The sequence below is a fragment of the Erwinia sp. HDF1-3R genome (assembly GCF_039621855.1).
Taxonomy (GTDB): domain Bacteria; phylum Pseudomonadota; class Gammaproteobacteria; order Enterobacterales; family Enterobacteriaceae; genus Erwinia.
In genome coordinates this window covers 2,183,205-2,240,875 of record NZ_CP155071.1, presented here as the reverse complement: position 1 = coordinate 2,240,875, position 57,671 = coordinate 2,183,205, and the positions used below count along the sequence as shown (strand labels likewise).

The window sequence follows — 57,671 nt, the reverse complement described above, 5'->3', positions numbered from 1 at the left end:
CTGAGGTTGTGAGTCAGCATGGCAACCCAGCCGGAAATTTCCTGGCCCAGGGTGAGCGGCGTGGCGTCCTGAAGGTGCGTACGCCCTATTTTCACGATGTCGCTAAAGGATTTGGCCTTACTATCAAGCGTCACCTGTAGCGCTTTAAGCTGGGGAATAAGCTTTTCCTGAACGGCCACCACCGCAGCAACGTGCATCGCAGTAGGGAAGACATCATTTGAACTCTGGCTCTTGTTGACATCATCGTTAGGGTGCACCAGACGAGACATACCGCGTTCACCGTTCAGTAGTTCACTCGCCCGGTTCGCCAGCACTTCATTCATGTTCATGTTGGTCTGCGTACCGGAACCGGTTTGCCAGATAGCCAGCGGGAATTCTTCGCTGTGTTTCCCTGCCAGCACTTCATCAGCCGCGCTGATAATGGCATTGGCGCGCTCAGCGGGCAGCAGCCCTAAATCGTTATTCACCTTCGCGGCTGCCCGCTTGGTCAGCGCCAGCGCGTGTACCAGTTCGACAGGCATTTTTTCGGTTGAAATGCGGAAGTGTTCCAGTGAGCGCTGCGTCTGCGCACCCCAGAGTTTATCTGCCGGAACCTCTATCGATCCCATTGAATCTTTTTCAATGCGTGTGGCGGCCATCACTGTCTCCTTAGCACTCTGTCATTTATCGACTTTACTTTGCCTTCCAGGTAACAACCGGAGCGGCAAAGTTACATACAATAAATTAACATTATCTGCCGCTGCCGTCATTTCCCTGTGGCAGGACTAACATCACTACCCCGCCCAGCGCCGCGAAAAGCGTCAGGGCAATAACGGCACCTGCCGATGAATAGAGCGTACCGAAAACCAGCGAGCCTGCCACCTGACCCGCTGCGAGGGTGAAAAACACCACGCCAACGCCGGTTGCCGGCGCTGCTTTGGTGGCGGACGCGCCATACACCAGCAGCACGCCAGAGAGGGTGATGTAGCCCACCCCACAGAGCGCAACCGCCGGTAACAGCCACCAGGAGAAATGATGGAGAAATGCCAGCAGCAGCAGCGGTGCCGCCATAAACAGCTGCGAAAGACGGTAGACCGGGTTCATGCCGATTAACGATGCCACCGGCCCCGTTAGCGCGCCTGCTATTCCCGCTCCGCCGCTTACCAGCCAGAGTAAACTGGTGGTATCTGCGTCCACGCCGCTATGATGCTGCAGGATCTCGGGCCCAAAGCTCCACCAGCCCGCGCTGGCCATTCCACTGACAAAGGCGATAATCACCAGCCGTAGCACCGGGCGTTGCACCAGCGTTTCGCGCCAGCCCTGTTTCTCTCCGTCGCGCCTGATGCCCTCGCCGGGCAGAGAGCGGATAACGGGGATCAGACAGGCCAGTGCACAAGCGGCAAACACCACACAGGCTGCGCGCCAGCCGCCTGGCAGGTAGAGTAATATCGGTACGCTGAGAATAATGCCGCAGCCGGTCCCGGCATTGATAATGGTGTTTACCTGCGGCTGTTTTTTCTCCTCCACCCGCTGGCTAACCGCTGCGGCGAGGGACGGCGAGGCCAGGCCAGGCCCTGTGCCCGCAATAAACAGCCCTGCCGCAAGCATGACGGGGCCGGACGAGAGGGCGAGCAGCAGCAAGCCAATCGCCGCGCAGCCTGCCGCCGCGGCCGCGGGAAGTTTAGGGCCAAAACGTTCCGCCAGCCGGGATGCCGCCGTGACGGACAGGCAGTAAGCCGCAAAGCTGCAGGCCGACAGTACGCCCGCCATGCGCGGACTAAAGGGAATATCCCGGGTGACGGCGGGTAGCATCAGTCCCCATGAGAATCTCGCCATCCCATAGGTGACCGCAATCAGTGCAAACCCCGTTACGCCTAATACCCGCGTGGATTTCATGATGGCTCACCCGCTCGGGCAACCAGCTGTGCTGCCGCCTCCCCCGCTCTGAGGGCCGCGACGGGCCCGATGATGAGCGCCGAGGTCACCGCGCCCTCAAACAGCATCCATACGGCATCCGCCAGCGAGGCGCTCCCGCTGCCTGAACAGTGCCTGATGCTGGATGCAATATACTCACGCATCCGGTAGCGATGGCCCAGCGCCTGCGCTGACAGCATCACATCCTGTCCGGTATATTCCCCCCAGGCCTTCAGAAAGAAACAGCCCATGCTACCCTGCTCCTCCATCCACTGTCCGAGTACGCGGAACAGCTGCCCGATGGCTTCCGGCTCCTGAGGCGGAAGCAGCGCCTGAAAAAACCTGTCATCGCGTTCGGTCATCACCGCTGCGGTCAGCGCCTCCCGCGAGGGAAAGTAGCGATAGAGGGTACGCGTTGACACGCCCGCCTCGCTACAGATGCGGTCCGTACTGGTGGCATGGAAACCGTTGGTATAGAACAGTCGTTCCGCCGTGCTGATAATTGCCTGTTTTTTTCTCATCATTAAAAAGTAAACCGATCGTTTTACTTTTGCAATGAAGGCAGAGAAAATAGCGCGGCTGCGGGGATCGGCTATACCGGATTTCAGCGCAGAAAAAAATTTTGTTTCTTGCCTTTAACCTTGTTTTTTTCCAGTAGTTTTCTGCTTTAATACGCCCAGTGATGATCAAATTAGGGATGAGTATTGATGAAAAAATTAATTAACTCGGTACAAAACTATGCCTGGGGCAGCCCCACGGCGTTAACCGAGCTCTACGGCATCGCCAATCCTCAGGGCGAACCGATGGCTGAACTCTGGATGGGTGCCCATCCTAAAAGCCCCTCCCATATTGAGAGTAACGGCGAGTCCTGCTCCCTGCGGACGGTCATCGAGGCCGATAAAGAGCGGCTTCTGGGCCACAAGGTAGCAAAACAGTTTGGCGAGCTGCCCTTTCTGTTCAAAGTGCTCTGTGCCGACAGGCCCCTCTCCATCCAGGTACATCCCAGCAAAGCAGCCGCAGAAGCCGGCTTCGCCAGGGAGAACGCCGCCGGTATCGATCTCGCAGCGGCCGAGCGTAACTACAAGGATGCTAATCATAAGCCAGAACTCGTCTTCGCCCTGACGCCCTTCAAGGCGATTAACGGCTTTCGCGAACTGCATGAGATTGTCTCACTGCTGCAACCGGTTTCCGGGGCGCACCCCGCTATCGCCCACTTCCTGCTCTCACCGGCGATGAACGGGCTGTCGGCGCTGTTTACCGCCCTGCTGTCGATGAGCGGCGAGGAGAAGCGCCTGGCGCTGGATGTACTGCGAGCCGCAGGTCAGGGCCAGCAGGGCGAGCCCTGGGACACCATCCACCTTATTGCGGCTGAGTACCCTGACGACAGCGGTCTGTTTTCCCCATTGCTGCTAAACGTTATTGAACTCCAGCCGGGTCAGGCGATGTTTCTGTTTGCTGAAACCCCTCATGCCTACCTTCAGGGCGTGGCGCTTGAGGTGATGGCTAACTCAGATAACGTGTTAAGGGCGGGCCTGACGCCTAAGTATATTGATATTCCGGAGCTGATGAGTAACCTGCGCTTTGAAGCAAAACCCAATGCCAGCCTGCTTACGCAGCCGGTGACAGACGGACACACGTGCTATTTCCCGGTACCGGTTGAGGACTTTGCCTTCTCCCTGCATCAGCTTGATGCCTCTCCGCTCACGGTCAGCCAGCAGAGTGCCGCGATCCTGTTCTGCCTTGAGGGGCAGGCGACGGTACAGGCGGGGCAACAGCAGCTTTCGCTGCTGCCCGGCGAGTCCTGCTTTATCCCCGCCTGCGAATCGCCCGTCAGCCTGGCGGGCAGCGGCCGTGTTGCACGCGTTTATAACGAATGAGCCAAATGCGGCTGACGTCAACTGCTGCAATTGCTATAGTTATCCAGATATTAAGCAAAAAACGCCCACGCGGCGTTTTTTATTCGCCGGGCATTTGCCAGCTGAACGGATTTGCCGGCACCAGTAACCTGAAAGGACGAAGTTACAGATGAAAAAGACAAAGATAGCGGTCGGCGTGGTGGTTGCGCTCGGCGTAATCTGGACTGGCGCGGCCTGGTTTACCGGCAAGCAGCTGGAAAAAAACATGGATCAGCTGGTGCAGAACGCCAACGCCCAGCTCAACACGCTCTCTCCTGAGAGCCGCCTGCAATTAAGCTACCAGGACTTCCAGCGTGGCGTGTTCAGCAGCAAAACGCGCCTGGTGCTGCAATCCAGCTCGCAGACCGAAGACAACTCGATTATCAAACCCGGTCAGAGCATCGTATTTGACGAAAAGATCGACCACGGCCCCTTCCCGCTGGCTCAGCTGAAAAAATTCAACCTTATTCCCAGCATGGCTTCCGTCCATACCCAGCTGGAAAATACCGACGCAGTTAAAAAACTGTTCGAGATGACCAAAGGGCAGTCGATCGTTCAGGCTGATACCCGTGTTGGCTACGGTGGTGCGACCGTCTCGGCCATTCATCTGCTGCCGCTGGACTACAACAATGCGCAGACCAGTGAGCGCTTCGCGTCAAACGGCGGCGACTTCAGGGTCAGCGCCGATGACAAAGGCGACAAAGTCAGCGTAAACGGTCAGCTGGACAGCGTGGTATTAACCACGAAAAACCAGCTGAATATGCCGGTACTCTTTACCGCAAACGGCCTGAAAATTGATGCTGACAGCCATCTCAGCCCGGAAGGGATGCGCATTGGCGACCAGAGCATTCAGCTGCAAAAACTCTCGGCCGCCGTTAATGGTCAGGAGGCCTTTATTGCGGAAGGCCTGAACGGTAAATCATCTTTTAATTCCGAAAAGAGCCTGATTTCCGGCAATATCGATTACTCGCTGGATTCCCTGAAGCTGCAAAATCAGAACTTTGGTCAGGGCAAACTGGTGGTTAAACTTTCGCAGTTTGATGCCAACGCTATGAAAGCCTTCTCGGAGAACTATAATAAGCAGGTTCAGGCACTGCTTAACGATCCGGCGGCCAGCAACAATCCTCCGGTTTATCAGCAACGTATGAGCCAAATCCTCAGTGAAAACCTGCCCCTGCTGTTGAAAGGTGACCCGGTCATCAATATCGCGCCGCTGAGCTGGAAAAACGACAAAGGTGAGAGCAGCTTTAATCTTGCGGTTCACTTTAAAGACCCGGCTACCGGCAGCCAGCCGCAGGATATCGGTCAGGCCGTTGATAACGTGCTGAAAACCCTGGACGGTAAGCTCTCTATTTCGATGGATATGGCCACGGAAATGATGACGCATGTCGCCATGGCTGAAGGGTATAAGCAGGATGACGCGGCGAAGCTTGCCGATCAGCAGGTCAAAGGGCTGGCGGCGATGGGGCAGATGTTTAAGCTGACCACGCAGCAGGACAATAACATTGTCACCAGCCTGCAGTATGCTACCGGACAGGTTACCCTGAACGGCGTTAAGACGCCGCTCGACCAGTTCCTGGCCCGCTATATGCTGGGCGCTGGGGGCACCGTCGCACCTCAGGAAGTGCCACAACAGTAGTCAGGTGTTAAGGGCGCGTTTCAGGCTGAACCGCGCTCGATCAGCACCGGCGGCACGATGGTATTTTGAATCGGGCCGCCGGGATCGACCATTCTTTGCAATAGCTTCTTTGCCGCACTCCGGCCTATTTCACGCGCTGAACTGGTGACGAAAGTCAGTGGCGGATCGGTCATTTCAGCCGCGGGCACATCGCCAAATCCCACCAGCGCGACCTGCTGACCGTAATAACTGTCCACCGCCCCGTTGCCCGGCGTCCTGCCGCTGCGCTGTAAACCAAAGTAGCAGCCCAGCGCGACCGTCGCATTGTGGCAAAGGATAGCGGTAAGCGTGGGATGCTGATGCATCAGCCGTTCCGTCAACGTCGCCATATCCCGCTGCTCAGGCGCAGACTCGATAATCCACTCATTGCGAAACGGCAGCCCGTACTGCAACAGCGTGGCGCAGTAGCCGCCAATGCGTTCCGCCCGCGTCAGAGAGGATCCCGCCCCGCCGATCCAGGCTATGCAGTGGTGTCCTCGCTTGATCAGATATTCGGTAGCCATTTGGGCCGCATGAAAGTTATCGGGCCGGATAGCGTCCAGCTCGTCCAGGCTGCTGGCCCTCGAAGCACAAATCATTGCCATCTCCAGCTCGCGCGCTTTAGCGGCCAGGTGCGAGGCATTCTCCGCCCCGCCGCCCAGCACGATCCCCTCCGCACCCTGCGCCACCAGCGCATCAAAACAGCGATCGATATGTTCACCCCGCTGGCCACTCTGCGTCAGAAACAGCACTTTGCCCTGCTGTTCCAGCACCTCGCTCAGACCGGCGATCATTTCCGCGTAAAAAGGGTGGCTGATATCCCGGACGATCACGCCAATCACGCCGCTGGTTCCACCACGCAGCATGGATGCTGAACGATTAGGAATAAACCCCAGCGTTCTCACCGCCTGGCTCACGCGTTCCGCAGTGGCCGCTGAAATGCGCCCCTTGCCGGAAAGCACCAGCGAAACCGTGGTGACGGAGACGCCCGCCTCATCGGCAACATCGTTAATGGTTATTTTCTTTTGTGACATAGCTGGCCGGTTTTGATCGGTTATTCCCTCGCGCCCTCTATAGCGCACTGGGTGAAACGTTACACCCTGCCGCCGGGGAAGAAAACGTTTGAATGAGTAAATACTGTGATAACAGCCGCATTCAGCGTTGGTAAAACGTTTTATCATGCCGTTTTCAGCAGCCGCTGAACATTTTCCAGCCAGGAGTCACTATGTCGGCCAGTAAACCAAAAATCACCCTGTGGGAGTTTTTCCAAAGCCTCGGTAAGACCTTTATGCTGCCGGTCGCGCTGCTCTCGTTTTGCGGCATTATGATGGGCATCGGCAGTTCCCTGAGCAGCCACGACGTCATTGCGCTGCTGCCCTTTCTGGGTAACCGGGTTTTGCAGCTGATCTTTATGTGGATGAGCAGCACCGGTTCATTCGCCTTTAGCTATCTGCCGGTGATGTTCGCCATCGCTATTCCATTGGGTATGGCACGAGAGAATAAAGGCGTGGCCGCATTTTCCGGCTTTGTCGGCTTTGCGGTGATGAATCTGGCCGTTAATTTCTGGCTTCATGCCCGGGGGATTCTGCCAACCACCGACGTTGCGGTATTAAAGGCCAATAATATCCAAAATATTATCGGCATTCAGTCGATTGATACCGGGATCCTCGGCGCGGTATTTGCCGGGATCATTGTTTTCTGGCTGCATGAACGCTTTCATACCATCCGCCTGCCTGATGCCCTTGCGTTCTTCGGTGGCACCCGCTTTGTGCCCATTATCACCACGCTGGTGATGGGGCTGGTAGGATTACTGATCCCGCTGATCTGGCCGGGCTTTGCCGCCGCCATCGCCGGTCTGGGCTGGGTGATCAACGGTGCCGGGGACTTTGGACCCATGATCTTCGGGACCGGTGAGCGCCTGCTGCTGCCGTTCGGGTTGCAGCATATTCTGGTGGCGATTATCCGCTTTACCGACGCGGGCGGCACGCTGGAAGTCTGCGGTCATAGCGTCAGCGGTGCCCTGACCATATTTCAGGCGCAGCTTTCCTGCCCCACCAGCGGTGGTTTTGCGGAGAGTGCAACCCGCTTCCTTTCTCAGGGTAAAATGCCCGCTTTCCTCGGCGGCCTGCCCGGTGCAGCGCTGGCGATGTATCACTGCGCCCGTCCGGAAAATCGCCATAAAATTAAGGGGCTGCTGATCTCCGGCGTGGTGGCCTGCGTGGTGGGCGGCACAACGGAACCGCTTGAGTTCCTGTTCCTGTTTGTTGCCCCCTTCCTGTATGTGATCCATGCGCTGCTTACCGGCCTGGGCTTTACGCTGATGGCCGTGCTGGGCGTGACCATCGGCAATACCGACGGCAACGTGATTGATTTCGTGGTGTTTGGCATCCTGCACGGCCTGCAAACGAAATGGTATCTGGTGCCGGTGGTGTCAGCGATCTGGTTCGCGGCCTACTATGTGATATTCCGCTTCGCCATCCGCCGCTTTGATATTAAGACCCCCGGGCGCGACAGGGAGGCGCCGCGAACCGATAAAGGCCCGTCCACTGCGACGGTGGGGAAATCCGGCTATGACACGCCAGCCATTCTGGCGGCGCTGGGCGGCAGGGAGAATATAACCTCGCTGGACAACTGCCTGACCCGCCTGCGTCTGTCGGTTAAGGATATGAGCCAGGTCGATGACGCCGCGCTAAAGGCTAATCGGGTGATCGGTGTGGTACATCTGAATCAGCATAGTTTGCAGGTGGTGATTGGCCCACAGGTTCAGTCGGTGAAGGATGAAATGGCCAGTATGATGCAGTCCGCATCAGCCTGAATTGCAACCGGCGGCCTGGCCGCCGTATTTAACCGGGGACGTTATGTTTGATTTTGATCGGGTCACGGACCGACATGGCAGCTGGTGCACCCAGTGGGACTTTGTGGCAGACCGTTTTGGTCGCGACGATCTGCTGCCCTTCACGATTTCCGATATGGATTTCCCTACCGCGCCGTGCATTATTACTGCGCTGCAACAGCGCGTGGCACACGCGGTGCTGGGCTACAGCCGCTGGCAGCACGACGACTTTCTTTCCGCGATTGAGCATTGGTATCAGCAACGCTTCAGGCTAAGCATTGACCGCGAGCATATTGTGTATGGCCCGTCGGTTATTTATATGATTTCTCAGATGATCCGTAGCTGGTCCTCACCGGGTGATGGCGTGGTGGTCCATACGCCAGCCTATGATGCGTTTTACAAAACCATCGCGGGTAATCAACGTCGGGTGATGGCCATGCCGCTGCAAAAACAGGGCGCAGAGTGGCACTGTGATATGGCGGCGCTGGAAGTGCTACTGGCGCAGCCGCAGTGCCGCATCCTGTTGTTATGCAGTCCGCATAATCCGACCGGTAAAGTCTGGTCGCGCGCCGAACTGGAGCAGATGTCGGCCCTGTGTCAGCGCCACAGCGTGCGCGTGATCAGCGATGAGATCCATATGGATATGGTGATGGGCGAGGCGGTACATATACCCTGGAGTGAGGTAGCGGACGAGCGTTGGGCGCTGTTCACTTCGGCCTCCAAGAGCTTTAACGTCCCGGCGCTCACCGGGGCCTGGGGGCTTATCAGCGATAAGCAGGACCGCACGACCTGGTTTCAGGCATTAAAAAATACCGACGGGCTGTCCTCCCCGGCCGTGCTTGCGGTAGCGGCGCACATTGCGGCCTACCGCGAGGGCGGCGCATGGCTGGATGCGTTACGGTGCTATCTGGCTGCCAATCTTCAACACATCGCGGATCGCCTTAACGAGACGTTTCCGCAGCTTAACTGGACCCCTCCTCAGGCAACCTATCTTGCCTGGATCGATCTCAATCCGCTGGGGCTGGACGAACGGCAGCTGCAGCATGAGCTGATCAATCATCAGCAGGTGGCGATGATGCCCGGCTCAACCTATGGTTGCGAAGGGACGGGATTTTTACGCCTCAATGCAGGCTGTCCACGGCGTAAGCTGGATGACGGCCTCGACCGGTTAATCGCGGGGATCACGCGCTGCGTAGCTGCACAGCACAAATAACCATCATTCGCGGAGCAGTTTGCGCAATTCACTGGCGAAGTTGCGCAAATTGTTTTTATACTGTTATGCACTTTATATGACTTAACTGAGTGCACCCAGATGATCGATTCCCAGCTCCCCCTTACAGATATTCACCGCCACCTTGATGGCAATATTCGTGCACAGACTATTCTGGATTTAGGCCGCGAGTTTAACCTTACCCTGCCCGCCTCCACCTTAGAGACGCTGCGTCCACACGTGCAGGTAACGCAGACCGAGCCGGATTTGGTGAGCTTTTTACAAAAGCTGGACTGGGGCGTGAAAGTTCTGGGTTCGCTGGAGGCCTGCCGTCGGGTGGCGCAGGAGAACGTTGAAGATGCTGCGAAGGCGGGTATCCATTATGCCGAGCTGCGTTTTTCACCGGGCTATATGGCGATGACCCATAATCTGCCGATTGCAGGCGTGGTGGAAGCGGTAATTGACGGAGTTCGCAGCGGCTGTCAGCGGCATGATATTCAGGTGCGACTGATCGGCATTATGAGCCGTACTTTCGGCGAGGAAGCCTGTCTGAGCGAGCTGGACGGTTTGCTGGCCTGTCGCGATGGCATTACCGCCCTTGACCTGGCGGGTGATGAGCTGGGCTTCCCCGGCAGCCAGTTTTTGAGTCACTTTAACCGGGCACGTGACGCCGGTCTGCGCATTACCGTTCACGCAGGTGAAGCGGCCGGCCCCGAGAGTATCTGGCAGGCCATTCGCGAGCTGGGTGCGGAGCGTATTGGGCACGGTGTTAAGGCGGTAGAAGATCCCGCGCTGATGGATTTTCTGGCGGCGCATCAGATTGGCATTGAGTCCTGTCTGACCTCGAATATTCAGACCAGTACCGTTTCCACTCTGGCCCACCACCCGCTGGCCGCGTTTCTCGATCATGGCATTTTAGCGACCATCAATACTGACGATCCTGCCGTGCAGGGTATTGAGCTGGCCCATGAGTATGAGGTTGCTGCGCCAGCGGCCGGTTTGAGTCGCGCTCAGATCCGCACTGCGCAGGAGAATGGCCTGAAGATTGCCTTTCTGAGCGAAGCGGAGAAAGCGGCCATCCGTGCGCGGGTTGTAGGTCAAAACCCTCTCCGGTGACGGGGCTGTGTTGTTTGCAACAAGGTCAAAACCGGCTCCGGTGACGGGGCTGTGTAGCTTGCAACAAGGTCAAGACCTGCTCCGGTGACGGGGCTATGTTGCGGGTCAGAACGCCGGGACGCCGTAAACCCATCCCTGGGGGCTTCACTGCCGCATCCATGCGGCAGAGACCCGGCTTATCTGCTCCGCAACACCGCCTTCTGGCTGCGGCGTGGGCTGCGGGTGCTCTGGCAGTGGCTAAGGTCAAAAACCCGCACGGTGACACGGTTATGTTGTTAGCAGGAAGGTCAAAACCCGCCCCGGCGACAGGGCTATGTTGCGGGTCAGAACGCCGGGGCGCCGTAAACCCATCCCTGGGGGCTTCACTGCCGCATCCCTGCGGCAGAGACCCGGCTTATCTGCTCCGCAACACCGCCTTCTGGCTGCGGAATGGGCTGCGGGTGCTCTGGCAGTGGCTAAGGTCAAAAACCCGCACGGTGACACGGTTATGTTGTTAGCAGGAAGGTCAAAACCCGCCCGGTGACACAACTATGTTGTTTGCATGAAGGTCAAAACCTGCTCCGGCGACAGGGCTATGTTGCGGGTCAGAACGCCGGGGCGCCATAAACCCATCCCTGGGGGCTTCACTGCCGCATCCCTGCGGCAGAGACCCGGCTTATCTGCTCCGCAACACCGCCTTCTGGCTGCGGAGTGGGCTGCGGGTGCTCTGGCAGTGGCTAAGGTCAAAAACCCGCACGGTGACACGGTTATGTTGTTAGCAGGAAGGTCAAAACCCGCCCCGGTGACAGGGCTATATTGCGGGTCAGAACGCCGGGGCGCCGTAAACCCATCCCTGGGGGCTTCACTGCCGCATCCCTGCGGCAGAGACCCGGCTAATCTGCTCCGCAACACCGCCTTCTGGCTGCGGAATGGGCTGCGGGTTCTCTGGCAGTGGCTAAGGTCAAAACCTGATCCGATTACGACAGCCTTACCTGCCGAAAATTTTGTAGGCCGGGGCCGGACATGAAGAGGTTTTTAACAGCGACGACGTAGCCCGAGGCCAGGCGGGGACCGTTGGCAGAGCGGACCGTCGAGCGCAGGGATGCGCGAGCCGAGCCCACACGGATGTGCCTGCGGCGTGTCCGCGTGACAACGATCCCCGCAGGGCTTTGCACTGCATCACCGCAATGACAGCAAACGTTACAGATACCAGCCAGGTTAAAACCTACCCCGGTAACACGGCGGTATTGTTTGCAGGAAAGTCAAAACCCGTTTCGGTGATACGGCTATGTTGCGGGTCAGAACGCCGGGGCGCCGTAAACCCATCCCTGGGGGCTTCACTGCCGCATCCCTGCGGCAGAGACCCGGCTTATCTGCTCCGCAACACCGCCTTCTGGCTGCGGCGTGGGCTGCTGGTTCTCTGGCAGTGGCTAAGGTCAAAAACCCGCACGGTGACACGGTTATGTTGTTAGCAGGATGGTCAAAACCGGTTCCGATGACACGGCTATGTTGCGGGTCAGAACGCCGGGACGCCGTAAACCCATCCCTGGGGGCTTCACTGCCGCATCCCTGCGGCAGAGACCCGGCTTATCTGCTCCGCAACAACGCCTTCTGGCTGCGGGGTGGTCTGCTGGTTCTCTGGCAGTGGCTAAAGTCAAAACCTGCTCCGATTACGACAGCCATGCCTGTCGAAAATTTTGCAGGCCGGGGCCGGACAACATGAAGAGGTTTTTAACAGCGTCTACGTAGCCCGAGGCCAGGCGGGGACCGTTGGCTTAGCGGACCGTCGAGCGCAGGGATGCGCGAGCCGAGCCCACACGGACGTGCCTGCGGCGTGTCCGCGTGACAACGATCCCCGCAGGGCTTTGCACCTTATCATCGCAACGGCAGCAACTCCCGATGACAGCGTTATGTTGTTTGAAAGAAGGTCAACACCCGCTCCGGTGACAGGGCTATGTTGCGGATCAGAACGCCGGGACGCCGTAAACCCATCCCTGGGGCTTCACTGCCGCATCCCTGCGGCAGAGACCCGGCTTATCTGCTCCGCAACACCGCCTTTTGCCTGCGGCGTGGGCTGCTGGTTCTCTGGCAGTGGCTAAAGTCAAAACCTGCTCCGATTACGACAGCCTTGCCTGTCGAAAATTTTGCAGGCCGGGGCCGGACAACATGAAGAGGTTTTTAACAGCGACGACGTAGCCCGAGGCCGGGCGGGGACCGTTGGCTTAGCGGACCGTCGAGCGCAGGGATGCGCGAGCCGAGCCCACACGGACGTGCCTGCGGCGTGTCCGCGTGACAACGGCCCCCGCAGGGCTTTGCACCGTATCACCGCAATGACAGCAAACATCCCAGATGCCAGGCTGGACATGGAGAGATTTTTAACAGCATCTACGTAGCCCGAGGCCAGGCTGGGCATGGAGAGGTTTTTAACAGCGTCTACGTAGCCCGAGGCCAGGCTGTCCATGGAGAGGTTTTTAGCAGCGACTACGTCGCCCGAGGCCAGGCGGGGACCGTTGGCTTAGCGGACCGTCGAGCGCAGGGATGCGCGAGCCGAGCCCACACGGACGTGCTTGCGGCGTGTCCGCGTGACAACGGTCCCCGCAGGGCTTTGCACCGAATCCCCGCAACAACATGCGTGCCAATGCTTCCCGCATGGCTTTGCACCCTGTCCCCGCCAAGACAGCGAGCATCGCCAGCCCAATCCGATGACGATGCCCACACCGCCCGACTGGGCCTACTTAAGCGACATCGTCTGACGCTTCTCGGCGGACTGCAAACCCCGCTCGATCAGCTCCATAACCTGAATGGCTTCCTCCGCCGTCACCGGATTCGCGCCCTCACCCTTAATCGCATCACGGACCCCCGCATAGTACGCCGGATAATTCCCCGGCAGGGTCGGCAGCGGCGTTTCTACCAGCCTGTCACCCTCAACCCGCGTCAACACGCCATCACGACTGTCCTCACCCCAGCCCTCCACCGGCAGACGCGCACCGCTCTTAAGATCCTCTTCCTGCGGATCAAGGCCAAACTTCACAAAACTCCCGCCCGTCCCGTGCACCTGATAACGTGCAGATTCCGCAGCGACCAGCATGCTGGCATGCAGCACCACGCGCCGCTGTGGGTAGGTCAGTACCGCATGGAAATAATCGGTCGTCTGGGCACCAGGCCGCAGTTCCGCCATATCAACGTTAATCGCCACCGGCGAACCAAACAGCTGTAACGCCTGATCGATAAGGTGCGGTCCCAGATCGTACCAGATGCCGCTGCCTGCACCCTTCTGCTCACGCCAGCGGTTGCGGACCTCCGGACGGAACCGGTCAAAATGCGATTCAAAATAACGCACCTCACCCAGCGCACCCTCCGACAGCAGGGTTTTTAACGTCAGGAAATCACTGTCCCAGCGGCGGTTGTGAAATACCGAAAGCAGTAAGCCTTTCGCTTTAGCCAGCGCATCAAGCTCGTGCGCCTGTGACAACGTCACGGTAAAGGGTTTATCTACCACCACATGCTTACCCGCATTCAGCGCGGCTTTTGCCAGCGGGAAATGGGTTTCATTGGGGGTGGGGATAACAATGAGCTGCAAAGAGGGATCGTCGAATAGCGCCTGGGGTGTCGTGACCGTCGTCACTGATGGCCAGTCGGCGTGGACTTTATCAGCATCACTGCTGGAAACAGCGGCCAGTTCCATCCCGGGCGTCCCGGCAATTAGCGGGGCGTGGAAAGTTTTACTGGCGAAGCCGTAGCCGACCAGCCCTACGCGAATTTTATCGTTCATTGAGGGTTCCTCGTTATTCTTACCCCGTTGATTTAAGTCGATCAACGGGGTAAGAACAAGCGGGATTTACCTGAAATGTTGATGAAATCTTAAGCTTTAGCCCGGACTGTTACCATGTCTCCTGGGCCACAAGGTCATCGCTCGCCTCCAGAGAGCGCCGTCGGAAATCGCTGGGGCTGACGCCGACTCGTTTACGAAATACGCGGGAAAAGTAGAGCTGATCGTCGTAGCCCACCAGCCGACCAATCGTCGCGATGGGCTCCTGCGTCGTTTGCAGCAGCATTCTGGCGCGGATAACACGCTGATCTTCCCGCCAGCGCAGCAGGTTGACGCCCATCTGATCGCGGAAAAGGTGTGCCAGTCGCGAAGGGGAAAGGCAGACGTGATTTGCCACTTCCTCAATTTTTAGCTCACCGGCCAGGTTACGGGTCACGAACTGGCAGGCCTCAATAACCCGCGGATCGCGTACCTGCTGATGACTGCGGGGATCCTCTTCAATGGCGCGCAGCAGCAGTCGCTCAAGCAGATTCATCGCCAGCTCTTCCGCGTAGCGTTGCCCCGACGTATGGGTCTGCTCAATACTGGCAAACAGCTCTTCGAACTCAGCCCGCAGCGCTTCATCCAGCCTGAGCCGCCCCACGCCCTGCTTCTCATCCTGCCAGTCCAGCCAGTCATTCCAGTAGGCACGCGGACGAAAGTAGACCCAGCGGTGGTGCCAGCAGTCGCTCTCAGGTGACCGCCCATAATAGTGCTGGGTTTGCGGCTTAAACAGCAGCAAATCCCCGGGTTCACAGTCGAATGCCCGTTCGCCGCTAAATACCTGTCCGCGCCCCCGGACGGTAAGGTTGATAATGTAGCCCTTCATACCTCCGGGCCTGTCGATAAAAAAATCCAGCGAGTCGCCAGCGTTAACCGGCGTCAGCCCTGCAACCAGCCAGGCATTAAACTGATAGCCTGGTAGCAACGGATTCAACTGCGCTACAGGTGCTAAACGATGATACATACGCGCCTCCGTTCTCAAGCCACTTTACTTTTCTGTTTGTAGCGGTCAAAAATCACCGCTGCCAGCAGGATCAGCCCCCGCACAACATACTGTGAAAAAGGTGAAATATTAAGAAGATTCATGGCGTTCTCAACCGTGCCAAGTATCAGCACGCCTGCCACAACGTAGGATATTTTGCCAATTCCGCCCTTCAGCGATACGCCGCCCAGTACGCAGGCCGAAATCACAATCAGCTCATAGCCCAGCGACGTCATGGGCTGACCGCTGGTCATACGTGAGGCCAGGATGATACCTGCGGCGGCAGAAACCAGCCCGGAGAGGATAAATATAATGATGCGTGTCCGTACGACCGGCACCCCGGCGAGTCGTGCGGCCTCTTCATTACCGCCGATAGCCAGGGTATTGCGGCCAAAGGTGGTTTTATTCAGCAGAAAGCCAAAAATAATCAGGGTTGCCACGGTCAGCCAGACCGGTGCAGGTACGCCCAGCCAGTTGGTGTAACCCAGTGCGAAAAAGCGTTCATCCTCGATCCCAACGGCCTTGCCATCCGAGAAGATATAGGCCAGCCCACGCACGATTTGCATCGTCGCGAGCGTGGTGATCAGCGCGTTTATTTTCAGTCTGGCAATCACGAAGCCGTTGACCAGTCCGCAAAGCATACCGAGCAGCAGTCCGGCGGCGATACCTAACCACAAACTCTCGCTCAGGTTAATCACTACCGCCGTCGTGACGCCGGCACAGGCAATCACCGAGGCGACGGAGAGGTCGAAATCACCTGATGCCAGACAGAACAGCATGCCACAGGCCACCATGCCGGACATTGACATGGCCAGCCCCAGCCCTTTCATATTGATTAGCGTGCCGAAGTTAGGAATAAATATTGTGCAGCCGATAAACAATACGGCAAACACCACCAGCATGCCGAAATTATCCCAGATGTGGCCCAGCCTGGCACGCTGTGATCGCTTTGGCGCAGCGGCGGGAGAGGTTGTTGTAGTCATCAAATTGCTCCTTCCAGTCAGGCCACGACTGCGGCTTGTTGAGTTGTTTTTGGCATGGCCATGCCAAGCGTCAGTGCTTCAGTGGCATGGTCATGGCTCAGTTCACCGGCTATTTCGCCTTCGCGCATGACGACAATACGATCCGCCAGCCCCATTACCTCAGGCAGGTCGCTGGAGGCAAACAGCACCGCAATGCCCTTCTCCGCCAGCGCGTAGATCAGGCTATAGATTTCATGCTTTGCACCGACATCAATGCCGCGCGTCGGTTCGTCGAGCAGGATCACCTTCATCTCTTCCGATAGCCAGCGCCCAAGAATGGCCTTCTGCTGATTGCCTCCCGACAGGTTCATGATCGGTTGATCGGCAGAGGGCGTTTTAATGTTTAGCGAACGGATATGGACGGCGGCATTGTGATTTTCCCACTGCCTGTCAATCAGGCAGCCCGCTTTGATATTGTTGCGCCGGGCGCTGATATTGATATTGTCGCGCACGGAGTGAACCGGAATAATGCCGTCTGCCTTACGATCTTCCGGGCAGAGCAGGATCCCGGCACGAATCGCGTGCGCCGGTTCGCGGATGGTCAGTTGCTCGCCGTCAAGCCACAGCGCCCCGCCGGTCAGCCGGGTTGCACCAAATAATCCTTTCATCAGTTCGCTGCGCCCGGCTCCGACCAGGCCAAACAGACCAACAATCTCCCCGGCACGAACGCTGAGGGAGATCGGCATCCGCACCCCTTTGGCCTGCACGTTATCAAGCCGCAGGCGGACCTCACCGCTTTCGCGTGGCCGGTAGCCATAGATATCGCCGATTTCCCGGCCTACCATCGCCTCGACCAGTTGGTCATGCGTGGTGTTCGCGACGTCATTAAAGGTACGCACCACGCGCCCATCCTTAAACACGGTGATGGCATCACTGAGCGCAAAAATCTCCTCCATGCGGTGGGAGACATACAGCACTACCCGCCCCAAATCCCTGAGTTTGCGGATAACGCGAAACAGATGTTCAATTTCCCGGGCAGAGAGTGAGCTGGTCGGCTCATCAAAGGCGATAACTTTGGCATTGCGCGCCAGCGCCTTGGCGATTTCCACCATCTGCCACTGACCCAGGGAAAGCGACTTCAGCGGCATATCGGGGTCAATATCCATCCCCAGATTTTTGAGCTGTAGTCCTGCCTCATAGCGCAGCAGTTTGCGGTTTACCAGTCCGGCACGCTGAGGTAGCTGGCCGAGATAAATATTCTCTGCTACCGACATTTCCGGTATCAGATGCAATTCCTGATAGATGATGGCCACGCCAGCGTCGAGCGCCGCGGTGGTGTGCGTAAAGCTGACGGGCTTGCCCTGTAGCCGGATCTCTCCGCTGGTCGGCTGATAGCTGCCGCTCAGGATTTTTAGCAGCGTGGATTTCCCTGCGCCATTTTCGCCCATCAGCGCATGTATCTGACCTGCTGCACAGTCGAAGCTGATATCCTGCAGCGCCTTTACGCCGGGAAAGGTTTTACCGATGGCGTGAAAGCTGAGCCAGGCGGGTTGCGTATTCATCGTTAACTCCTGCAAACGTTGCTTTCCACACCAGCGGGAACGCCCGATGACGCTCCCGTACCGACATGCTTCGCGGCTATTTCAGCCCTTTTTTGGCTAGTTCGGTGGTGAAGTTGTCGCGGGTGATCAGCACGACGTCGGTCACTTCGGTGAACTTAGGCGGCTCGGCACCTTTGCTCACCCAGTTATAGAGCATCTGAATGCTTTTATAGCCGTGTACGTCCGGGCTGGGCAGCAGGGAGCCGTAAAAGCCGGTCGCATGGCCTTTTGACAGCTCGCTGACGGCATCAACGCCGTTAATGCCGATGCCAATAACGTCGGGTGCCTTAAAGCCCTGGCCTTCCGTCGCGCGCACGCCACCGAGAACGGTGTTGTCGTTCATGCCCAAAATCAGCCAGTGCTTAACGGCGGGATGCTGGACCAGCAGGGAGTTACCCGCATCGAACGCGCCGGGAATATCGTTGGATTTAGTCGGCACTTTATAAATCTGCGCCGCCGGGAAGCCAGCCGCCCTGAGCGCATCCATCGAGCCGGAGGTGCGGCGGCGGGCGGTATCCAGCTCGTCGGCTGTAATCGCCATCACACCGGTCTCTTTGACGTCCCATCCGCGCTTTTGCATCTCTTTATACAGTTCCTGCCCCTGTCGCTCCCCGATCTTCGTGGCCGCCATCATCACCAGCGGTACGCTATCCATCGGTTTTCCTTTTGCGGTAACAAACTGATCGTCAACGGCAATCACCTTCAGGTCGTAGCTTTTGGCTTTGGCGATGATTGCCGAGCCGAGTTTGGGATCGGGTGTACAGATAACAAAGCCCTTCGCCCCACTGGCGGCCAGGCTGTCAATAGCGTTGAGGGTTTTCTCACCGTCGGGGACGGCAATTTTGATCACCTCAAAACCCATCTCCTTTCCGGCCTTATCGGCGAATTTCCATTCCGTCTGGAACCAGGGCTCTTCAGGCTGCTTGACCAGAAAACCCAGCTTCATGGTTTCGGCCATAGCCGAATGTGACATAACGGCGGCAAGTCCAACAGCGGCAAGTACATGGGTCATTTTAAACATAAGGCTCTCCGGCTCGGTTCCCGCTTTTTGCAGGGTTATGTAAATGTTAACAACATGAGGGTTATTTGCTTAAGAGCTTAAAACAGCGGCGTTTTCGGGATGCATACCAGCCAGTCTGTTAATGGCCGCTATTTTTATCGGGAACCTTATTGAGAAAGGGAGAGCGCAATCACACCCTGTAATTACGACCAGATAATCCATATATTCAGCCAAATTTACCCCGCTTAAAGTTTTGAACCGCGTCACAATCCGCTGGGAGATGGCAGAAAAGTGCATATCTACAGCGTCCCTGGTCTAACGCCCAGGGAAGGGAGTTCTTAGGCTATTCACACCGTTCACTCAAACTGCCTGGAGAAGAGAATGCAGTTAGGTGCAATTACATTAGGTCTGGATTTCGGCAGCGATTCAGTTCGGGCCCTGGCGGTTGACTGTGCCAGTGGCAAAGAGCTCCATACGCAGGTCGTGTCCTATCCGCGCTGGCAGCAGGGCCAGTACAGCCAGAGCCGGATCAATCAGTTTCGCCACCATCCGCAGGACTATATCGACGCGTTTGAAAAAGCGATACGTGACGTTGTCACCCTCCTCACACCCGAACAGCGTCAGCAGGTGGTGGGTATTGGGGTGGATTCAACCGGTTCAACGCCCGCGCCGATAGACCGGGAAGGCAGAGTACTGGCACTGCGTCCCGAATTTGCCGATAACCCCAACGCCATGTTTGTGCTGTGGAAAGATCATACGGCCATCAAAGAGGCCGAAGAGATCAACACCCTCTGCCACAGCGGGAAGTTCAACGATTATTCGCGTTACATCGGGGGGATTTATTCATCAGAGTGGTTCTGGGCCAAGATCATGCATGTCAGTCGGGAAGATGCCGCTGTGCGTGAAGCGGCAGTGTCATGGATTGAACTCTGTGACTGGGTTCCCGCCCTGCTGAGCGGCACAACGGCCCCCGAGGCGATTCGCCGCGGGCGCTGCGCCGCAGGCCACAAATCGCTGTGGCATCCTGACTGGCAGGGGCTGCCGGACCGGGAGTTTTTAAATGCCCTCGATCCGCTGCTTACCACGCAGCTCGACTTCCCCCTGTTTACCGATACCTGGACCGCCGATGTGCCCGTTGGCACCCTTACGGCGGAGTGGGCGGCGCGACTAAACCTGCCTGCGGGTATCCAGATTGCCGGGGGCGCCTTTGACTGCCATATGGGCGCGGTAGGAGCAGGCGCCAGACCCTGGACGCTGGTTAAAGTGATTGGCACCTCAACCTGCGACATCCTGATAGCCGATACCGAGCGGGTAGGAAACAGCGCCATCAGCGGGATTTGCGGCCAGGTTGACGGCAGCGTCATGCCGGGTGCTATCGGCCTGGAGGCCGGTCAGTCGGCATTTGGCGATATGTACGCCTGGTTCAGCCGCCTGCTGTGCTGGCCGCTGGAGCAGGCGACTGCCCGCCACCCTCACCTGAAGGAGGAAATAGACCAGGTTAGACGAGACTTACTCAACGATCTGACTCAGGCCTGGGTCAACGATCCGCAACTTGAGCATCTGCCGGTGGTGCTGGACTGGTTTAACGGTCGTCGTACGCCTTTTGCGAATCAGCGGCTGAAAGGCGTTATTACCGATCTTAATCTGGGCACCGATGCGCCTGCCCTGTTTGGTGGATTTATCGCCTCGACCGCCTTTGGCGCCCGCGCAATTATGGAGTGTTTTGAACAGCAGGGAATGCCGGTGGAGAACATTCTGACGCTGGGGGGCATTGCCCGTAAGTCACCGGCGATTATGCAGGTCTGCTGCGATGTGATGAATCGTCCGCTGGATATCGTGGCTTCTGACGAATGCTGCGCACTGGGTGCCGCCATTTTTGCCGCCGTTGCCGCGGGCGTTTATCCCGACGTCGCCACGGCACAGCAGAAGATGGCCAGTCCGGTTGCCGTTACCCTGCAACCCGATGCTTCACGCGTTGCCCGCTATCAGCAGCTTTATCAGCGTTACCTTCAGTGGTGTGACGTCGCGGAACCGATGTTCGCCTCACGCCCCTCTACTTTTAAAGGAGAATGATATGTCCTCACTCAATGCGCTTAAAGTCTGGTTTGTCATTGGTACCCAGCATCTCTACGGCGCAGAAACGCTTCGTCAGGTAGAGGATCATGCCCGCCAGGTTGTTGACGGCCTGAATCGCGACGGAGGGCTGCCCTTCCAGCTGATGCTGAAGCCCCTGGTGAAAAGTCCGGATGAGGCGCTGGCGCTCTGTCGTGAGGCTAATTACGCCGAAGAGTGCCTGGGTATTATCACCTGGCTGCATACTTTCTCTCCGGCGAAGATGTGGATTGGCGGCCTGTCGGTGCTGAATAAACCGCTGTTGCAGTTTCATACCCAGTTTAACGCGGAGATCCCGTGGGACAGCATGGATATGGACTTTATGAATCTGAATCAGACCGCGCACGGTGGCCGTGAGTTTGGCTTTATTGGCGCGCGGATGCGTCTTCCTCACAGCGTGATAACCGGTCACTGGCAGGATAAGACCGCGCGTGAGCGTATCGGCAAATGGATGCGTGCCGCCGCGGCTAAACAGGCCAGCCAGCAGCTGAAGGTGGCGCGATTTGGCGATAATATGCGCGAGGTGGCCGTTACCGAGGGGGATAAGGTTGCGGCGCAGATTCAGTTCGGCTACGCGGTTAACGGCTGGGGCGTGGGCGATCTTGTCGAGGTGATTAATGGCGTAAGCGACGGTGACGTTAACGCTCTGGTGGATGAGTACGAAAGTCTGTACGACTTTACTGCCGCCGCCGCAGTGAATGGCGAGAAGCGTCAGAACGTTCTCGATGCGGCACGCATTGAGCTGGGGATTAAAGGTTTTCTGCAGGCCGAGGGCTGCATGGCCTTTACCACCAATTTTCAGACGCTGCACGGCATGACGCAGCTGCCGGGGCTGGCGGTACAGCGGCTGATGCAGCAGGGTTATGGCTTTGCCGGTGAGGGGGACTGGAAGACGGCGGCGCTGCTGCATATCTTTAAGGTGATGTCGACGGGCCTGCCCGGTGGCACTTCCTTTATGGAGGATTATACCTATCACTTTTCACCGGGTAACGAGCTGGTGCTGGGTTCGCATATGCTGGAGGTTTGCCCGTCTATCGCGAAGGAGACGCGCCCGCTGATCGACGTTCAGTTTCTGGGCATTGGCGGCAAGGCCGATCCCGCAAGGCTGATTTTTTCCACCCCGGCGGGTCGCGCGGTTAACGCCAGCGTGATTGATATGGGCGATCGTTTCCGTTTGCTGGTGAATGTGGTGGATGCCATTGAGCAGCCGAAACCGCTGCCGAAGCTGCCGGTTGCCCGAGCGCTGTGGCGTGCCCAGCCTTCACTGGCAACGGCATCTGAAGCCTGGATTCTGGGCGGCGGCGCACATCATACGGTGTTCAGTCAGGCTCTGACGGTTGAGGATATGCGTCAGTACGGCGAGATGCACGGTATCGAGGTGTTGGTCATTGATGACGAGACTACGCTGCATGGCTTCAAGGATGCGCTGCGCTGGAACGAGGCTTATTACCGGCTGAATCAGCGTTAAATCTTCAGGGCGGAGGGTAACTGGAGCGGGGCCTGATGCCCGGTGATTGTCGCCTGCGGATGGGGCCCGGTACTGCACAGGCCTGAGGGGTCGCCGACGGATGGGGCCCGGTGCTGCACAGGCCTGAGGGGTCGCCTACGGGTGGGTTCCGATGCTGCCCAGACCTGAGGGGTCGCCTACGGATGGGGCCCGATGCTGCACAGGCCTGAGGGGTCGCCTGCGGGTGGGGCCCGGTGCCACACAGGCCTGAGGGGTCGCCTACGGGTGGGGCCCGGTGCCTGGCGGTCCTCACGCCGCGCGTGGCGCGGTTCCTTCGCTCCGCTCGTCGACCTTTCGGACCGGGCATGACGGGACATCCCTGTCCCGGCATGCCCTTGGGTCAGCATCCCTGCTGGCCCATCCGGGTCTTCCTCCCTGCGCTCAGCGCTGCGGAATGCCTGTCACCGGGCCCCACCCGTCTGCTCCTTTTGCATTGTGCGGGCTGTGGGTAAGAGCGGTTAGAATTACATGTAAGCTCTTACACCTCCGCTCGTTAACCTCTCTTATCGGGCATAAAACGATATCCCTGTTCCGGCTGCCCTTGCGCCAGCATCCCTGCTGGCCCATCAGGGTCTTTCTCCCTGCGCTCAGCGCTGCGGAATGACTGTCACTGGGCCCCACCCGCCTGCTCCTTTTGCATTGTGCTGGCTGCGGATAAAAGCAGTTTCACTAAAGGCAGCGCAGAAGCCCGAGAGGTGGACAATCCCTGCGGTTGACGGGCAATCCGCAGCGCTGCGGCGCAGACGGAGGGCCAGGCGAGGGCAGCAGGGATGCTGCTCTCAGGGAGCGGCGGGCAGGGACGCCCGCTCGCGACCGGGCCGTCCGGCCCGGAGTCGGAGCCAAAGGCACCACGCAACGCGTGGCGTGAGGACGCCCGGCAAACGCTGGGATTATCCACCGACACCTCAGCTATAACAGCCCAAACAATTAACCGGCAACCGCCGGGATTATCCACCGACACCGCAGATATTGCAGCCGACAAAACCAACCGACAAGCGTTGGGATTTTCCCCCATACGCAGTAATTTTTGCAGCCAGGTGACTACATCCCGGGGACGTTGGGCGTGCAGGAAATAGCAGTTTGGATAGCTTAATGCAGCTCAAAACCCTGCGAGTTTACAGGGCCTGACCTGAAGCGGCTCTGAAGCCCGGGAGGGGGACAATCCCTGCGGTTGACGGACAATCCGCAGCGCTGCGGCGCAGACGGAGGGCCAGGCGAGGGCAGCAGGGATGCTGCACTCAGGGAGCGGCGGGCAGGACGCCCGCTCGCGACCGGGCCGTCCGGCCTGAAGTCGGAGCCAAAGGCACCACGCGAAGCGTGGCGTGAGGACGCCCGGCAACCGCCGGGATTATCCACCGACACCGCAGATATTGCAGCCGACAAAACCAACCGACAAGCGTTGGGATTTTCCCCCATACGCAGTAATTTTTGCAGCCAGGTGACTACATCCCGGGGACGTTGGGTGTGCAGGAAATAGCAGTTTGGATAGCTTAATGCAGCTCAAAACCCTGCGAGTTTACAGGGCCTGACCTGAAGCGGCTCTGAAGCCCGGGAGGTGGACAATCCCTGCGGTTGACGGACAATCCGCAGCGCTGCGGCGCAGACGGAGGGCCAGGCGAGGGCAGCAGGGATGCTGCACTCAGGGAGCGGCGGGCAGGACGCCCGCTCGCGACCGGGCCGTCCGGCCTGAAGTCGGAGCCAAAGGCACCACGCGAAGCGTGGCGTGAGGACGCCCGGCAACCGCCGGGATTATCCACCGACACCGCAGATATTGCAGCCGACAAAACCAACCGACAAGCGTTGGGATTTTCCCCCATACGCAGTAATTTTTGCAGCCAGGTGACTACATCCCGGGGACGTTGGGTGTGCAGGAAATAGCAGTTTGGATAGCTTAATGCAGCTCAAAACCCTGCGAGTTTACAGGGCCTGACCTGAAGCGGCTCTGAAGCCCGGGAGGTGGACAATCCCTGCGGTTGACGGACAATCCGCAGCGCTGCGGCGCAGACGGAGGGCCAGGCGAGGGCAGCAGGGATGCTGCACTCAGGGAGCGGCGGGCAGGACGCCCGCTCGCGACCGGGCCGTCCGGCCTGAAGTCGGAGCAAAAGGCACCACGCGAAGCGTGGCGTGAGGACGCCCGGCATACGCCGGGATTATCCACCGACACCGCAGATATTGCAGCCCAAACAACTGACCGGCAACCGCCGGGATTATCCACCGGCAAAGCCGATATTGCAGCGGACAAAACCAACCGACAAGCGTTGGGATTTTCCCCCATACGCAGTAATTTTTGCAGCCAGGTGACTACATCCCGGGGACGTTGGGTGTGCAGGAAATAGCGGCTGGGTTAGCTTAGCAGCTCAAGACCCTGCGAGTTTACAGGGCCTGACCTGAAGCGGCTCTGAAGCCCGGGAGGGGGACAATCCCTGCGGTTGACGGGCAATCCGCAGCGCTGCGGCGCAGACGGAAGGCCAGGCGAGGGCAGCAGGGATGCTGCACTCAGGGAGCGGCGGGCAGGGACGCCCGCTCGCGACCGGGCCGTCCGGCCTGGCGTCGGAGCCAAAGGCACCACGCGAAGCGTGGCGTGAGGACGCCCGGCAAACGCTGGGATTATCCACCGACACCGCAGCTATGACAGCCCAAACAATTAACCGGCAAACGCCGGGATTATCCACCGGCACCGCAGATATTGCAGCTGTATAGCAGACCAGCGCTTTAGACCAATCGACAGTCAAAACCAAAGGTACCACGCGAAGCGTGGCTACTCATTCACCTACGCCTGCCTGAGGCGTCACCCGTTTCACCGGCGCGTTCTGCTGGCGGTCCCACATCACCGTCAGCAACCTCTGCAACGCAATAAAAACAAACAGCAGGATCCCGATGGCGATCTTGGTCCACCACGAACTCAGCGTGCCGTCGAAATTAATCCATGTCTGAATTAAACCCTGAATCAGCACGCCAAACAGCGTGCCGAGCACCGTACCTACGCCACCCGACAGCAGCGTACCGCCAATAACCACCGAGGCAATCGCATCCAGCTCCACCCCCATACCCGCAAGCGCGTAACCCGCCGAGGTATAGACGGAAAAAACGATCCCAGCCAGAGTGGCCAGCGCCGAGGAAAGCATATAAATACGAACCGTGGTGCTACGGGTCGAAATTCCCATCAGTCGCGCTGACGTCGCATTCCCGCCAATCGCATAAACCTCATTACCAAAACGGGTGCGTTGAGCCAGTACAATGCCGAACCCCACCACCACTAGCATAATAACCGCCAGCAGACTTAACCGCCCGCCACCGGGAAGCCTCCACGCCATGCCCGACAGCGTGCTATACAGCGGATGGTCGATGGGTATTGAACTCTCCGCCACCAGATAACTGCTGCCGCGCAGAAAAAACATCCCGGCTAAGGTAATAATAAAAGCCGGAATTTTAAGCGCATCGATTAGCCAGCCCATCATGGCGCCAAATGCTGCCCCTAATACCATCACCAGCGCGAATGCCAGCCAGGGATCCAGATGATAATCTCCAATCGCCCGCGCCAGAAAAACGCCGGTAAAGGCGATCACCGCCCCAACCGACAGATCGATACCGCCAGAGAGAACCACAAACGTCATACCGACTGCAATAATGCCGAGGAAGGCGTTATCCGTCAGGATATTGGCAATCACCCGGGTGGAAGCAAAGCCGGGAAACTGCGCCAGACAAAAAAGATAACCTGCGACGAATACCAGCAAAGTAATCATCAACGGCAGATGACGTTTAATCACCTTTGCCCCCTCGTTTAAATAATTGAATAACGCGCGGCGTCTGAATCAGCAGCACCACCATCACCACCACGGCTTTCACCACCTGATTCAACTCCGGCGGGAAACCTGACAGCAGAATGCCGGTATTCATCGCCTGAATAATCAGCGCGCCCACCAGCGAGAGCAGCAGGTTAAAGCGGCCGCCCATGAGCGATGCCCCGCCGATCACCACTGCCAGAATGGCATCCAGCTCCAGCCAAAGCCCCGCATTATTCGCATCGGCACCACGGATATCTGCCGCAACAATCAGCCCCGCCACCGCCGCGCACAGCCCGCTGATCACATAGGTCGACATCACAATCAGCCAGCCGTTGACGCCAGCATTGCGCGCAGCGCGCAGGTTGATCCCCACCGCCTCGATAAACATCCCCAGCGCCGTTTTACGACAGACCAGCCAGACCAGCAGCGCCACGGCCAGCGTTATCCAGACCGGCACCGGCAGCAGCAAAAGCGTGCCGCTCCCTATCCGCGCCAGTGACTCACTGTCAAACGTGACGATTTGCCCTTGGGTAATCAGCTGCGCAATGCCACGCCCGGCCACCATCAGAATCAGCGTCGCGACAAACGGCTGAATTCTCAGTAACGCAACCAGCATGCCGTTCCACAATCCGCAAAGTACCCCGCTGCCGAGCGTCACCAGAATAACCGTTGGCAGCCCGTGGCCGGAAACGGTCAGCGTGGCCGCCGTGGCACCCGCAATGGCCATTACGGCACCGACGGAGAGATCGATCCCGCCGGTGGCGATCACCAGCGTCATACCGATCGACAGCAGTGCAACCGGGGCGGCGCGGTTAAGAATATCGACCGGGCTACCGAACAGCCTGCCATCCTGCAGGTGAATCGCAAAAAAGTTACTGGCAACCAGGCTGTCGACAATCAGCACCACAATTAACGCGGCAATTTGCGGCATCCCCGCAGGCAGTCTGCGTTTATACCGTTGCAGCTTAGCCGGGACGAGAGAGGATTCAGGCATGCTGATCTCCTCCGGCTGCAATGGCCCCGACGATTGACGATACCGAAAGGTGCTCCAGCCCAATTTCGGCCACCTGCTGGCGATCCCGGAGGATCACCACCCGATCCGCATAGCCCACCAGCTCCTCCAGCTCGGAAGAGATAACCAGCAGGGCCAGCCCGTCCGCACAGAGTGACTCGATCAAACGGATGATTTCGGCATGCGCGCCGACGTCAATCCCGCGCGTGGGCTCATCCAGGATGAGAAACTGTGGCCGGGTCACCAGCCAGCGCGACAGCAGCACCTTTTGCTGATTGCCGCCGGAGAGCAATTCGACGGGCTGTTCTGCATCAGGCGTCCTGATGCCCAGGCTTTTGATAAAGCGACCGGCAATCTCCTGCTGCTCCCGTTTTTTTATCGGCCTGAGCCAGCCACGCTGTGCCTGCAGGGCGAGGATAATATTTTCACGCACCGACGCCGCGCCAATGATGCCGTCAGTTTTACGATCTTCAGGGCAGAACCCGATCCCCAGACGGGACGCCTGGGCTGGCGTGCGGATCGTTCGCTTTTTACCCTTAACGAAAGCGCTACCGCTGTCGGCGCGTCTGATGCCAAACAGCAGCTCGGCCGTTTCGGTACGTCCGGAGCCGAGCAGCCCTGCCAGCCCCACCGCTTCGCCGGGGCGCACGCTGAGGTCAAAGGGTGCAATCGTTCCCTTCCGGCCGTAATTTTTGAATTCGACCACGGGCTGATTGCTCTTGAGGGTACTTCCTGCGCGCTGCAGGGCAGTCTCCAGCAGTTCATGTCCCAGCATCAGTTTTATCAGGTCAATCTGTGCCAGCCCGTCAGTGTCCCGGCTGGCAACAAATTGTCCATTGCGTAACACGGTGATGCGATCGCTGATCCTGTAGACCTGATCGAGGAAATGAGTAACAAAAATCAGGCTCATGCCGCGATCCTTCAGCTGCCGCATCAGCGTAAAGAGCATTGTCACCTCGCTGGCATCCAGGCTGGCGGTCGGTTCATCAAGGATCAGGACCTTAGCCGAGAGATCGACGGCGCGGCAGATGGCAATGATTTGCTGCATCGCCACCGAATACTGACCCAGAGGACGGGTGACATCCAGTTCAAAGCCATAGCGGCGCAGCAGCGTCCTGGCGTTTTGTATTAAGGTACGCCGGTTGATGAACCCCAGCCGGCGTGGCTCGCGACCAATAAACAGGTTATCGGCGACCGACATATTCGGCAGCAGATTCACTTCCTGATAAACCGTGCCAATGCCCATGGCCTGCGCATCTGCGGTGCTGTGTGGGCTAATCTCCCGGCCTGACAGCAGAATAGTGCCCGCATTACGCTGATAAACGCCAGTCAGCACTTTAATCAGGGTCGATTTTCCGGCGCCGTTTTCACCTAGCAGCGCCATAATTTCGCCGGGCCGTATGTCAAAGGAGACGTTATCCAGTGCCTTAACGCCGGGAAAAAGTTTACTGACGCCGCTTATGCTCAGCAGCGGCGGTGGAGAAGAGTGTTGCAGAGTCATACGGCTTCGCCTCTACCATAAAAAAACCGCCCTGATGCGGGCGGCGCGGGGGTCAGTAACCCATTCCTTTTTTCTTGTCGGCCTGAGATTGCGCATCGGCAGGCAGGAATAACCGGGATTCCGTTTTGATAATTTTGGGCGGCACGGTCCCCTCTTTTTTGAACTTCTCCAGCGCATCAAAGGCCGGCCCTGCCATATCCGGTGTCAGTTCAACGTTGGCGTTGGCCTCCCCCGCCAGCATGGCTTTATAAATATCCGGCACGCCGTCAATGGAACCGGTGAGAATATCTTTACCGGGCTTAAGACCCGCTTCCTTAATCGCCTGAATGGCACCAATTGCCATATCATCATTGTGGGCGAACACCATGCAGATGTTTTTACCGTTGTTCTCCGCCTTGATAAAGCTCTCCATGACTTCCTTACCCTTGCTGCGGGTGAAGTCGCCGGACTGGGAACGCACGATTTTAATACCCGGCGCGCCGGCGATGGCCTGCGCAAAGCCTTTTTTCCGGTCAATGGCTACGCTGGCCCCGACCGTACCCTGTAGCTCAACCACATTGCAGGGTTTGCCATTTCTCTCTTTTACCAGCCAGTCGCCGATCAGTTTGCCCTCGTAAACGTTATCTGCGGTGACCACGGCCATATAGAGCGACTTATCTTTAACCACTATGGCCCTGTCCAGCAGGAAAACCGGGATTTTCGCCTCGCGCGCCTCTTCCAGCACCGGCTCCCAGCCCGTCTGTACCACCGGGGCGATAAAAATTGCGTCCACACCCTGCGCGATAAAGGAGCGTACCGCCTTAATTTGATTTTCCTGCTTCTGCTGACCGTCGGCGATTTTTAGCGTAATCCCGCGTTTCTTAGCCTCGCTTTTCGCTACGCTGGTTTCTGCCGCACGCCAGCCCGATTCGGAGCCCACCTGCGAAAAGCCCACCGTCATCGACTCTGCCGCGGCATAAGCGGACAGGCTGGCACTGATAAGGGTGGTTAAGAGTAAACGCTTCCACATGTTTTCTTTCCTCTGAGGGGATGTCGTTGTTCAGGATAAAACCCGGCTTAAGCCTGGACTAAAGTCGAAAAAACATTTTCGACAATGCTCACAAAACGCATTTAATAAAAGACGTTACGTCGGGACAGGAAGCTGCATTTATCTGCTGTCGCTATGGACAAATGCGTCTGCACACTAAAGCTAATGTTAAATAAGTGTAATAAAGAGAATCGTTTATCACTTCGCACGGTGGAAACGATTACAGCAGAAATGCAGGATTTTAAAGGGCTATTTTAGTCATTCAGGAAGGCAGATATTTTCATGTTTTGTGAGCTGTGCCGCAGCCGGCACGGCCATCTGAGACGGGGGGTGAATAAATAGCAGCCAACACTGAGCAAAATTTCGGCCTTATTGCAGATTTTATGCAGAATTTACAGGTAATTGCCCCATCACTCTCTGGACAGCTGCCCGCCGATCTTTATACTGGTTCCCTCATAATTATTACCCCCTGACGATCATCATGACTGTCCACGATTATCTGTTAAAATTTCGTAAAGTTAGCTCGCTGGAAAGCCTGGAAAAACTGTTTGATCATCTGAACTACTCGTTGACCAACAGTGCCGACATCATAAATATGTACCGTGCTGCCGACCATCGACGGGCCGAGCTGGCGTCCGGTGGCCGCCTGTTTGACCTGGGCCAGGTGCCTAAATCGGTCTGGCGCTATGTGGTGTAAGTTTCACCTGTCAATGAACTGGCCTGTTTTTACCTCTGCCCCGGCGCCCAACTGGGGATAATATCGGGGGTGCTCATCGCCGTTTTGCTAAGGAAATATTGTGTCTGATGACAGTAAAGTGCGAATCTCCGGACTCCTTCTGGTCCCTCTTGCCTGGCTGATTATGACCATGCTCACCAGCGCCCTGATGGTTGCCATGTATCTGAGCGCATTACTCACGCCGGCGCTGCGCGCTGCGCTTTTCACTAACACCCATGCTTTTGCGCTGCAGTGGAGTATTTCGCTGGTAACGTCGCTGGTTGTATTGGGTTACAGCCTCTGGGTTACGTGGATATTCTGCCGACGATCGCGCCGTCTGCCCCGCCATTATATAATCTGGCTGCTGCTAACCGTGGTGCTGGCAATGAAAACCTTTGCGTTCTCACCGGTGAGCGACGATGCGGCTCTGCGCGCGCTTCTGCTTTCGCTGCTGGCGGCGGCGCTATTTGTGCCCTATTTCAAGCGCTCAGCGCGCGTCAAAAACACCTTTATTGAATCCTGATGCGGAAAAAAACGTCAGAAATTTAATCGTCCGTGCGCTAAGAGGATATCCTTAGTGATGAGAGGTTGTTCTGCTGCCGTCTATACCCGATAATAGGCGGCTTTTCATTTTTATCAGGCGTAATAATGACCGATTACCTGCTTCTTTTTATTGGTACAGTGCTGGTGAATAACTTCGTTCTGGTGAAGTTTCTCGGCCTTTGTCCCTTCATGGGCGTTTCCAAAAAACTGGAGACGGCTATTGGCATGGGACTCGCAACCACTTTCGTTATCACCCTGGCCTCAATCTGCGCGTGGCTGGTAAACCATCTTATTCTGCTGCCGCTGGATCTCGTTTATCTGCGCACCATGGCTTATATCCTGGTGATTGCGGTGGTGGTTCAGTTCACAGAAATGGTGGTGCGTAAAACCAGCCCCGACCTCTACCGCCTGCTGGGTATTTTCCTGCCGCTAATCACCACTAACTGCGCCGTGCTGGGCGTTCCGCTGCTTAGCGTTAACCTCAACCACACGTTTTTGCAGGCCGCGCTGTATGGCTTTAGCGCGTCACTCGGCTTTTCACTGGTGATGGTCCTGTTCGCCGGGATCCGTGAACGCCTGGTGCTGGCCGATGTGCCCGCCCCGTTTAAAGGATCCTCTATTGCGCTGGTCACGGCGGGCCTGATGGCGCTGGCCTTTATGGGCTTTAGCGGGCTGGTGAAGTTCTGATGAGCGCAGTCTGGATTGCTATTGCCGTATTGAGCGCGCTCGGCCTGCTGTTTGGCGCGCTGCTGGGCTACGCCTCACGCCGTTTTAAGGTGGAAGAGGACCCGATCGTTGAGCAGATCGATGCCATTCTGCCGCAGAGTCAGTGTGGTCAGTGTGGCTACCCTGGCTGCCGCCCGTACGCTGACGCCGTGGGTAATAACGGAGAGATGATCAACAAATGCGCGCCCGGCGGTGAGCAAACCATGCTTAAGCTGGCCACGCTGCTGAACGTTGAGCCTCAACCGCTCGGCGATGAGGCCGCCCGCGAGCCTGAGCGTAAGGTCGCCTGGATTGATGAAGCGAACTGCATTGGCTGTACCAAATGCATCCAGGCCTGCCCGGTTGACGCTATCGTCGGCGCGACACGCGCCATGCACACCGTGCTCAGCGACGTCTGCACCGGCTGCGATCTCTGCGTTGCCCCCTGCCCTACTGACTGTATCGAGATGAGGCCGGTTGCCACCACCACGGCAAACTGGAAGTGGGATCTGCACAGCATCCCGATCAGGACTATCCCTGTGGAAAACCATGCGTAATCTGTTCAAACTCTTCAAAAAAGAACCGATCTGGGATTTCCAGGGCGGTATTCATCCGCCGGAAATGAAAACCCAGTCAAACGGGTCGCCTTTGCGTCAGCTTCCGCTGCCTGAGCAGTTCATCATTCCCATTAAGCAGCATATTGGTCATGAAGGTGAACTGCTGGTCAGCCCCGGCGATCGCGTCCTGCGCGGTCAGCCGCTGACGTTTGGCCGGGGCAGAATGCTGCCGGTGCATGCGCCCACCTCGGGCACCGTTGAGAGCATTGCGCCACATATTACCGCGCACCCCTCCGCGCTGGCCGAGATGTGCATTTTCATTCGCGCCGACGGCGAAGACCGCTGGTGTGAGCGTCAGCCGCTGGCCGATTACCGCCAGGCGGAGCGCAGCGCAGTGGTGGAGCGTATTCATCAGGCTGGCGTGGCGGGACTGGGCGGTGCGGGCTTCCCGACCGCGACCAAGCTGAAAGGCGGCCTGCGCGGCGTTAAGACGCTGATTATCAATGCCGCCGAATGCGAACCCTATATTACCGCTGACGACAGGCTGATGCAGGACTGCGCCGACGAGGTGATCGAGGGCAGCCGCATTCTCGGCTGGGTACTGCAATCTGAACGCGTGCTGATTGGTATTGAAGACAATAAACCTGAAGCGATAGCCGCGCTGAAAAAAGCGCTGGGCAGCGCCAAGGATATGGAAATCCGCGTCATTCCTACCCGGTATCCGTCCGGCGGTGCCAAACAGCTGACCAGGATCCTGACCGGCATTGAGGTGCCTCACGGCGGTCGTTCGACGGATATTGGCGTGCTTATGCAGAACGTAGGCACCGCCTATGCAGTGAAGCGCGCTATTATCGATGGCGAGCCGCTGACGGAGCGGGTGGTCACGCTGACCGGCGAGTCCGTGGGACAGCCGGGTAACGTGTGGGGCCGCATCGGCACGCCGATCGCGCATCTGCTGCATAACGCCGACTTCACTCCCGGTCCTGGTCAGATGGTGGTCATGGGCGGTCCGCTTATGGGCTTTACCCTCCCCGCGCTGAACGTGCCGGTGGTGAAAATCACCAACTGCATTCTGGCCCCTTCCGCCAGTGAAATGGGCGATAGCGAACCCGAGAAATCATGCATACGCTGTAGCGCCTGTGCCGATGCCTGTCCCGCAGCCCTGCTTCCGCAACAGCTTTACTGGTACAGCCGTGGGGGCGATCACGACAAAGCGCGCGAGCATAATATTGCCGACTGCATTGAATGCGGCGCCTGTGCCTGGGTCTGCCCCAGCAATATTCCGCTGGTGCAGTATTATCGTCAGGAGAAGGCCGAAATTCGTGCCATTGACCTTGAGGCTGAGCGTACCGCCCAGGCGAAAATCCGCTTTGAAGCCCGTCAGCAGCGTCTTGAGCGGGAAAAACTGGCGCGTGAAGCCCGATATCAGCAGGCGAAACGCACCGTAAGCGACAGCGCTCAAACTGAGATTGAGGCCGCGATTGAGCGAGTGAATACGAAGAAACGGGCTGCCGACGATACCACACCGCAGCATGCGGCTGGCGAAACGACGCCTGAGATAGCCAGTATGCAGCGTGATGCGCGTAAAGCGCAGGCGCGTGCGCATCAGGCAGAGACCCAGGCAGAAACCGAACCTGCCACCCGGCAGGCGCATGACCCGCGTAAGGCCGCCGTCGAAGCCGCCATTGCGCGCGCAAAAGCGAAGAAAGCCGCCGCCGCCGAGCAGCCCGTCGCTTCCGATGACGCGCCCGACGCTTCCGATGACGCGCCCGTCGCGCCCGTCGACCCGCGTAAGGCCGCCGTCGAAGCTGCCATTGCGCGTGCCAAAGCGAAGAAAGCCGCTGCCGCCGAGCAGCCCGTCGCTTCCGATGACGCGCCCGTCGCTTCCGATGACGCGCCCGTCGCGCCCGTCGACCCGCGTAAGGCCGCCGTCGAAGCCGCCATTGCGCGCGCCAAAGCGAAGAAAGCCGCCGCTGCGGAGCAAACCGATGCGGTAAATAACACCCAGGGAGCGGCAGAACACGCTGACGACCCCCGTAAAGCGGCGGTGGCGGCCGCCATCGCTCGCGCTAAAGCGCGCAAAGCGCAGCATTCTACGCAAGAGGATTAAATGGCTTTTCGCATCGCTAGTTCGCCCTATACACACAATCAACGCAGCACCAGTACGATTATGCTGCTGGTGCTCATCGCAGCGATCCCTGGCCTTGCCGCGCAGTGGTATTTTTTTGGCTGGGGCAACATTATTCAGGTGGTCATTGCCGCCGCGTCCGGGATGGGAGCAGAAGCGATTATTTTGAAGCTGCGCCGCCTGCCCCTGGCAAAAACGCTGGGTGATAATTCAGCCTTACTGACCGCCCTCCTTCTGGGCGTCAGTATTCCGCCCCTTGCGCCCTGGTGGATCATTGTTATCGGCACCGTTTTTGCCGTAGTGATTTCTAAGCAGCTCTATGGCGGCCTGGGCCAGAACCCGTTTAATCCGGCGATGGTCGGTTATGTGGTTCTGCTAATCTCATTTCCCGTACAGATGACCAGCTGGCTGCCGCCCGATACGCTGCAGACAATCACCCCGGGCTTTATGGATACCCTGAGTATGATTTTCCACGCCCATACGCTGGATGGCCATAGCATGCAGCAGTTGCAGGTGGGGATTGACGGCATTAGTCAGGCTACGCCGCTGGATACCTTCAAAACGGGCCTGCGCGCCGGACACCATGCTGAACAGCTGCTGGCGCAGCCTATCTACGGCGGCGTTATCGCTGGCCTGGGCTGGCAGTGGGTAAACGTTGGCTATCTGCTGGGCGGACTGTTCCTGCTGTGGACCAACACCATTCGCTGGCATATTCCGGTTAGCATCGTGCTCTCACTGGCGCTGTTTTCTGCCCTTGGCTGGATCTTCTCACCTCACAGCCTGGTGTCCCCGGTTATTCATCTGTTTTCCGGCGCGACCATGCTCGGTGCCTTTTTCATCGCCACCGACCCGGTTACGGCTTCGACAACCAATAAAGGTCGGCTGGTCTACGGAGTGCTGATTGGCCTGCTGGTCTGGTTGATTCGCAGCTTTGGCGGCTATCCGGACGGTGTGGCCTTTGCGGTTCTGCTGGCGAATATTACCGTACCGCTGATCGACTACTATACGCAGCCTCGCGTATACGGCCACCGCAAGGAGAAATGATGCTGGATGCCATAAGAAAAAACGGCGTGACGCTGGCGTTATTTGCTGCGGTCACTACCGGCCTGACGGCGGTTATTAATGCGGTGACGAAGCCGACCATAGAACACCAGACTGCGGTGCAGCAGAAAATACTGCTCGATCAGGTGGTGCCGCCGGAAATGTACAATAATGCCATTCAGCATGAGTGCTATATCGTGACGAATGCGGCACTGGGTAATGGGCCTCACCACCTCTATCTGGCGCGAAAAGATGACAAGCCCGTGGCCGCAGCGGTTGAGACCACCGCGCCGGACGGGTATTCTGGGGCTATTCAGATGATAGTGGGTGCAGATTTTAACGGCACCGTACTGGGAACCCGGGTGGTGGAGCACCATGAAACACCTGGCCTGGGTGACAAAATAGAGCTGCGTATTTCTAACTGGATAAACAGTTTTAACGGTAAGCGATTGAATGGTCAGGACGATCCCCACTTTGCGGTTAAAAAAGACGGCGGGGATTTCGACCAGTTTACCGGCGCTACCATTACGCCTCGCGCCGTGGTGAATGCGGTAAAACGCACCACGCTTTATATTGAAACGCTGCCCGAGCAGATAGGCTCGCTGCCAGCCTGTGGAGATTCCAATGAGTGAAGCAAAAACGCTACTTATCGGCGGACTGTGGAAAAATAACTCGGCGCTGGTACAGCTGCTGGGACTCTGCCCGCTGCTGGCGGTGACATCGACCTCGACTAACGCCCTCGGACTTGGACTGGCGACCACGCTAGTGCTGACCTGTACCAACAGCGCAATTTCCGCCTCACGTCGTTGGGTGCCTGCCGATATCCGCATTCCTATTTACGTGATGATTATTGCCGCCGTGGTCAGTTGCGTGCAGATGCTGATTAATGCCTACGCCTATGGCCTCTATCAGTCTTTAGGCATATTTATCCCGCTGATTGTTACCAACTGCATCGTGGTTGGCCGTGCGGAGGCGGTGGCCTCAAGAAGCAGCGTCCCGCTCTCTGCGCTCGACGGCATGGCGATTGGGTTGGGTGCGACCAGCGTAATGGTGGTACTGGGTTCAATTCGCGAAATCATTGGTAACGGCACCATTTTTAACGGCGCTGATCAGCTGCTGGGCCCATGGGCGAAAGTACTGCGCGTCCAGGTTGTGCATTTTGATTCGCCCATGCTGCTTGCCATGCTGCCGCCTGGCGCCTTTATCGGTCTGGGCATGCTGTTGGCAGCGAAGTATCTTATTGATAATAAAATGAAAGCGCGCGCAGCGCTGGCTGCAGAAAAGGAAGCGAAAACGTTGCCTGAAGGAGAAGCGAGCCCGCTGTGAACAAGGATAAACGACAGCAGATTTTGAGTCGGCTACGAGAAAACAATCCCCACCCGACCACGGAACTGGTTTTCACCACCCCTTTTGAACTGCTGATTTCGGTGCTGCTCTCCGCGCAGGCCACCGACGTCAGCGTCAATAAAGCCACCGCGAAACTCTATCCGGTGGCGAATACCCCGGCTGCCATTCTGTCGCTGGGGGTGGATCAGTTAAAAACCTACCTTAAGACTATCGGTCTGTTTAACAGTAAGGCAGAGAACGTGATCAAGACCTGCCGTATTTTGCTGGAAAAGCATCAGGGCGAGGTTCCAGAGGATCGCGAGGCGCTGGAGGCGCTCCCTGGCGTAGGCCGTAAGACCGCCAATGTGGTGTTGAATACCGCTTTTGGCTGGCCGACGATTGCCGTCGATACGCATATTTTCCGCGTTTGTAACCGCACGAACTTTGCTCCCGGCAAAAACGTTGAGCAGGTTGAAGATAAGCTGCTGAAGGTGGTGCCGAAGGAGTTCAAGGTTGACTGCCATCACTGGTTTATTTTGCATGGCCGTTATACCTGTATCGCACGGAAACCCCGCTGCGGGTCATGCATTATCGAAGATCTGTGCGAGTATAAAGAGAAGGTCGAGCTTTAGGTTTTAGTGGTGCAGGGGTGTGATATCTGCGGTGCCGGTGGGTTGTTTGGGCTGCAATACCTGCTTTGGCGGGGGACAATCCCAGCGTTTGCCGGTTGGTTGTTTGGGCTGTAATGCCTGCGATACCGGTGGATAATCCCTGCGGTTGCCGGGCATCATGAAGCTGCAATATCGGCTTTTTCGGTGGACAATCCCAGCGTTCGCCGGGCGTCGCAGCTACAGGCTTTGCCTGGTGCCTTTGGCTCCGACTCCAGGCCGGACGGCCCGGTCGCGAGCGGGCATCCCTGCCCGCCGCTCCCTGAGTGCAGCATCCCTGCTGCCCTCGCCTGGCCTTCCGTCTGCGCCGCAGCGCTGCGGATTACCCGTCAACCGCAGGGATTGTCCACCTCACAGGCAGCTGAGCTGCTTTGAGTAAAACCGTTTAGCTCTCCGCAGGTATCATCAGCACGACTTCCAGTTAAGCCCTATTAACACTCAGGCTTTGTAGCCCACCCGGCCCACTGGCAGGTAATTCAATAATGTGCATTTGATAGCGCCTGCCCAGCCGATGGCTCTGAGTCTTTAACACAAAGATTTTCTTATTTGCAGGGTTCTTCCTCTTCCAAACCTGCCTAAAGAGATTTTGTAACCCCCGCAATCGCCCTTACCCGCAGCCAGCACAATGCAATAAGCAGACGGGTGGGGCCCGGTGACAGGCAATCCGCAGCGCTGAGTAGAGAGAGGAAGACCCGGATGGGCCAGCAGGGAGGCTGGCACAAGGACATGCCGGGACAGGGATGTCCCGTCATGTCCGGTCCGAAAGGTCGACGAGCGGAGCGAAGGAACCGTGCGAAGCACGGCGTGAGGACCGCCAGGCACCGGGCACCACCCGTTGGCGACAGCACCAGGCCTTTAGCCAGCCAGGCGCCTCCGTTGGCGACAGCACTTAGCCTTTAGCCAGCCAGGCACCGTCCGTTGGCGACATCACTCAACCTTCAGCGCGCCTGGCACAGGGCACCACCCGTCGGCGACGGCACCAGGCCTTTAGCTAGCCGGGTCCAACCCGTTAGCGACAGCGCTTAACCTTCAGCGCGCCAGGTAACTTTCATCCGCTCTGTGGTACACCGGGCCTCTGACCCGGCTTACAGAAGGGGATTAAACCTGCTCAGCTTCCGCTTTCTCACGCTTAAGCTGGTAATACTCGGCAGTGGAAACGCTCAATGGTGCCCGGCCCCGGATCAGATCGGCCATCTTCTCGGCGATCATTACCGTCGGCGCATTCAGATTACCGGTAGTAATCTGCGGCATAATTGAAGCATCGACCACGCGGAGATTCTGCATTCCGTGCACGCGCCCTTCTGCATCCACAACGGCCATCTCATCGTTACCCATCGCGCAGCTTCCGCACGGATGATAAGCCGTTTCAGCGTGATCGCGGATAAAGGCGTCAATCTGCTCATCGCTCTGCACGGCGGCACCTGGCTGGATCTCTTCACCACAGTATTCTGCCAGCGCGGACTGACGCATAATATCGCGCGTCAGACGAACCGCACTGCGAAACTCTTCCCAGTCCCGCTCTTCGGACATGTAATTAAAGAAGATTGACGGCGCAGCATACGGATGCCTGGAGGTCAGCTTCACGCGTCCCCGGCTCTTTGAACGCATTGGGCCAACGTGGGCCTGGAAGCCGTGCTCTTTAACCGGGCTGCTGCCATTGTAGTTAATGGCGACCGGCAAAAAGTGATACTGCAAATCCGGCCAGTCCGGCTTATCATCGCTGCGGATAAACCCACCCGCTTCGAACTGGTTGCTCGCGCCAATGCCGGTGCCTTTAAACAGCCACTCAGCACCGATAGCAGGCTGATTCCACCACTGGAGCGATGGATAGAGGCTGACCGGCTTTTTACAACGGAACTGCATATACACTTCCAGATGGTCCTGCAAATTGCGTCCCACGCCCGGCAGAGCATGCACAACCGGGATATCCAGCTCGCGCAGCCACTCTTCCGGACCAACGCCAGAGCGTTGCAGGATCTGTGGAGAAGCAATTGCACCGCCGCACAGCAGAACCTCACGCGTGGCCTCAGCCTGCTCCTCTTTACCGTTACGCAGCCAGCAAACGCCCGTCGCCGTTTTGTCGCTAAACAAAATCCGATCGGTCTGTGCATGGGTAATGATGGTCAGATTGGAGCGCTGTTTCGCCACGTCCAGATAACCGCGCGCGGTGCTGGAACGTCGACCCTGCGCAGTCACGGTTCTGTCCATCGGGCCAAACCCATCCTGACGATAGCCATTCAAATCGTCTGTCTCGTGGTGCCCTGCCTGCTTCGCGGCGTCAATAAACGCCCGGAACAGCGGATTGTTGCCCTTTTTAGGGGTCGTAACGCTCAGATAACCGTCGCCGCCGTGGTAGTCATTTTCACCGATATCGCGCTTTTCCGCCTTGCGGAAGTACGGCAGGCAGTTGAGATAGGACCAGTTCTCCAGCCCCTCTTTTTTTGCCCAGTTATCGTAATCCATCGCGTTGCCGCGAATGTAACACATGCCGTTAATCAGTGAGGAGCCCCCCAGCCCTTTACCACGTCCGCACTCCATGCGGCGGTTGTTCATTTTAGGCTCTGGATCGGTTTCAAATGCCCAGTTGTAGCGTTTACCCTGTAGCGGGTAAGCTAAAGCGGCTGGCATTTGGGTACGGAAGTCCAGGCGATGGTCTTTCCCGCCAGCTTCCAAAAGCAGTACCGATACGTCAGCATCCTCAGTCAGTCGCGTTGCCAGCACATTACCTGCTGAACCCGCCCCAATAATAATATAATCAAATTTCTGCATTAAACCTCCAGATAGCCGCGGCCATACCGGCCGCGGCAATAAATCAGAATGCGGACGGATAGTCGCCCATTTCAATCAGGATCGATTTGGTGCGCGTATAATGGTGCAGCGTTTCCAGCCCATTCTCACGCCCAACGCCCGACTGTTTGTAGCCACCCACCGGCATCGGAGCCGGTGATTCACCCCAGCTGTTTACCCAGCAGATGCCCGCCTCAAGCTGATGAATAACGCGATGTGCACGGTTCAGCGAGGTGGTAAACACGCCTGCAGCCAGGCCGTACTGCGTATCATTAGCACGCCCGATGACTTCTTCTTCGTCATCAAAGGCCAGGATGCTCATCACCGGACCGAAGATCTCTTCCTGTACGATGCGCATATCGTCGCGACAGTCGGTAAATACCGTTGGCTCAACGTAGCAGCCTTTCGCCATCGCTCCTTCGGTAATGCGTGAGCCGCCGGTCAGCAGGCGTGCGCCCTCTTCTTTACCAAGATCGAGGTAAGAGACCACTTTCTGGCAGTGCTCTTCGCTCACCAGCGGACCGAAGTTGACCTCCGGGTGGGTCGGATCGCCAATATGGATCCCCGCGACCTTCTCTTTCAGACGCTGTTCAAAAGCCGGCAGCAGCGAACGCTGTACGAACACGCGCGTACCGTTGGTGCATACCTGACCGCTGCTGTAGAAATTGGCCATCATGGCACCATCCACCGCACGTTCAAGGTCGGCATCGTCAAACACGATCAGCGGCGATTTCCCACCCAGTTCCATGGTGACTGACTTCAGGTTAGCCAGCGCCGCATCCGCCATCACGCGCTTACCGGTATTCACTTCACCGGTGAAGGAGACTTTTGCGATCCGCGGATGCTGGCTCAGCCCCTGACCGACTGCACCTGCACCCTGAACAACGTTAAATACGCCATCGGGAAGGCCTGCTTCGGTGAAAATCTTCGCCAGCTCGAGTACGCTGAGAGGGGTAACCTCGCTTGGCTTAAAAATCATCGCGTTGCCAGTGGCCAGCGCCGGGGCACTTTTCCACAGCGCGATCTGAATCGGGTAGTTCCATGCACCAATACCGGCACACACGCCCAGCGGTTCGCGACGGGTATAAACCAGCGCGCTGTCACGCAGGGGGATGGATTCACCTTCAACCGCTACCGCCAGACCCGCGTAATACTCCAGCACGTCAGCACCGGTCACGATATCGACGGCGGTAGTTTCGCTAAGCGGCTTACCGGTATCGGCGGTTTCCAGTTCGGCCAGCTGCTGATTGCGATCGCGCAGCAGCGCAACCGCTTTTAACAGCACGCGGCTGCGTTCAACAGGCGTATAACCGCGCCAGATGCGCTGGCCGGCTTCTGCCGTGCTGACCGCACGATCAATATCCTGCTGGCTGGCCGAGGTAATTTCTGCAAGAACCTCACCGTTGGCGGGATTGATGGTGGTAAATGTTTCGCCATGACCCGCTTCTTCGCGGCCATTAATGTAAAGTCCACGGCGTTGCATATCTGCCATACCTCCTCCTTAGGGGGTTAGTCTGCCGGGCGGTTAAGCCACAGCGCGAGATTGTGATAACAAAGCGCACGGGCTTTCTCGATGCCCTGCGTCATTGGCTGTGGCGCAAGCGTCATGCGAAGCCACAGTCCATCTATTAATGCGGCCATGCTGGCCCCTGCGTCGCGGGCCTGCTGTGGGGGCAATACCCGGGCAAACTGCGCCGTCAGGTTGGAAAACAGCCGCCGGTCGTTAATACGTTGCAAACGCTGCAGATCCGGCTGATGCAGGCTGTTAGTCCAGAACGCCAGCCAGGTCTTCAGCACCGGAGCAGTAACCTGAGAAACATCGAAGTTACCGTCAATGATTGCCCTGATTTGTGCCTCAGGCTGCGGTGCGGCCTGCTGCCGGTGCGTTTCCACCGCCAGATAAAGTTCATAAAGTATCCGCCGCATACAGGCATCCAGCAGACCGTTCTTGTCGCCAAAGTAGTGGCTGACAATTCCGGTCGATACGCCGGCTTCTTTGGCAATAAGGGCCAGACTGGCGTCGGCCAGCCCTACCCGATCAATCACCGTCAGCGTTGCGTGGATCAGCTGCGCCTGACGAATCGCTTTCATTCCAACTTTTGGCATGGCTTGATTAGTTTCAACGATTGAATAGAAGTAATTGTAGCGTTTTTATATTGAACGTTCAATCAATAAAAACGCCCCTGTCGCATATTTATTACCCTGAGAGATATTAGCAGCCCAAGCCAGGGTTAAAAGCGCATGGCTGACGGGTAGCGAAAATATCAGCCCCTCTGTGAGCCCTTATCCCTTCCCTTAAAGGCGGCTACGGTGAGTTATTTTGATGATATTATTAACGTGCATTTAAGTGATCTACATCATAAATAACAGCCCGCAGGTCAGCCAGATGCTGCATTCGTAGTGATTTTGGCTATTTATATCCGGTTAAACTGTATTTTACAGAGTTTTATATTGGTTAATATTCAACCCATACTATATTAATCTGACTCGGGCGAACAGGAGGGTATGCTGCAAAATAAGTAAACGATCGTCTCATTTAAGCAATTAATACTAATACTCTGCTTTATAACGATATATAACCCCAAAATGTACGGTTTATACCCCATTCTCATTCTGTGTCACACTCCATGAACAACAGATGAAAAAAGACTTGCCTGAGACCTGCTGATCGGCGAAATTAACCGCCGCTTTTCCCATCTTATAACCATGCGGCGAATGCCCACTTAACTCTGACGGCGACTTAATTTTCCGGTCGAATCAGGATTTGAAATTCAGAGGTATCAGTGTCAACTGCAAACAAACATTCAGAGGCAATCAGCCTCAATGCATTTAAGCAACCAGGATCGTTTTACCTGATTTTTTCAATTGAGCTTTGGGAACGTTTCGGCTATTACGGCCTGCAAGGCATTATGGCGGTCTACCTGGTTAAAATGCTGGGTATGTCTGAAGCCGGTTCCATCACGCTATTCTCCTCTTTTAGCGCCCTGGTCTATGGTCTGGTCGCCGTGGGCGGCTGGCTGGGTGATAAGGTGCTGGGGACCAAGCGCGTGATCGTGCTCGGTACGCTGGTTCTGGCGCTCGGTTACGCCCTGGTGGCATGGTCGGGCCACGATGTGTCGATGGTCTATATCGGTATGGCGACCATCGCTGTGGGTAACGGCCTGTTCAAAGCGAACCCCTCCTCCCTGCTCTCCACCTGCTATGAGAAGGACGACCCGCGTCTTGATGGCGCGTTCACCATGTATTATATGGCGATCAATATTGGTTCGTTTTTCTCCATGCTGGCTACCCCCTGGCTGGCGGCGCATTACGGCTGGAGCGTGGCCTTTTCGCTGTCATTCGTCGGGATGCTGATTACGCTGGTTAACTTTATGCTGTGCCGGAAATGGGTGAAAAACTATGGTTCTAAACCCGACTTCGCCCCCCTGCATATAGGTAAGCTACTGGCCACGCTGGTCGGTATCGCGGTGTTGATCGCGATGGCTACCTGGCTGCTGCATAATCAGGGTATTGCCCGGGGCGTGCTGGCCGTCATTGCTATCGGTATTCTGCTGGTCTTCGCCAAAGAGACGTTCGCGCTGAAAGGGGCGGCCCGCCGCAAAATGATTGTGGCCTTACTGATGATGATTGAAGCGGTAGTCTTTTTTGTCCTTTATATGCAGATGCCGACCTCGCTGAACTTCTTTGCCATTCGCAACGTCGAACACAGCATTCTGGGCATCGCCTTTCAGCCCGAGCAGTTTCAGGCGCTGAATCCCTTCTGGATAATGCTGTTCAGCCCGCTGTTAGCCGCGCTCTACAATAAGATGGGCGATCGCATGCCGATGCCGCATAAGTTTGCCTTCGGCATGCTGCTCTGCTCTGCGGCCTTTCTGGTGCTGCCGCTGGGCGCCAAATTTGCCAGCGAGCTGGGTATTGTCTCGGTCAACTGGTTAATTCTCAGCTACGCCCTGCAAAGCGTGGGGGAACTGATGATCTCGGGTCTCGGTCTGGCGATGGTCGCGCAGCTGGTTCCTCAGCGCCTGATGGGCTTTATCATGGGTTCCTGGTTCCTGACCACGGCGGGTGCCGCGATGGTCGCCGGTAAAGTGGCCAACCTGATGGCGGTGCCGGGCGATATTACCGATGCCCATCAGTCACTACAGGTTTACGCGCATGTGTTTATGCAAATCGGGATTGTGACCGGGGTTATCGCAGTATTGATGATGCTGATTGCGCCGAAGCTGAATCGCATGACGCAGGGCGTAGAGTCTGAGGTGAGATAAACGCGCCGCTGACGGCTAAGATAAGGGCGATAGCAGCGGTTATGCGTCCTTCCCTCTTTAAGGGCGATACCGGGTATCGCCCTTTGTTGCTAGAGTTTGACCGCCTCGAAAAGCTGCTGCGGGTGGGCAATGCCCTCCTGCGCCGCCACCAGCTGTAGCTCGTACTCGCCCATCTCGTGGGTTTTCAGCATCACCGCATAGACCGCGGCAGTGACATGTTCCAGCGCTTCCCGCAGCGGCTTACCGTGCAGCAGGTCCACCAGCAGCAGACCACTGGTCAGATCGCCAACGCCGACCGGCTGACGCACGCCAAAATCCACCAGCGGACGGCTGATATGCCAGGCCTCGCTGGCCGTCACCAGCAGCATTTCAAACCGATCGCTGCGCAGCCCCGCGCGCGCCAGATGCTTGACCAGCACCACTTTCGGCCCTTTAGCGACAAGCTCGCGTGCGCTGGCGACGGCCTGCTCCAGGTTAGCCACGGTGTTTCCACTGAGCATTTCCAGCTCCAGCAGATTCGGCGCGATAATATCGCTGGCGGGCAGTGAAGACTGCGTATGAAATTCAGCCACGCCGGGGGCAACGATGCAGCCTTTCTCCGGATGTCCCATCACCGGATCGCAGAAGTACCAGGCGTCAGGATTCGCCGCTTTCACCTGGCGAACGATGTCGAGGATCTCTTCGCCCTGCTCTGCCGAGCCAAGATAGCCGCTCAGCACGGCGTCACAGGTTTTCAGGCGATCGATTTCGGCGATGCCCTTCACAATATCGGTCAGATGGGTGGCGGGCATCACCATACCGGTCCAGTGTCCATACTGGGTATGGTTTGAGAACTGGACGGTATTAAGAGGCCAAACGTTTGCGCCCATACGACGCATAGGGAATTCAGAGGCGCTATTGCCCGCATGGCCGAACACGGTGTGCGACTGAATCGAAAGAATATTTTTCATAGCAGAACCCAGACAACCTTACCAAAAATAAAGGCCGGTCAGAGAGACCGGCCAGGGGAGCGTTTTTATTTCCAGACAATCAGACTGTAATTCTTCTTGCCGCGGCGCAGCAGGGTAAACCGGTCGAAGAGGCGATCCTGGTCAATAAAAGCATACTCTGCGCTAAGTTGGATCTCACCGTTGATGCTGACCGCTTTTGAGTCAATCAGCTTGCGGGCCTGACCGCGAGACGGGGCAAGTTCACCGTCCACCATCGCCTGTTGCAGATCCTGACCGCGCTCAAGGGAGATAATCGGCATGCCATCCTGCGCCAGCTGCTCAAAATCGGCTTCGGTCATATCACTCAGCGCACCGGAGAACAGGCTTTTGGTGATGCGCTGTGCGGCCGCCAGGCCTTCCTCACCGTGCACCAGTCGGGTGACCTTTTCAGCCAGCACATACTGCGCACGCGGCGCTTTGCCGCTCGCTTTATCTTCCTGCTCCAGCGCATTGATCTCTTCAATGCTCATAAAGGTGAAGAATTTCAGGAAGCGATAAGCATCGGCATCCGCGGTATTGATCCAGAACTGGTAAAACTTGTACGGGCTGGTTTTCTTCGCGTCAAGCCAGACGGCCCCACCCTCGGTTTTACCGAATTTGGTGCCGTCTGCCTTGGTGATAAGCGGAACGGTCAGGCCAAATACCTGGTTCTGATGCAAACGACGCGTGAGGTCGATGCCTGAGGTGATATTCCCCCACTGATCGGAGCCGCCAATTTGCAGCGCCACGCCGTAACGCTCGTTCAGACAGGCGAAGTCGTAGCCCTGCAGCAGGTTATAGGAGAATTCGGTGAAGGAGATGCCCTGATCGTCACGGTTCAGACGCTGCTTAACGGCCTCTTTGTTGATCATCTGATTAACCGAAAAGTGCTTGCCGATATCGCGCAGGAAGGTCAGCACGTTCATGCTGCCAAACCAGTCGTAGTTATTCGCCGCGATTGCGCTGTTCTCGCCGCAGTCAAAATCAAGAAACGGCGCGACCTGATGACGGATTTTATCAACCCATTCATTCACGGTTTCGGCCGTATTCAGTTTGCGTTCGTCAGCCTTGAAGCTGGGGTCGCCAATCATGCCGGTCGCTCCACCCACCAGCGCAACCGGGCGGTGGCCCGCGTCCTGAAAGCGCTTCAGGCAAAGCAGCGGCACCAGATGGCCCAAATGCAAGCTGTCTGCGGTGGGATCAAAGCCGCAATAGAGTGCGACTGGCCCCTGCGCCAGACGTTCCGCTAACGCCTCCTCATCCGTTACCTGGGCAACCAGGCCCCGCTCTTGCAATTGTTTAATCAGGTTACTGCTGTCCATCTGAGGCTCCATGTAGAAACGTCGGTACCTTACTGGTACACCGCTTTCCGCTGACGTGCGGAGAAAATTAAGGCCTATAGAATAAAGCGCTGACGCACTCTGTGCCAGCGCTTAACGGGATTATTTCGTCGCTTCAGGGCGCCAGACGGTCGATTTTCCAGCCCGCTCCGTCTCGCTGGTAGAAAAAGCGATCGTGCAGGCGATGTTCGCCCCCCTGCCAGAACTCCATTGAGTTAATGGTGATGCGATATCCACCCCAAAAGCTGGGGAGTGGGATTTCGCCCTGCTGAAACTTCTGCTTAAGCTCAAGGAACTTACCCTCCAGCACGCCGCGTGCGGAGATGCGACTCGACTGCTTCGAGACCCATGCACCTATCTGGCTTTCGCGCGGTCGGCTGTGGAAGTATTTCATCACCTCCAGCATGGACAGCTTTTCTACGCTGCCGAGCACCATGACCTGCCGCTCCAGCATATGCCAGGGGAACAGCAGGCTGATGCGCGGGTTTTGCGCCAGCTGATGCGCCTTGCGGCTGCCCAGATTGGTATAGAACACCATACCCTGCGCATCCACATGCTTAAGCAGCACGATACGCTGATAAGGCTGACCCTGTTCGTCCACCGTTGCCACGCTCATGGCCGTCGGATCGGGCAGCCCGGCCTCAACGGCCTGATTCAGCCACTGTTCAAACAGGACCAGCGGATCGGCAGGCAGATCCTTACGACGCAGGCCACCGCGGGTGTATTCGCGGCGCAGATGGGAAATTTGCTGAAGATTATCGTTGTTCATCGCTCAGGCTCGGCTGGCAGGAAAAGGAGCGTGTGCGCTTTATCCTGCTGAATATTAATGGACTAACTGCCGGACAGGCGGCAATCGTTGATGATAAGTTTACCGTTTCGTTCGATAAACGCCTCATCCCCTTTGGACCAGAACGTATAGGTGCCATCGCTGTAGCGCGTACCGGAGGCCGCCACCTGCTGTTTAAGCGTGACCGGATTGCCGTCCAGTATCAGGTTCACTTCTTCCCGCGCATTATCCAGCACCACCGTTAGCGGCAGAGTTCCACAGGTATAGTGCAGGGTTTTCTGCTCATCCGGAGGGGCATGAAACATGCTACAACCCGATAGCAGGACCAGAGTAAAGCCCGGAAGCCACTTTTTCACAGGATCTCCTAATTTATCATCTGTTTGCGCCCGGCTGAAATACCGGGAAATCATCATTCGGTCCGGCTGGCAGGGAAAATAGCGCCGATAACCGATGCCGCGCGCGCGCCGGTCACCGAAGGCAGATTGCCTGGCTGGCCGGAAAGCGTGCGGTAAGCCAGCCAGGCAAAGGCCAGCGCCTCCATATCATCCCCGGGGATACCCGCTTCGTCAGTGGACATCACCTGCGTACCGGCCAGATGTACCGCAAGCCGGGTCATTAGCAGCTGATTACGGCTGCCGCCGCCGCAGACCATCAGTCGCTCACAGCCGCCACTGAGCATCACCTGTTCCGCGATGCTCAGCGCCGTCAGTTCAGCCAGCGTAGCCTGAACATCCTGTGGCTGAACGCCGGGAAAAGAGGCGATATTTCGCTCAATCCAGCCCAGATTAAAATACTCTCTGCCGGTCGATTTTGGCGCGGGCAGGGAAAACCACGGATCGCTCATCATCTGCTGAAGCAGCGGTAAGATCACGCGGCCGCCACCGCCCCAGGCGCCGTCTTCATCATAGCCCACCCCGCGCTGACGCCAAATCCAGGCATCAAGCAGCATATTGCCTGGCCCGGTATCGTAGCCGCCCACCGCCCGACCGGGGATCAGCAGAGACAGATTGGCGATGCCGCCAATATTCAGCACCATGCGGCGTTCGCCAGGATGCATCAGCACGGCCTGGTGAAAGGCAGGCACCAGCGGAGCGCCCTGCCCGCCCAGCGCCATGTCACGTCGGCGAAAATCCCCTACCACCGTAATCCCCGTTGCGGCGACGATCTGGTTGTTATCGCCGATTTGTAGCGTATTCGGCGCGTCGCCCCCCGGCTCATGCCAGACGGTTTGCCCGTGGCAGCCGATGGCAGTGATGTCGTCTTTTTCCAGCCCCTCACGCTTCATCAGTGTATTCACGGCTTCGGCAAAGAGACGGCCAAGTCGGGTGTCAAGCTGCCCAAGCTGTGAAAGACTGAGCGCCTGTCCCTGACATATCGCCAGAACCTGCTGGCGCAAATCTGCCGGAAAGGGGTGACAGTAGCTGGCCTGCTGCGCCACCATCTGCTGGTCAATGGCCGCCAGTACAACATCAACGCCATCCAGGCTGGTACCGGACATGACACCGATATATCGTCCTGACTTCATCTTTTCTGGCCTTACCCGCGGAGGGTTAATGGAGAATCATGGATACAGACTCGCAAAAATAGCCCGGCAATTCTATGATTAACTGTGCGATTTTACGTAAGCCCGTGACGCGGGCGTCTGTTTTGGTCTTCTGCGTTTGATTGATTTCTGGTTTAATTTGCCTGCGCTACGCTCTTATGCAGTTTTTTTTCCAGAAATAGCAACCGGGCGTGGCTTGTGCCATATAATAATGTTATCGATTGCTGCCCAGTGGGTGCAGCAGGTAAATAAGAATGGAGTTTTAACGATGATAAAGCGTTTATTAATCGTGGCACTGACCGGTGTGACATTAGCAGGATGCACCAATACTGATACGCTGTCCGGTGATGTTTACAGCGCCTCCGAAGCGAAGCAGGTTCAAAACGTGACCTACGGTACGCTGGTTTCCGTAAGACCGGTTCAGATTCAGGGCGGTGATGACAGCAATGTTATTGGTGCCATCGGCGGTGCCGTACTGGGGGGCTTCCTCGGGAATACGGTGGGTGGCGGTGCAGGTCGTAGCCTGGCGACCGCTGCAGGTGCCGTTGCGGGCGGCGTAGCCGGTCAGGGCGTGCAGGGGGCGATGAACAAGTCGCAGGGCGTTGAGCTGGAAATTCGCAAAGATGATGGCAACACGATCATCGTTGTGCAGAAGCAGGCAGCAAGCCGCTATGCCGTGGGTCAGCGCGTATCCATGGCGTCAAACGGCAGCCAGATTACCGTTTCCCCTCGTTAAGAAGCACGATGAAAAAACCGGCAGTTGCCGGTTTTTTTTTATTCGTCGCGGTTTTGCAGTTCGAGAATGTTTTTCTCAAGCCGGGCTATCAGCGTCACCAGCTTTTCCACTTCCTGCGAAGAGATACCGGATAAAATATCATCCCGCGTGGCGTCAATCACATCCTCAACCTGACCAATAATGGGCGCCGCTTCGGTGGTTAACTTAATGCGTTTGGCACGTCGGTCGCTGGCACAGGTGGTGCGGGTGATTAAGCCTTTTTCTTCCAGCTGATCGAGGGTACGTACCAGCGAGGGCTGTTCAATACCAATCGCTTTAGCCAGTTGAATCTGCGACTGCTCGGGTGGAAGCTGATGAATATTGTGCAGCGTAACCCAGTGTGTCTGTGTGAGCTCAAGCGGCTTCAGGCGTTGATCAATCAATGAACGCCATATGCGTACCAATCTTGCGAGATCCGTTCCCAGGGGTGTATCCAATTTCATCTCCTTATAATTAGCTTGCTACCTATCAAGCTTGATTCTAGACTATTCTGCGAGTTTACAGGACAAATTACAAATTCATCATCGTAACCGTGGTTTCCCGGTTCACCCGTGCGGATCCAGAAGGAAGACTTAATCCGTGAGCAACGTGCTATTTACCCCGACATCGCCGCTGACTGACTTACTGTTCGGCGCCTCTCTCTACTTTCCTCCCCTGTTTAAGGCCGTACTGCTCGGCTTTTTCATCTGGCTGCTGCTGCATCCCCTCCTGAGGGACTGGATGTACTCGGGTGAGATTTGGCACCCCACTCTTTTGGATCTTTCTCTTTTTATTTTGTGCGTCAGCGGCTCGCAGTGGCTGCTGATCGCCTGGTGACACCATGAAATTTGGCACATTAAAATATTTCTCTACCCTGATCTTTTTTGCCGCCGCCCTGTGCGCCGGCTGGTGGCTGTGGAACTACTATATGCAGTCGCCATGGACCAGAGACGGCAAGGTCCGCGCAGAGCTGGTGAACATTACGCCTCAGGTTTCGGGACGCATTGAACAGCTGTGGGTCAGGGATAATCAATACGTCACCCGGGGCACCCGGCTGATGACACTGGACGATGAGCCTTATCGCATCGCCGTCCTTAACGCCGAAGCGGAGCTTGCAAAGGCGCAGTCCGATCTGTTGAAAGCCCAGCACGAGGCACGTCGCCGCGCCAGCCTGCCGCATAATGTTATCTCCGCCGAAGATCTGGATGCCGTTAACCTGAACGCCCAGGCGATGGCGTCCAGTGCCAAAGCGGCTCAGGCGGAGCTGGAGCGGGCAAAATGGAACCTGGGGCAGACGCAGATCCTGGCGCCTGCTGACGGCTGGGTAACCAATCTGACCGTGCGCCCCGGCAACTATGCCACCAGCGGTAGGCCGGTGTTTGCCATGGTAGACAGCCACTCTTTTTATGTCGTCGGTTACTTTGAAGAAACCAAGCTGCGGCATATTCGTCCTGGCGACAAAGCCTCTATCCGCCTGTACAGCGACAATCGCCCCCTTACTGGCGTGGTTGAAAGCATCGGACGGGCAATCTATGACCAGAGCGTGGAAACGGACAGTGGACTGGTAGCCGACATCAAACCTAACGTTCCCTGGGTTCGTCTGGCCCAGCGCGTACCGGTTCGCATTCGTCTGACCGCTGTTCCAGCGGATTTGCCGCTGGTCGCGGGCACAACCTGCACCCTTTCCATTCAGCCATGAATCTGCGCTGGCTGGAGTGGCAGCAGCTGCCGTGGATCAAAGCCACCGGCGGGCAGTGGCGCTATGCGTTGCGTAACAGCATTGCCATGTGTCTGGCGCTCAGCATTGCTTACGGGCTGGATCTGGATGAACCCTACTGGGCGATGACCTCCGCTGCCGTCGTCAGCTTCCCCACGGTGGGCGGCGTCATCAGTAAAAGTCTGGGGCGGATTGCCGGTAGCCTGATCGGCGCGGGAGCCGCGATGCTTATTGCCGGGCATACGCTCAACGAGCCCTGGCTGTTCTCGCTGTCGATTGCCGCCTGGCTGGCCCTCTGCACGTGGATAGCGAATCACTATCAGAATAACGTCGCCTACGCCTTTTCGCTGGCGGGCTATACGGCGGCGATCATCGCCTTTACCACGGTCAATATTACCGATATTACCCAGCTGTGGAATATTACCCAGGCGCGCGTTTGCGAAGTCATTTCCGGTATTCTCTGCGGGGGGCTGATGATGATGATCCTGCCCAGCACCTCCGATGGCGACACGCTGATCACCTCGCTCAGGCAGATGCATGACCGACTACTGGAACATGCCGGGCTCCTGCTGCAACGCGAAACGACCGATAACGTGCGCAGCGCCCATGAAAAAGTTATCGGCCAGATCCTGACGCTTAACGTATTGCGCATTCAGGCCTTCTGGAGTCACTATCGCTTTCGACGGCAGAACAACGTGCTTAACTATGTTCTGCACCAGCAGCTCAGGCTGACCAGCGTGATTTCCAGCCTGCGGCGCATGCTGCTTAACTGGCCGGATGCGCCCCCCGGGCTGTTCAGTGCCCTGCAACAGTTGCTGAACGAGCTGGCAAAGTCAGACTGTGACAAATTTCGCCTGGCGCGCATTCTTCAGTCCGCCGCGCCTGCCGACCCGGCGGATTATCGCCATCACGCTTTCTGGCATCGTCTGCGCTACTTCTGCTGGATGTACCTGAATATCAGCCGCTGGCTGCGACAGTTTGAGCATGCGGATACGGATGCGCGCCTTTCGCCGCCTCCCGTCCCCTCGCTGGCGCGGCACACGGACAGCGCAGAGGCGGGCTGGAGCGCCTTCCGCACCTTTGTGGTTATTATTCTCGGCTGTGCGTTCACGATCGCTACCCAGTGGGAATCGGGCGAGGCGGCACTGACGCTCGCGGCAATCAGCTGCGTGCTGTACTCCTCGGTGCCCTCACCGGCCAGCAGCGTCTCGCTGCTGTTGAAAACGCTGCTGTTGCTGAGCGTGTTCAGCTTTGTCATAAAATTTGGCGTTATGGTGCAGATTGATGTGTTGTGGCAGTTTCTGCTGCTGCTTTTCCCCCTGTTGGTTACGCTACAGCTCTTTAAGCTCCAGCAGAAGGAGCGGGCCGCGCTGTGGGGGCAGCTGATTGTGTTTATGGGATCCTTTATCTCCGTCACCAATCCCCCCTCCTGGGATTACCAGCAATTTATCAATAATAACCTGGCGAAAGTGTGCGGGGTGATGCTGGCATGGCTGGCTTTTCAGATCCTGCGCCCCAGCTCGGATAAGCGACGCAGTCGTCGTCATATTCGCGCGCTGCGCCGCGATTTTCTCGATCAGCTCAGCCGTCGCCCCCGACTCAGTCAGAACCGCTTTGAGTCGCTGATTTACCATCGGGTGAACCAGCTGAGTGCCAGTCGCGACGAAAATGCCCGACTGTGGCTGCTGCGCTGGGGGGTGGTGCTGCTTAACTGCTCACATATTCTCTGGCAGCTCCGGGAGTGGCAAACCGCGTCGGCTGGCTTAAACCGGGAGCGGGAGGCAACACTTCAGGATTTGCAGAGCATTATCAGCGCGCGCGGCGTACGTCATCGCTCGCTGGCTGAGACGCTCGCCGGACTGGAGGAACGCGTTACCACGCTGGCGGCGGAGGGCGGGCGGGAAGAGACGGTGCTGGCGGGGATTATCTGGCGCCTTTACTGCTCACTTTCACAGCTACAGCAGGCCCTGCCTGAACAGGCCAGTGCCAACAGCGCATAAGCTTACGGAACAGGTAGCCTCTGCCGCCGCCTGCCCGCAGGGAAGATGTCCGCCCGAAATATTCCCGCTCAGAATAATGTGGGTTGTTCAGGCTCGTCGGGTTCGTCACGTTTTCCGGCGCGCTGCGCGCGTAAATAGCGCTGACGACAGAGGCGCAGCACCTCACGCTTCTGCGCGTCGCTCATCCGTCCCCAGTTGAAGCGTTCGTCGCGGCTGCGCAGGCAGCCTGTGCAATACCCCAGCCGGTCTGCCTGGCAAATACCCCGACACGGCGAGGGAACGGGAAAGAGTTCCAGCTGTTCTGACACCGCACCTCCTGATGATAAACCTGTCTCAATTGAAGATCGGTTATCGCAGCTTCGCAAGCAGCGGGAAAAAAATAGTCGTAAATCTGATGTTTTTCGCGATATTCCCGGTACAGTCTGCCAGAATGCTAACGCCACTTTTTATGCCGGGCCTTGTTATCGCTGAATATTAGTTAAGGTTTCACTAAGTTTGCAGCGATATTATCCCGGCAGTTTAATTTGTTATCGGATAATCATGAAACTCCTGTCCCGGTTACGTTGTAACGAAAATGCATTTAATATCTACGCTGCGCTTTTTTTTACCGTCGTGCTTAATGCCGTTTTCATTAGTCATGCCTGGGAAACCATCCCTTATATCACCCTGCATGACTACCTTTTCGCGGCGACGCTGCCGCTGGTGCTGTTTTGTGCCTTCCTGTTCATTTTCAGTCTGATCGCGCTGCCGTGGATACGAAAACCGTTAGTGGTGGTGCTGGTGCTGGCCAGCGCGGCGGCCAACTACTTTATTTACAGCTTTGGTACCGTCATTGATACCAATATGATTCAAAACGTTTTTGAAACCGACGCTCAGGAGGCGACCGCTCTCTTCACCCTGCGCTATATGGTATGGATGGCAGCCTTTGGCCTGCTCCCCGCGGCAATTTTTTCCCTGGTACGTATCAGCACCCGCCGCCCTGGCTGGATGAATGCGGTGCATCGCGTGGTCACTGCCCTCGCGTCGATTGTTATTATCCTGCTGGTGGCTGCGCTGTTTTATAAAGACTACGCGTCGCTTATTCGTAATAACAAAGGGCTGGTCAAGATGATTACGCCTGCCAACGTTATTAGCGGCGTCAGCCACTATGCGGATAATCGCTGGTTTGCGGGCGATCAAAAGCTGGTGAGAATCGGCCTGGACGCGCATAAAGGCCCGCTGATTAAAGCAGAGCAAAAGAAAACGCTGGTGGTGTTTGTCTTAGGCGAGACGGGCCGCGCTGAAGACTTTTCGCTTGGCGGCTATGCCAGGGACACCAATCCGAAGCTGGCGCGTGATGATGTCATCTATTATCCCAATGCCAGCTCCTGCGGCACGGAAACCGCTATCTCCGTTCCCTGCATGTTCTCTAATATGCCGCGCGCCCACTATGACGCCAACCTGGCCCATCACCAGGAGGGCGTACTGGATATTATGGCCCACGCAGGCGTTAACGTTCTGTGGCGCGAAAACGACGGCGGCTGCAAGGGTGCCTGCGACCGCGTGCCGCATACCGATATGACAAAATGGAAGGTCAGTGAACTGTGCCGGAGCAATTTTTGCCTCGACGACGTGCTGCTTCACCGCCTGAATAACTATATCGACAGCGTAAAGGACGACACGGTAATTGTGCTTCATCAGATGGGTAGCCACGGCCCGGCCTACTATCAGCGCTATCCCGCAGAGATGCGCCGGTTTACGCCAACCTGCGACAGTAATCAGATTCAGGACTGCGATCATCAGGCGCTGGTTAATACCTACGACAATTCGATCCTCTATACCGACTCGATGCTGGACAGCACCATCACCCTGCTAAAGTCGTGGAGCAGCAAATACAATGTGGCGCTGGTTTATCTCTCCGATCACGGTGAATCGCTCGGCGAGCATGGCATGTACCTGCACGGCACACCCTACGTTTTTGCGCCCAGCCAGCAAACTCATATCCCTTTCCTGCTGTGGATGTCAGACGACTATGCCCGCACCTATGACATTAACCAGACCTGCCTGCGGCAGAAAGCAAAGTCTGATGCCGTTTCCCAGGATAATATTTTCCACACGCTGCTGGGGATGATGAATGTGCAAACCCGTGAATATCAGCCGGCGCTGGATATGGTAAAAGCCTGTCAGTCTTAACGTTTGCGCGGGGGCGGATAAATCATTCCCTGCCCCCGCCTGCGGATCGGACTTGCAGTCAGGTTTGTAACAGACCGATCGGTCTGTTAAGGTAGAAAGATGAAAACGGCCCGACATGACACACGTGAACATATCCTGACCACTGGCGAAGCGCTTTGCGTGCAGCGCGGCTTTAACGGTATGGGACTGATTGAGCTGCTGAAAGTGGCTGAGGTGCCTAAAGGGTCGTTTTATTACTATTTCCCCTCGAAAGAGGCCTTTGGCGTGGCCATGCTGGAGCGTTATTTTGCGGCCGGACATGCCCACCTGCGCGATGCGCTTGACGCACAACCGGGCAATCAGCGACAGTCCGTGCTGGATTATTATCATCATTCCATGACCCGCAGTCAGGAGATGGGTTTTACCGGCTGTCTGTCAGTGAAGCTTTCTGCCGAAGTTTGCGATCTCTCCGAACCGATGCGTAATGCACTGGATGCGGGCTCAAAGGCGCTGATAGCGACCCTGACGGGTGCGCTTGAGCGTGCCGTACACCAGGGCACGCTGTGCCTTGAATATCCCGCCAGAGACTGTGCACAAAATGTCTATACGCTCTGGCTCGGCGCAAGCCTGCAAAGCAAAGTTTCCCGCGACAGCGCGCCACTCTTCAGTGCGTGGCAGGAAATGAAAAGAATGCTGCCCGCGCCCGCTTAAAAAAAAACACCTCAACTAGTCGACCGGTCTACCAGGAGTAATAATGGAACTTAAGACGCTTTTTACCCCCTTAAAAACCGGCGCGATTACCGTGTCGAACCGCGTGTTTATGGCACCGCTGACGCGTCTTCGCAGCATCGAGCCGGGTGATATTCCTACCCCGCTGATGGGCGAGTACTATCGCCAGCGCGCCAGCGCCGGCCTGATCATAACCGAAGCGACCCAGATCTCCGCTCAGGCAAAAGGCTATGCGGGCGCGCCGGGTTTACACTCATCTGAACAGATTGCAGCCTGGAAGAGTATCAATCAGGGTATCCACGATGAGGGCGGCCACAGCGCCGTTCAGCTGTGGCATACCGGCCGCATCTCTCACACCAGCGTTCAGCCCGGCGACGAGGCCCCGGTCTCCTCTTCAGCTATTAATGCCGATACGCGTACTTCATTACGTGATGATACCGGCGCGACCATCCGCGCGGCGACCTCCACGCCCCGTGCACTGACGCTGGATGAAATCCCGGGCATTGTGAATGATTTCCGTCAGGCGGTCATCAACGCCCGTGAAGCGGATTTTGACCTGGTGGAGCTGCATTCTGCCCATGGTTATCTGATCCATCAGTTTCTCTCCCCGGCTTCTAATCAGCGCGCGGATGGCTACGGCGGCAGCGTAGAAAATCGTACCCGCTTTGCGCTGGAGGTGGTGGATGCGGCGATTGCTGGCTGGAGCGCCGATCGTATCGGCATCCGCATCTCCCCGCTGGGTCCTTTTAATGGACTGGACAATGGAGAAGATCAGGAAGAGGCGGCGCTGTACTATATTGGCGAACTGGCCAAACGTAAGCTAGCCTACCTGCATATTTCCGAACCTGACTGGGCAGGCGGCAAGCCTTACAGCGAGGCGTTCCGCAAGGCCATTCGCGCCGTCTATCCGGGAGTGATCGTCGGTGCCGGCGCCTATACGGCGGAGAAAGCCGAAACGCTGATTGAGCAGGGGCTGATAGATGCGGCTGCCTTTGGCCGCAGCTATATCGCCAATCCCGACCTGGTGGCGCGACTAAAGTCCAGCGCGCCCCTGAATGAGCCTC

50 protein-coding genes (2 of these 50 cut by a window edge) are annotated in these 57,671 nt (G+C 57.2%); 26 read left to right on the top strand and 24 right to left on the bottom strand.

What is annotated here, in order from left to right; translation table 11 throughout:
* The 3 genes from fumC to AAGR22_RS10305 all read right to left on the bottom strand — a co-directional run.
* Window positions 1–638: the start of a class II fumarate hydratase gene (gene fumC, locus AAGR22_RS10315; RefSeq protein ID WP_345831430.1), read on the bottom strand. The gene continues 760 nt to the left of window position 1, outside the view; 638 of the gene's 1,398 nt are visible here — the first part of the coding sequence; its start codon is at window positions 636–638; its stop codon lies beyond the left edge, outside the window.
* A gap of 91 nt (window positions 639–729) precedes the next feature.
* The gene (locus tag AAGR22_RS10310) at window positions 730–1,875 is read right to left on the bottom strand and encodes an MFS transporter (RefSeq protein ID WP_345831429.1); all 1,146 of its coding nucleotides are present in this window, start codon (window positions 1,873–1,875) and stop codon (window positions 730–732) included.
* Window positions 1,872–2,414, bottom strand: a complete 543-nt coding sequence (locus tag AAGR22_RS10305; RefSeq protein ID WP_345831579.1) for a TetR/AcrR family transcriptional regulator — start codon at window positions 2,412–2,414, stop codon at window positions 1,872–1,874. The genes AAGR22_RS10310 and AAGR22_RS10305 overlap by 4 nt, the downstream gene beginning before the upstream one ends.
* A 186-nt stretch (window positions 2,415–2,600) precedes the next feature.
* On the opposite strand from AAGR22_RS10305, the gene manA reads away from it, so the two are divergent.
* Window positions 2,601–3,770, top strand: coding sequence for a mannose-6-phosphate isomerase (manA, locus tag AAGR22_RS10300; protein ID WP_345831428.1), 1,170 nt, complete (start codon window positions 2,601–2,603; stop codon window positions 3,768–3,770).
* Window positions 3,771–3,918: 148 nt separating this feature from the next.
* Entirely contained in the window at window positions 3,919–5,427 is a 1,509-nt protein-coding gene (locus AAGR22_RS10295; protein ID WP_345831427.1) for a YdgA family protein, read from the top strand.
* A 20-nt stretch (window positions 5,428–5,447) separates the two neighbouring features.
* Here AAGR22_RS10295 and malI read toward each other — a convergent pair whose 3' ends face one another.
* Window positions 5,448–6,479: a Mal regulon transcriptional regulator MalI gene (gene malI / locus AAGR22_RS10290; protein WP_345831426.1), complete on the bottom strand. Its 1,032-nt coding sequence runs from the start codon at window positions 6,477–6,479 to the stop codon at window positions 5,448–5,450.
* Between the two features lie 191 nt (window positions 6,480–6,670).
* On the opposite strand from malI, the gene malX reads away from it, so the two are divergent.
* The 3 genes from malX to add all read left to right on the top strand — a co-directional run bounded on the left by malX (window position 6,671) and on the right by add (window position 10,604).
* A complete protein-coding gene (gene malX, locus AAGR22_RS10285; protein ID WP_345831425.1) occupies window positions 6,671–8,260 on the top strand; it encodes a maltose/glucose-specific PTS transporter subunit IIBC in 1,590 nt (529 codons plus the stop codon).
* 43 nt (window positions 8,261–8,303) lie between these two features.
* The gene (locus tag AAGR22_RS10280; protein ID WP_345831424.1) at window positions 8,304–9,491 is read left to right on the top strand and encodes a MalY/PatB family protein; all 1,188 of its coding nucleotides are present in this window, start codon (window positions 8,304–8,306) and stop codon (window positions 9,489–9,491) included.
* 99 nt (window positions 9,492–9,590) lie between these two features.
* Window positions 9,591–10,604: an adenosine deaminase gene (gene add / locus AAGR22_RS10275; RefSeq protein WP_345831423.1), complete on the top strand. Its 1,014-nt coding sequence runs from the start codon at window positions 9,591–9,593 to the stop codon at window positions 10,602–10,604.
* A gap of 2,710 nt (window positions 10,605–13,314) precedes the next feature.
* Here the strand turns inward: add and AAGR22_RS10270 are convergent.
* The 5 genes from AAGR22_RS10270 to AAGR22_RS10250 form a co-directional block, all read right to left on the bottom strand.
* Window positions 13,315–14,355, bottom strand: coding sequence for an oxidoreductase (locus AAGR22_RS10270; RefSeq protein ID WP_067710465.1), 1,041 nt, complete (start codon window positions 14,353–14,355; stop codon window positions 13,315–13,317).
* Between the two features lie 109 nt (window positions 14,356–14,464).
* On the bottom strand, window positions 14,465–15,358 hold the full coding sequence (gene araC / locus AAGR22_RS10265; protein WP_067710463.1) for an arabinose operon transcriptional regulator AraC: 894 nt from the start codon (window positions 15,356–15,358) through the stop codon (window positions 14,465–14,467).
* Between the two features lie 14 nt (window positions 15,359–15,372).
* The gene (gene araH / locus AAGR22_RS10260; protein ID WP_197473380.1) at window positions 15,373–16,362 is read right to left on the bottom strand and encodes an L-arabinose ABC transporter permease AraH; all 990 of its coding nucleotides are present in this window, start codon (window positions 16,360–16,362) and stop codon (window positions 15,373–15,375) included.
* A 14-nt stretch (window positions 16,363–16,376) separates the two neighbouring features.
* The gene (araG, locus tag AAGR22_RS10255) at window positions 16,377–17,900 is read right to left on the bottom strand and encodes an L-arabinose ABC transporter ATP-binding protein AraG (RefSeq protein WP_067710459.1); all 1,524 of its coding nucleotides are present in this window, start codon (window positions 17,898–17,900) and stop codon (window positions 16,377–16,379) included.
* Window positions 17,901–17,976: 76 nt separating this feature from the next.
* Window positions 17,977–18,960, bottom strand: coding sequence for an arabinose ABC transporter substrate-binding protein (locus tag AAGR22_RS10250; protein WP_067710458.1), 984 nt, complete (start codon window positions 18,958–18,960; stop codon window positions 17,977–17,979).
* Window positions 18,961–19,320: 360 nt separating this feature from the next.
* Here AAGR22_RS10250 and AAGR22_RS10245 point away from each other — a divergent pair, with 360 nt between their 5' ends.
* Both AAGR22_RS10245 and araA read left to right on the top strand, forming a co-directional pair.
* On the top strand, window positions 19,321–21,012 hold the full coding sequence (locus AAGR22_RS10245) for a ribulokinase (protein WP_345831422.1): 1,692 nt from the start codon (window positions 19,321–19,323) through the stop codon (window positions 21,010–21,012).
* Window position 21,013: 1 nt separating this feature from the next.
* Complete coding sequence (gene araA, locus AAGR22_RS10240) at window positions 21,014–22,519, top strand: L-arabinose isomerase (RefSeq protein ID WP_345831421.1); 1,506 nt, start codon at window positions 21,014–21,016, stop codon at window positions 22,517–22,519.
* A 646-nt stretch (window positions 22,520–23,165) separates the two neighbouring features.
* Here araA and AAGR22_RS10235 read toward each other — a convergent pair.
* Window positions 23,166–23,456 (bottom strand): hypothetical protein, encoded by a 291-nt coding sequence (locus tag AAGR22_RS10235; RefSeq protein ID WP_345831420.1) that lies wholly within the window; start codon window positions 23,454–23,456, stop codon window positions 23,166–23,168.
* Window positions 23,457–25,045: 1,589 nt separating this feature from the next.
* Here AAGR22_RS10235 and AAGR22_RS10230 point away from each other — a divergent pair.
* Window positions 25,046–25,258: a hypothetical protein gene (locus AAGR22_RS10230; RefSeq protein ID WP_345831419.1), complete on the top strand. Its 213-nt coding sequence runs from the start codon at window positions 25,046–25,048 to the stop codon at window positions 25,256–25,258.
* A 62-nt stretch (window positions 25,259–25,320) separates the two neighbouring features.
* On the opposite strand, the gene yjfF is transcribed toward AAGR22_RS10230, so the two are convergent.
* From yjfF to ytfQ, 4 genes are read right to left on the bottom strand one after another with little or no spacing between them, the layout of a single operon-like run.
* Window positions 25,321–26,325 carry a galactofuranose ABC transporter, permease protein YjfF gene (gene yjfF / locus AAGR22_RS10225; RefSeq protein ID WP_067710450.1) on the bottom strand — a complete coding sequence of 335 codons (1,005 nt, stop codon included), beginning with the start codon at window positions 26,323–26,325 and terminating at the stop codon, window positions 25,321–25,323.
* Window positions 26,318–27,337, bottom strand: coding sequence for a galactofuranose ABC transporter, ATP-binding protein YtfT (gene ytfT / locus AAGR22_RS10220; protein ID WP_345831418.1), 1,020 nt, complete (start codon window positions 27,335–27,337; stop codon window positions 26,318–26,320). Before ytfT ends, yjfF begins: the two co-directional genes overlap by 8 nt.
* On the bottom strand, window positions 27,330–28,856 hold the full coding sequence (locus AAGR22_RS10215) for a sugar ABC transporter ATP-binding protein (RefSeq protein WP_345831417.1): 1,527 nt from the start codon (window positions 28,854–28,856) through the stop codon (window positions 27,330–27,332). Before AAGR22_RS10215 ends, ytfT begins: the two co-directional genes overlap by 8 nt.
* Before the next feature lie 52 nt (window positions 28,857–28,908).
* Window positions 28,909–29,865: a galactofuranose ABC transporter, galactofuranose-binding protein YtfQ gene (gene ytfQ, locus AAGR22_RS10210; RefSeq protein ID WP_067710443.1), complete on the bottom strand. Its 957-nt coding sequence runs from the start codon at window positions 29,863–29,865 to the stop codon at window positions 28,909–28,911.
* Window positions 29,866–30,364: 499 nt separating this feature from the next.
* Between ytfQ and ydgT the strand changes: the two genes are divergently transcribed.
* The 10 genes from ydgT (at window position 30,365) to AAGR22_RS10160 (ending at window position 37,941) form a co-directional block, all read left to right on the top strand.
* On the top strand, window positions 30,365–30,580 hold the full coding sequence (gene ydgT, locus AAGR22_RS10205; protein ID WP_067710441.1) for a transcription modulator YdgT: 216 nt from the start codon (window positions 30,365–30,367) through the stop codon (window positions 30,578–30,580).
* A gap of 100 nt (window positions 30,581–30,680) precedes the next feature.
* A complete protein-coding gene (locus tag AAGR22_RS10200) occupies window positions 30,681–31,121 on the top strand; it encodes a DUF2569 domain-containing protein (protein WP_067710439.1) in 441 nt (146 codons plus the stop codon).
* Between the two features lie 125 nt (window positions 31,122–31,246).
* Entirely contained in the window at window positions 31,247–31,828 is a 582-nt protein-coding gene (rsxA, locus tag AAGR22_RS10195) for an electron transport complex subunit RsxA (RefSeq protein WP_067710437.1), read from the top strand.
* Window positions 31,828–32,403, top strand: coding sequence for an electron transport complex subunit RsxB (gene rsxB, locus AAGR22_RS10190; protein WP_067710435.1), 576 nt, complete (start codon window positions 31,828–31,830; stop codon window positions 32,401–32,403). Before rsxA ends, rsxB begins: the two co-directional genes overlap by 1 nt.
* Window positions 32,396–34,513, top strand: coding sequence for an electron transport complex subunit RsxC (rsxC, locus tag AAGR22_RS10185; RefSeq protein WP_345831416.1), 2,118 nt, complete (start codon window positions 32,396–32,398; stop codon window positions 34,511–34,513). The genes rsxB and rsxC overlap by 8 nt, the downstream gene beginning before the upstream one ends.
* A complete protein-coding gene (rsxD, locus tag AAGR22_RS10180; protein WP_067710430.1) occupies window positions 34,514–35,575 on the top strand; it encodes an electron transport complex subunit RsxD in 1,062 nt (353 codons plus the stop codon).
* Entirely contained in the window at window positions 35,575–36,204 is a 630-nt protein-coding gene (rsxG, locus tag AAGR22_RS10175; protein WP_067710428.1) for an electron transport complex subunit RsxG, read from the top strand. Before rsxD ends, rsxG begins: the two co-directional genes overlap by 1 nt.
* On the top strand, window positions 36,197–36,898 hold the full coding sequence (locus tag AAGR22_RS10170; RefSeq protein WP_345831415.1) for an electron transport complex subunit E: 702 nt from the start codon (window positions 36,197–36,199) through the stop codon (window positions 36,896–36,898). Before rsxG ends, AAGR22_RS10170 begins: the two co-directional genes overlap by 8 nt.
* Complete coding sequence (gene nth / locus AAGR22_RS10165) at window positions 36,895–37,530, top strand: endonuclease III (RefSeq protein ID WP_067710425.1); 636 nt, start codon at window positions 36,895–36,897, stop codon at window positions 37,528–37,530. Before AAGR22_RS10170 ends, nth begins: the two co-directional genes overlap by 4 nt.
* A gap of 183 nt (window positions 37,531–37,713) precedes the next feature.
* On the top strand, window positions 37,714–37,941 hold the full coding sequence (locus AAGR22_RS10160; RefSeq protein WP_345831414.1) for a hypothetical protein: 228 nt from the start codon (window positions 37,714–37,716) through the stop codon (window positions 37,939–37,941).
* Window positions 37,942–38,664: 723 nt separating this feature from the next.
* On the opposite strand, the gene betA is transcribed toward AAGR22_RS10160, so the two are convergent.
* From betA to betI, 3 genes are read right to left on the bottom strand one after another with little or no spacing between them, the layout of a single operon-like run.
* Window positions 38,665–40,335: a choline dehydrogenase gene (gene betA, locus AAGR22_RS10155; protein WP_345831413.1), complete on the bottom strand. Its 1,671-nt coding sequence runs from the start codon at window positions 40,333–40,335 to the stop codon at window positions 38,665–38,667.
* Between the two features lie 43 nt (window positions 40,336–40,378).
* Window positions 40,379–41,836 carry a betaine-aldehyde dehydrogenase gene (betB, locus tag AAGR22_RS10150; protein ID WP_345831578.1) on the bottom strand — a complete coding sequence of 486 codons (1,458 nt, stop codon included), beginning with the start codon at window positions 41,834–41,836 and terminating at the stop codon, window positions 40,379–40,381.
* Between the two features lie 26 nt (window positions 41,837–41,862).
* Window positions 41,863–42,459, bottom strand: a complete 597-nt coding sequence (gene betI / locus AAGR22_RS10145; protein WP_067703636.1) for a transcriptional regulator BetI — start codon at window positions 42,457–42,459, stop codon at window positions 41,863–41,865.
* 677 nt (window positions 42,460–43,136) lie between these two features.
* On the opposite strand from betI, the gene dtpA reads away from it, so the two are divergent.
* On the top strand, window positions 43,137–44,618 hold the full coding sequence (dtpA, locus tag AAGR22_RS10140) for a dipeptide/tripeptide permease DtpA (RefSeq protein ID WP_345831412.1): 1,482 nt from the start codon (window positions 43,137–43,139) through the stop codon (window positions 44,616–44,618).
* An 89-nt stretch (window positions 44,619–44,707) separates the two neighbouring features.
* Here the strand turns inward: dtpA and pdxY are convergent, their stop codons facing one another.
* The 5 genes from pdxY to anmK all read right to left on the bottom strand — a co-directional run bounded on the left by pdxY (window position 44,708) and on the right by anmK (window position 49,238).
* Complete coding sequence (gene pdxY, locus AAGR22_RS10135) at window positions 44,708–45,568, bottom strand: pyridoxal kinase PdxY (RefSeq protein ID WP_067703632.1); 861 nt, start codon at window positions 45,566–45,568, stop codon at window positions 44,708–44,710.
* A 65-nt stretch (window positions 45,569–45,633) separates the two neighbouring features.
* Window positions 45,634–46,908, bottom strand: coding sequence for a tyrosine--tRNA ligase (gene tyrS / locus AAGR22_RS10130; RefSeq protein ID WP_345831411.1), 1,275 nt, complete (start codon window positions 46,906–46,908; stop codon window positions 45,634–45,636).
* A 133-nt stretch (window positions 46,909–47,041) separates the two neighbouring features.
* Window positions 47,042–47,695 (bottom strand): pyridoxamine 5'-phosphate oxidase, encoded by a 654-nt coding sequence (pdxH, locus tag AAGR22_RS10125; RefSeq protein WP_067703626.1) that lies wholly within the window; start codon window positions 47,693–47,695, stop codon window positions 47,042–47,044.
* Between the two features lie 62 nt (window positions 47,696–47,757).
* Complete coding sequence (locus AAGR22_RS10120; RefSeq protein WP_067703746.1) at window positions 47,758–48,018, bottom strand: MliC family protein; 261 nt, start codon at window positions 48,016–48,018, stop codon at window positions 47,758–47,760.
* A gap of 104 nt (window positions 48,019–48,122) precedes the next feature.
* On the bottom strand, window positions 48,123–49,238 hold the full coding sequence (gene anmK, locus AAGR22_RS10115) for an anhydro-N-acetylmuramic acid kinase (protein ID WP_345831410.1): 1,116 nt from the start codon (window positions 49,236–49,238) through the stop codon (window positions 48,123–48,125).
* Between the two features lie 286 nt (window positions 49,239–49,524).
* On the opposite strand from anmK, the gene slyB reads away from it, so the two are divergent.
* Window positions 49,525–49,992 carry an outer membrane lipoprotein SlyB gene (slyB, locus tag AAGR22_RS10110; protein ID WP_067703743.1) on the top strand — a complete coding sequence of 156 codons (468 nt, stop codon included), beginning with the start codon at window positions 49,525–49,527 and terminating at the stop codon, window positions 49,990–49,992.
* Window positions 49,993–50,030: 38 nt separating this feature from the next.
* Here slyB and slyA read toward each other — a convergent pair whose 3' ends face one another.
* On the bottom strand, window positions 50,031–50,474 hold the full coding sequence (slyA, locus tag AAGR22_RS10105) for a transcriptional regulator SlyA (protein ID WP_304439236.1): 444 nt from the start codon (window positions 50,472–50,474) through the stop codon (window positions 50,031–50,033).
* Window positions 50,475–50,610: 136 nt separating this feature from the next.
* Between slyA and AAGR22_RS10100 the strand changes: the two genes are divergently transcribed.
* The 3 genes from AAGR22_RS10100 to AAGR22_RS10090 are packed head-to-tail and all read left to right on the top strand — an operon-like array spanning window position 50,611 to window position 53,727.
* Complete coding sequence (locus AAGR22_RS10100) at window positions 50,611–50,847, top strand: DUF1656 domain-containing protein (protein ID WP_067703620.1); 237 nt, start codon at window positions 50,611–50,613, stop codon at window positions 50,845–50,847.
* A 4-nt stretch (window positions 50,848–50,851) separates the two neighbouring features.
* Window positions 50,852–51,709 (top strand): HlyD family secretion protein, encoded by an 858-nt coding sequence (locus AAGR22_RS10095; protein WP_345831409.1) that lies wholly within the window; start codon window positions 50,852–50,854, stop codon window positions 51,707–51,709.
* The gene (locus AAGR22_RS10090) at window positions 51,706–53,727 is read left to right on the top strand and encodes an FUSC family protein (protein WP_345831408.1); all 2,022 of its coding nucleotides are present in this window, start codon (window positions 51,706–51,708) and stop codon (window positions 53,725–53,727) included. Before AAGR22_RS10095 ends, AAGR22_RS10090 begins: the two co-directional genes overlap by 4 nt.
* 68 nt (window positions 53,728–53,795) lie before the next feature.
* Here the strand turns inward: AAGR22_RS10090 and AAGR22_RS10085 are convergent, their stop codons facing one another.
* Window positions 53,796–54,035: a DUF1289 domain-containing protein gene (locus AAGR22_RS10085; protein WP_067703613.1), complete on the bottom strand. Its 240-nt coding sequence runs from the start codon at window positions 54,033–54,035 to the stop codon at window positions 53,796–53,798.
* Window positions 54,036–54,267: 232 nt separating this feature from the next.
* On the opposite strand from AAGR22_RS10085, the gene eptA reads away from it, so the two are divergent.
* From eptA to AAGR22_RS10070, 3 genes are all read left to right on the top strand, one after another.
* Window positions 54,268–55,899, top strand: coding sequence for a phosphoethanolamine transferase EptA (eptA, locus tag AAGR22_RS10080; protein WP_345831407.1), 1,632 nt, complete (start codon window positions 54,268–54,270; stop codon window positions 55,897–55,899).
* A gap of 99 nt (window positions 55,900–55,998) precedes the next feature.
* Window positions 55,999–56,589, top strand: coding sequence for a TetR/AcrR family transcriptional regulator (locus AAGR22_RS10075; protein ID WP_345831406.1), 591 nt, complete (start codon window positions 55,999–56,001; stop codon window positions 56,587–56,589).
* Between the two features lie 43 nt (window positions 56,590–56,632).
* Window positions 56,633–57,671, top strand: the 5' portion of a protein-coding gene (locus AAGR22_RS10070) for an alkene reductase (RefSeq protein WP_067703605.1). 65 nt of this gene lie beyond the right edge of the window; only the first 1,039 of its 1,104 coding nucleotides appear in the window; the start codon lies at window positions 56,633–56,635; the stop codon falls past the right edge of the window.

What these genes read in the sequence shown, in the direction of transcription:
- AAGR22_RS10075 (WP_345831406.1), top strand. Translation starts at nt 55,999, where the DNA reads ATGAAAACGGCCCGACATGACACACGTGAACATATCCTGACCACTGGC.
- araA (WP_345831421.1), top strand. Translation starts at nt 21,014, where the DNA reads ATGTCCTCACTCAATGCGCTTAAAGTCTGGTTTGTCATTGGTACCCAG.
- pdxH (WP_067703626.1), bottom strand. Translation starts at nt 47,695, where the DNA reads ATGAACAACGATAATCTTCAGCAAATTTCCCATCTGCGCCGCGAATAC.
- AAGR22_RS10305 (WP_345831579.1), bottom strand. Translation starts at nt 2,414, where the DNA reads ATGAGAAAAAAACAGGCAATTATCAGCACGGCGGAACGACTGTTCTAT.
- manA (WP_345831428.1), top strand. Translation starts at nt 2,601, where the DNA reads ATGAAAAAATTAATTAACTCGGTACAAAACTATGCCTGGGGCAGCCCC.
- AAGR22_RS10295 (WP_345831427.1), top strand. Translation starts at nt 3,919, where the DNA reads ATGAAAAAGACAAAGATAGCGGTCGGCGTGGTGGTTGCGCTCGGCGTA.
- rsxA (WP_067710437.1), top strand. Translation starts at nt 31,247, where the DNA reads ATGACCGATTACCTGCTTCTTTTTATTGGTACAGTGCTGGTGAATAAC.
- AAGR22_RS10120 (WP_067703746.1), bottom strand. Translation starts at nt 48,018, where the DNA reads ATGTTTCATGCCCCTCCGGATGAGCAGAAAACCCTGCACTATACCTGT.
- ydgT (WP_067710441.1), top strand. Translation starts at nt 30,365, where the DNA reads ATGACTGTCCACGATTATCTGTTAAAATTTCGTAAAGTTAGCTCGCTG.
- AAGR22_RS10090 (WP_345831408.1), top strand. Translation starts at nt 51,706, where the DNA reads ATGAATCTGCGCTGGCTGGAGTGGCAGCAGCTGCCGTGGATCAAAGCC.
- malX (WP_345831425.1), top strand. Translation starts at nt 6,671, where the DNA reads ATGTCGGCCAGTAAACCAAAAATCACCCTGTGGGAGTTTTTCCAAAGC.
- rsxB (WP_067710435.1), top strand. Translation starts at nt 31,828, where the DNA reads ATGAGCGCAGTCTGGATTGCTATTGCCGTATTGAGCGCGCTCGGCCTG.
- tyrS (WP_345831411.1), bottom strand. Translation starts at nt 46,908, where the DNA reads ATGGACAGCAGTAACCTGATTAAACAATTGCAAGAGCGGGGCCTGGTT.
- rsxD (WP_067710430.1), top strand. Translation starts at nt 34,514, where the DNA reads ATGGCTTTTCGCATCGCTAGTTCGCCCTATACACACAATCAACGCAGC.
- betI (WP_067703636.1), bottom strand. Translation starts at nt 42,459, where the DNA reads ATGCCAAAAGTTGGAATGAAAGCGATTCGTCAGGCGCAGCTGATCCAC.
- add (WP_345831423.1), top strand. Translation starts at nt 9,591, where the DNA reads ATGATCGATTCCCAGCTCCCCCTTACAGATATTCACCGCCACCTTGAT.
- ytfT (WP_345831418.1), bottom strand. Translation starts at nt 27,337, where the DNA reads ATGCCTGAATCCTCTCTCGTCCCGGCTAAGCTGCAACGGTATAAACGC.
- AAGR22_RS10215 (WP_345831417.1), bottom strand. Translation starts at nt 28,856, where the DNA reads ATGACTCTGCAACACTCTTCTCCACCGCCGCTGCTGAGCATAAGCGGC.
- ytfQ (WP_067710443.1), bottom strand. Translation starts at nt 29,865, where the DNA reads ATGTGGAAGCGTTTACTCTTAACCACCCTTATCAGTGCCAGCCTGTCC.
- AAGR22_RS10230 (WP_345831419.1), top strand. Translation starts at nt 25,046, where the DNA reads ATGCTGCACTCAGGGAGCGGCGGGCAGGGACGCCCGCTCGCGACCGGG.
- rsxC (WP_345831416.1), top strand. Translation starts at nt 32,396, where the DNA reads ATGCGTAATCTGTTCAAACTCTTCAAAAAAGAACCGATCTGGGATTTC.
- pdxY (WP_067703632.1), bottom strand. Translation starts at nt 45,568, where the DNA reads ATGAAAAATATTCTTTCGATTCAGTCGCACACCGTGTTCGGCCATGCG.
- betA (WP_345831413.1), bottom strand. Translation starts at nt 40,335, where the DNA reads ATGCAGAAATTTGATTATATTATTATTGGGGCGGGTTCAGCAGGTAAT.
- AAGR22_RS10280 (WP_345831424.1), top strand. Translation starts at nt 8,304, where the DNA reads ATGTTTGATTTTGATCGGGTCACGGACCGACATGGCAGCTGGTGCACC.
- anmK (WP_345831410.1), bottom strand. Translation starts at nt 49,238, where the DNA reads ATGAAGTCAGGACGATATATCGGTGTCATGTCCGGTACCAGCCTGGAT.
- AAGR22_RS10170 (WP_345831415.1), top strand. Translation starts at nt 36,197, where the DNA reads ATGAGTGAAGCAAAAACGCTACTTATCGGCGGACTGTGGAAAAATAAC.
- araC (WP_067710463.1), bottom strand. Translation starts at nt 15,358, where the DNA reads ATGTATCATCGTTTAGCACCTGTAGCGCAGTTGAATCCGTTGCTACCA.
- betB (WP_345831578.1), bottom strand. Translation starts at nt 41,836, where the DNA reads ATGCAACGCCGTGGACTTTACATTAATGGCCGCGAAGAAGCGGGTCAT.
- araG (WP_067710459.1), bottom strand. Translation starts at nt 17,900, where the DNA reads ATGAATACGCAACCCGCCTGGCTCAGCTTTCACGCCATCGGTAAAACC.
- rsxG (WP_067710428.1), top strand. Translation starts at nt 35,575, where the DNA reads ATGCTGGATGCCATAAGAAAAAACGGCGTGACGCTGGCGTTATTTGCT.
- slyB (WP_067703743.1), top strand. Translation starts at nt 49,525, where the DNA reads ATGATAAAGCGTTTATTAATCGTGGCACTGACCGGTGTGACATTAGCA.
- AAGR22_RS10095 (WP_345831409.1), top strand. Translation starts at nt 50,852, where the DNA reads ATGAAATTTGGCACATTAAAATATTTCTCTACCCTGATCTTTTTTGCC.
- AAGR22_RS10250 (WP_067710458.1), bottom strand. Translation starts at nt 18,960, where the DNA reads ATGTTTAAAATGACCCATGTACTTGCCGCTGTTGGACTTGCCGCCGTT.
- slyA (WP_304439236.1), bottom strand. Translation starts at nt 50,474, where the DNA reads ATGAAATTGGATACACCCCTGGGAACGGATCTCGCAAGATTGGTACGC.
- AAGR22_RS10245 (WP_345831422.1), top strand. Translation starts at nt 19,321, where the DNA reads ATGCAGTTAGGTGCAATTACATTAGGTCTGGATTTCGGCAGCGATTCA.
- AAGR22_RS10310 (WP_345831429.1), bottom strand. Translation starts at nt 1,875, where the DNA reads ATGAAATCCACGCGGGTATTAGGCGTAACGGGGTTTGCACTGATTGCG.
- malI (WP_345831426.1), bottom strand. Translation starts at nt 6,479, where the DNA reads ATGTCACAAAAGAAAATAACCATTAACGATGTTGCCGATGAGGCGGGC.
- eptA (WP_345831407.1), top strand. Translation starts at nt 54,268, where the DNA reads ATGAAACTCCTGTCCCGGTTACGTTGTAACGAAAATGCATTTAATATC.
- AAGR22_RS10270 (WP_067710465.1), bottom strand. Translation starts at nt 14,355, where the DNA reads ATGAACGATAAAATTCGCGTAGGGCTGGTCGGCTACGGCTTCGCCAGT.